Source organism: Streptococcus sp. SCPM-O-B-15304 (M98) (genome assembly GCF_058200215.1).
This window is the reverse complement of record NZ_JBYQGQ010000001.1, coordinates 1-57,671: the sequence shown is the minus strand read 5'-3', so window position 1 is coordinate 57,671 and position 57,671 is coordinate 1. Positions and strand designations below refer to the sequence as shown.

55 protein-coding genes, 2 tRNA genes and 2 pseudogenes (1 of these 59 running past the window's edge) are annotated in these 57,671 nt (G+C 39.2%); 6 read left to right on the top strand and 53 right to left on the bottom strand.

Annotated elements, in window-relative coordinates; translation table 11 throughout:
* Positions 1-576: the 5' portion of an AI-2E family transporter gene (locus AC3E7H_RS00295; RefSeq protein ID WP_075228685.1), read on the bottom strand. Its footprint begins 534 nt before the window's first position; only the first 576 of its 1,110 coding nucleotides appear in the window; the start codon lies at positions 574-576; its stop codon lies off the left edge, out of view.
* Positions 577-681: 105 nt separating this feature from the next.
* On the opposite strand from AC3E7H_RS00295, the gene pbp3 reads away from it, so the two are divergent.
* Positions 682-1,923 carry a D-alanyl-D-alanine carboxypeptidase PBP3 gene (gene pbp3 / locus AC3E7H_RS00290; protein WP_075228684.1) on the top strand — a complete coding sequence of 414 codons (1,242 nt, stop codon included), beginning with the start codon at positions 682-684 and terminating at the stop codon, positions 1,921-1,923.
* A 231-nt stretch (positions 1,924-2,154) separates the two neighbouring features.
* Here the strand turns inward: pbp3 and AC3E7H_RS00285 are convergent.
* The 28 genes and pseudogenes from AC3E7H_RS00285 to AC3E7H_RS00150 form a co-directional block, all read right to left on the bottom strand.
* Positions 2,155-3,552 (bottom strand): annotated as a pseudogene (locus tag AC3E7H_RS00285) (APC family permease).
* A 282-nt stretch (positions 3,553-3,834) separates the two neighbouring features.
* Complete coding sequence (gene sufB / locus AC3E7H_RS00280; RefSeq protein WP_061863205.1) at positions 3,835-5,247, bottom strand: Fe-S cluster assembly protein SufB; 1,413 nt, start codon at positions 5,245-5,247, stop codon at positions 3,835-3,837.
* A 57-nt stretch (positions 5,248-5,304) separates the two neighbouring features.
* Complete coding sequence (gene sufU / locus AC3E7H_RS00275) at positions 5,305-5,745, bottom strand: Fe-S cluster assembly sulfur transfer protein SufU (RefSeq protein WP_061863206.1); 441 nt, start codon at positions 5,743-5,745, stop codon at positions 5,305-5,307.
* Positions 5,732-6,958, bottom strand: a complete 1,227-nt coding sequence (locus AC3E7H_RS00270) for a cysteine desulfurase (RefSeq protein ID WP_075228683.1) — start codon at positions 6,956-6,958, stop codon at positions 5,732-5,734. Before AC3E7H_RS00270 ends, sufU begins: the two co-directional genes overlap by 14 nt.
* Positions 6,959-6,968: 10 nt before the next feature.
* Positions 6,969-8,231 carry a Fe-S cluster assembly protein SufD gene (gene sufD / locus AC3E7H_RS00265; protein WP_075228682.1) on the bottom strand — a complete coding sequence of 421 codons (1,263 nt, stop codon included), beginning with the start codon at positions 8,229-8,231 and terminating at the stop codon, positions 6,969-6,971.
* Between the two features lie 27 nt (positions 8,232-8,258).
* Complete coding sequence (gene sufC / locus AC3E7H_RS00260; RefSeq protein WP_075228681.1) at positions 8,259-9,029, bottom strand: Fe-S cluster assembly ATPase SufC; 771 nt, start codon at positions 9,027-9,029, stop codon at positions 8,259-8,261.
* Positions 9,030-9,181: 152 nt separating this feature from the next.
* A complete protein-coding gene (locus AC3E7H_RS00255) occupies positions 9,182-9,376 on the bottom strand; it encodes a DUF3272 family protein (protein ID WP_049503772.1) in 195 nt (64 codons plus the stop codon).
* Positions 9,377-9,398: 22 nt separating this feature from the next.
* Complete coding sequence (gene dnaX / locus AC3E7H_RS00250) at positions 9,399-11,063, bottom strand: DNA polymerase III subunit gamma/tau (RefSeq protein ID WP_075228680.1); 1,665 nt, start codon at positions 11,061-11,063, stop codon at positions 9,399-9,401.
* Complete coding sequence (locus AC3E7H_RS00245; RefSeq protein WP_075228679.1) at positions 11,063-11,560, bottom strand: GAF domain-containing protein; 498 nt, start codon at positions 11,558-11,560, stop codon at positions 11,063-11,065. The genes dnaX and AC3E7H_RS00245 overlap by 1 nt, the downstream gene beginning before the upstream one ends.
* 85 nt (positions 11,561-11,645) lie before the next feature.
* A complete protein-coding gene (rpsA, locus tag AC3E7H_RS00240) occupies positions 11,646-12,848 on the bottom strand; it encodes a 30S ribosomal protein S1 (protein WP_001001618.1) in 1,203 nt (400 codons plus the stop codon).
* Between the two features lie 161 nt (positions 12,849-13,009).
* Positions 13,010-13,081, bottom strand: a tRNA-Gln gene (locus AC3E7H_RS00235).
* A 9-nt stretch (positions 13,082-13,090) separates the two neighbouring features.
* Positions 13,091-13,171 (bottom strand) — tRNA-Tyr (locus tag AC3E7H_RS00230).
* A gap of 49 nt (positions 13,172-13,220) precedes the next feature.
* Positions 13,221-13,451 carry a DUF2969 domain-containing protein gene (locus tag AC3E7H_RS00225; RefSeq protein ID WP_000037109.1) on the bottom strand — a complete coding sequence of 77 codons (231 nt, stop codon included), beginning with the start codon at positions 13,449-13,451 and terminating at the stop codon, positions 13,221-13,223.
* A 134-nt stretch (positions 13,452-13,585) separates the two neighbouring features.
* Positions 13,586-14,230 carry a pyroglutamyl-peptidase I gene (pcp, locus tag AC3E7H_RS00220; RefSeq protein ID WP_049527945.1) on the bottom strand — a complete coding sequence of 215 codons (645 nt, stop codon included), beginning with the start codon at positions 14,228-14,230 and terminating at the stop codon, positions 13,586-13,588.
* Positions 14,231-14,243: 13 nt separating this feature from the next.
* Positions 14,244-15,167 (bottom strand): DUF979 domain-containing protein, encoded by a 924-nt coding sequence (locus tag AC3E7H_RS00215; protein ID WP_061863380.1) that lies wholly within the window; start codon positions 15,165-15,167, stop codon positions 14,244-14,246.
* Complete coding sequence (locus tag AC3E7H_RS00210) at positions 15,164-15,853, bottom strand: DUF969 domain-containing protein (RefSeq protein WP_061863379.1); 690 nt, start codon at positions 15,851-15,853, stop codon at positions 15,164-15,166. Before AC3E7H_RS00210 ends, AC3E7H_RS00215 begins: the two co-directional genes overlap by 4 nt.
* Positions 15,854-15,887: 34 nt before the next feature.
* A complete protein-coding gene (locus AC3E7H_RS00205) occupies positions 15,888-17,855 on the bottom strand; it encodes a peptide ABC transporter substrate-binding protein (protein WP_061863378.1) in 1,968 nt (655 codons plus the stop codon).
* A gap of 21 nt (positions 17,856-17,876) precedes the next feature.
* Positions 17,877-18,899: a branched-chain amino acid aminotransferase gene (locus tag AC3E7H_RS00200; protein WP_490675907.1), complete on the bottom strand. Its 1,023-nt coding sequence runs from the start codon at positions 18,897-18,899 to the stop codon at positions 17,877-17,879.
* A 124-nt stretch (positions 18,900-19,023) separates the two neighbouring features.
* Positions 19,024-21,501 (bottom strand): DNA topoisomerase IV subunit A, encoded by a 2,478-nt coding sequence (parC, locus tag AC3E7H_RS00195; RefSeq protein WP_490675906.1) that lies wholly within the window; start codon positions 21,499-21,501, stop codon positions 19,024-19,026.
* A 231-nt stretch (positions 21,502-21,732) separates the two neighbouring features.
* On the bottom strand, positions 21,733-22,233 hold the full coding sequence (locus AC3E7H_RS00190) for a hypothetical protein (protein ID WP_000931495.1): 501 nt from the start codon (positions 22,231-22,233) through the stop codon (positions 21,733-21,735).
* Between the two features lies 1 nt (position 22,234).
* On the bottom strand, positions 22,235-23,047 hold the full coding sequence (locus AC3E7H_RS00185; RefSeq protein WP_007555702.1) for an aminoglycoside 6-adenylyltransferase: 813 nt from the start codon (positions 23,045-23,047) through the stop codon (positions 22,235-22,237).
* Positions 23,037-23,579: a hypothetical protein gene (locus AC3E7H_RS00180; RefSeq protein WP_000624502.1), complete on the bottom strand. Its 543-nt coding sequence runs from the start codon at positions 23,577-23,579 to the stop codon at positions 23,037-23,039. Before AC3E7H_RS00180 ends, AC3E7H_RS00185 begins: the two co-directional genes overlap by 11 nt.
* A gap of 49 nt (positions 23,580-23,628) precedes the next feature.
* Positions 23,629-24,036 carry a YkvA family protein gene (locus AC3E7H_RS00175; protein WP_001293716.1) on the bottom strand — a complete coding sequence of 136 codons (408 nt, stop codon included), beginning with the start codon at positions 24,034-24,036 and terminating at the stop codon, positions 23,629-23,631.
* Positions 24,037-24,167: 131 nt separating this feature from the next.
* Positions 24,168-24,788 (bottom strand): hypothetical protein, encoded by a 621-nt coding sequence (locus AC3E7H_RS00170; protein WP_001021287.1) that lies wholly within the window; start codon positions 24,786-24,788, stop codon positions 24,168-24,170.
* Positions 24,785-26,734, bottom strand: a complete 1,950-nt coding sequence (gene parE, locus AC3E7H_RS00165) for a DNA topoisomerase IV subunit B (protein ID WP_490675904.1) — start codon at positions 26,732-26,734, stop codon at positions 24,785-24,787. Before parE ends, AC3E7H_RS00170 begins: the two co-directional genes overlap by 4 nt.
* 147 nt (positions 26,735-26,881) lie before the next feature.
* Positions 26,882-27,724: an amino acid ABC transporter substrate-binding protein gene (locus AC3E7H_RS00160; protein WP_490675903.1), complete on the bottom strand. Its 843-nt coding sequence runs from the start codon at positions 27,722-27,724 to the stop codon at positions 26,882-26,884.
* Between the two features lie 9 nt (positions 27,725-27,733).
* Entirely contained in the window at positions 27,734-28,363 is a 630-nt protein-coding gene (locus AC3E7H_RS00155) for an amino acid ABC transporter ATP-binding protein (RefSeq protein ID WP_490675902.1), read from the bottom strand.
* Between the two features lie 10 nt (positions 28,364-28,373).
* Positions 28,374-29,015, bottom strand: a complete 642-nt coding sequence (locus AC3E7H_RS00150; RefSeq protein WP_248035438.1) for an amino acid ABC transporter permease — start codon at positions 29,013-29,015, stop codon at positions 28,374-28,376.
* A 215-nt stretch (positions 29,016-29,230) separates the two neighbouring features.
* On the opposite strand from AC3E7H_RS00150, the gene plsY reads away from it, so the two are divergent.
* Positions 29,231-29,872, top strand: coding sequence for a glycerol-3-phosphate 1-O-acyltransferase PlsY (gene plsY / locus AC3E7H_RS00145; protein ID WP_007555707.1), 642 nt, complete (start codon positions 29,231-29,233; stop codon positions 29,870-29,872).
* A gap of 30 nt (positions 29,873-29,902) precedes the next feature.
* Here plsY and AC3E7H_RS00140 read toward each other — a convergent pair whose 3' ends face one another.
* The 10 genes and pseudogenes from AC3E7H_RS00140 to AC3E7H_RS00095 all read right to left on the bottom strand — a co-directional run bounded on the left by AC3E7H_RS00140 (position 29,903) and on the right by AC3E7H_RS00095 (position 38,622).
* Positions 29,903-30,859 (bottom strand): ABC transporter permease, encoded by a 957-nt coding sequence (locus AC3E7H_RS00140; RefSeq protein WP_049509105.1) that lies wholly within the window; start codon positions 30,857-30,859, stop codon positions 29,903-29,905.
* A 2-nt stretch (positions 30,860-30,861) separates the two neighbouring features.
* On the bottom strand, positions 30,862-31,920 hold the full coding sequence (locus AC3E7H_RS00135) for an ABC transporter permease (RefSeq protein WP_000038693.1): 1,059 nt from the start codon (positions 31,918-31,920) through the stop codon (positions 30,862-30,864).
* Positions 31,920-33,449, bottom strand: a complete 1,530-nt coding sequence (locus AC3E7H_RS00130; protein ID WP_075228673.1) for an ABC transporter ATP-binding protein — start codon at positions 33,447-33,449, stop codon at positions 31,920-31,922. Before AC3E7H_RS00130 ends, AC3E7H_RS00135 begins: the two co-directional genes overlap by 1 nt.
* A 141-nt stretch (positions 33,450-33,590) precedes the next feature.
* Positions 33,591-34,646 (bottom strand): BMP family lipoprotein, encoded by a 1,056-nt coding sequence (locus tag AC3E7H_RS00125; protein WP_490675901.1) that lies wholly within the window; start codon positions 34,644-34,646, stop codon positions 33,591-33,593.
* Positions 34,647-34,736: 90 nt separating this feature from the next.
* A complete protein-coding gene (locus AC3E7H_RS00120; protein WP_000246080.1) occupies positions 34,737-35,126 on the bottom strand; it encodes a cytidine deaminase in 390 nt (129 codons plus the stop codon).
* Positions 35,113-35,775, bottom strand: coding sequence for a deoxyribose-phosphate aldolase (gene deoC / locus AC3E7H_RS00115; RefSeq protein ID WP_075228672.1), 663 nt, complete (start codon positions 35,773-35,775; stop codon positions 35,113-35,115). Before deoC ends, AC3E7H_RS00120 begins: the two co-directional genes overlap by 14 nt.
* Before the next feature lie 17 nt (positions 35,776-35,792).
* The gene (locus AC3E7H_RS00110; protein WP_075228671.1) at positions 35,793-37,076 is read right to left on the bottom strand and encodes a pyrimidine-nucleoside phosphorylase; all 1,284 of its coding nucleotides are present in this window, start codon (positions 37,074-37,076) and stop codon (positions 35,793-35,795) included.
* The gene (locus AC3E7H_RS00105) at positions 37,073-37,663 is read right to left on the bottom strand and encodes a class I SAM-dependent methyltransferase (protein ID WP_148131300.1); all 591 of its coding nucleotides are present in this window, start codon (positions 37,661-37,663) and stop codon (positions 37,073-37,075) included. Before AC3E7H_RS00105 ends, AC3E7H_RS00110 begins: the two co-directional genes overlap by 4 nt.
* 106 nt (positions 37,664-37,769) lie before the next feature.
* Positions 37,770-38,048, bottom strand: coding sequence for a 1,4-dihydroxy-2-naphthoate prenyltransferase (locus AC3E7H_RS00100; protein ID WP_075228669.1), 279 nt, complete (start codon positions 38,046-38,048; stop codon positions 37,770-37,772).
* Positions 38,049-38,216: 168 nt separating this feature from the next.
* Positions 38,217-38,622, bottom strand: a pseudogene (locus AC3E7H_RS00095) (hypothetical protein).
* Between the two features lie 201 nt (positions 38,623-38,823).
* On the opposite strand from AC3E7H_RS00095, the gene coaA reads away from it, so the two are divergent.
* The 3 genes from coaA to AC3E7H_RS00080 all read left to right on the top strand — a co-directional run bounded on the left by coaA (position 38,824) and on the right by AC3E7H_RS00080 (position 40,622).
* Positions 38,824-39,744, top strand: a complete 921-nt coding sequence (coaA, locus tag AC3E7H_RS00090; protein ID WP_320692172.1) for a type I pantothenate kinase — start codon at positions 38,824-38,826, stop codon at positions 39,742-39,744.
* A 52-nt stretch (positions 39,745-39,796) separates the two neighbouring features.
* The gene (gene rpsT / locus AC3E7H_RS00085) at positions 39,797-40,045 is read left to right on the top strand and encodes a 30S ribosomal protein S20 (RefSeq protein ID WP_029689628.1); all 249 of its coding nucleotides are present in this window, start codon (positions 39,797-39,799) and stop codon (positions 40,043-40,045) included.
* Positions 40,046-40,109: 64 nt separating this feature from the next.
* Positions 40,110-40,622 carry a DNA topology modulation protein gene (locus AC3E7H_RS00080; protein WP_490675900.1) on the top strand — a complete coding sequence of 171 codons (513 nt, stop codon included), beginning with the start codon at positions 40,110-40,112 and terminating at the stop codon, positions 40,620-40,622.
* Between the two features lie 280 nt (positions 40,623-40,902).
* On the opposite strand, the gene AC3E7H_RS00075 is transcribed toward AC3E7H_RS00080, so the two are convergent.
* The 9 genes from AC3E7H_RS00075 to AC3E7H_RS00035 all read right to left on the bottom strand — a co-directional run bounded on the left by AC3E7H_RS00075 (position 40,903) and on the right by AC3E7H_RS00035 (position 49,189).
* The gene (locus AC3E7H_RS00075; RefSeq protein WP_075227723.1) at positions 40,903-41,634 is read right to left on the bottom strand and encodes an NAD-dependent protein deacylase; all 732 of its coding nucleotides are present in this window, start codon (positions 41,632-41,634) and stop codon (positions 40,903-40,905) included.
* A 230-nt stretch (positions 41,635-41,864) separates the two neighbouring features.
* On the bottom strand, positions 41,865-42,575 hold the full coding sequence (gene deoD / locus AC3E7H_RS00070) for a purine-nucleoside phosphorylase (protein WP_045763751.1): 711 nt from the start codon (positions 42,573-42,575) through the stop codon (positions 41,865-41,867).
* Positions 42,576-42,932: 357 nt separating this feature from the next.
* Positions 42,933-43,643 carry a type 1 glutamine amidotransferase gene (locus AC3E7H_RS00065; RefSeq protein ID WP_320692176.1) on the bottom strand — a complete coding sequence of 237 codons (711 nt, stop codon included), beginning with the start codon at positions 43,641-43,643 and terminating at the stop codon, positions 42,933-42,935.
* Complete coding sequence (locus tag AC3E7H_RS00060) at positions 43,640-44,875, bottom strand: chloride channel protein (protein ID WP_490675899.1); 1,236 nt, start codon at positions 44,873-44,875, stop codon at positions 43,640-43,642. The genes AC3E7H_RS00065 and AC3E7H_RS00060 overlap by 4 nt, the downstream gene beginning before the upstream one ends.
* 4 nt (positions 44,876-44,879) lie before the next feature.
* Complete coding sequence (locus AC3E7H_RS00055; protein WP_490675898.1) at positions 44,880-45,689, bottom strand: purine-nucleoside phosphorylase; 810 nt, start codon at positions 45,687-45,689, stop codon at positions 44,880-44,882.
* A complete protein-coding gene (locus AC3E7H_RS00050) occupies positions 45,664-46,245 on the bottom strand; it encodes a DUF1697 domain-containing protein (protein WP_490675897.1) in 582 nt (193 codons plus the stop codon). Before AC3E7H_RS00050 ends, AC3E7H_RS00055 begins: the two co-directional genes overlap by 26 nt.
* Before the next feature lies 1 nt (position 46,246).
* Positions 46,247-47,458, bottom strand: coding sequence for a phosphopentomutase (locus tag AC3E7H_RS00045; protein WP_490675896.1), 1,212 nt, complete (start codon positions 47,456-47,458; stop codon positions 46,247-46,249).
* A 12-nt stretch (positions 47,459-47,470) separates the two neighbouring features.
* A complete protein-coding gene (rpiA, locus tag AC3E7H_RS00040) occupies positions 47,471-48,154 on the bottom strand; it encodes a ribose-5-phosphate isomerase RpiA (protein WP_049502970.1) in 684 nt (227 codons plus the stop codon).
* Positions 48,155-48,259: 105 nt separating this feature from the next.
* On the bottom strand, positions 48,260-49,189 hold the full coding sequence (locus AC3E7H_RS00035; protein ID WP_075228663.1) for a peptidase U32 family protein: 930 nt from the start codon (positions 49,187-49,189) through the stop codon (positions 48,260-48,262).
* A 138-nt stretch (positions 49,190-49,327) separates the two neighbouring features.
* Here AC3E7H_RS00035 and AC3E7H_RS00030 point away from each other — a divergent pair, with 138 nt between their 5' ends.
* Positions 49,328-49,603 (top strand): DUF3270 family protein, encoded by a 276-nt coding sequence (locus tag AC3E7H_RS00030; protein WP_049548330.1) that lies wholly within the window; start codon positions 49,328-49,330, stop codon positions 49,601-49,603.
* A gap of 351 nt (positions 49,604-49,954) precedes the next feature.
* Here the strand turns inward: AC3E7H_RS00030 and AC3E7H_RS00025 are convergent, their stop codons facing one another.
* The 5 genes from AC3E7H_RS00025 to AC3E7H_RS00005 all read right to left on the bottom strand — a co-directional run bounded on the left by AC3E7H_RS00025 (position 49,955) and on the right by AC3E7H_RS00005 (position 57,579).
* The gene (locus AC3E7H_RS00025; RefSeq protein ID WP_075228662.1) at positions 49,955-51,418 is read right to left on the bottom strand and encodes a restriction endonuclease subunit S; all 1,464 of its coding nucleotides are present in this window, start codon (positions 51,416-51,418) and stop codon (positions 49,955-49,957) included.
* Positions 51,415-52,893: a class I SAM-dependent DNA methyltransferase gene (locus AC3E7H_RS00020; protein WP_075228661.1), complete on the bottom strand. Its 1,479-nt coding sequence runs from the start codon at positions 52,891-52,893 to the stop codon at positions 51,415-51,417. The genes AC3E7H_RS00025 and AC3E7H_RS00020 overlap by 4 nt, the downstream gene beginning before the upstream one ends.
* 14 nt (positions 52,894-52,907) lie before the next feature.
* Positions 52,908-55,238 carry an EcoAI/FtnUII family type I restriction enzme subunit R gene (hsdR, locus tag AC3E7H_RS00015; RefSeq protein WP_490675895.1) on the bottom strand — a complete coding sequence of 777 codons (2,331 nt, stop codon included), beginning with the start codon at positions 55,236-55,238 and terminating at the stop codon, positions 52,908-52,910.
* Between the two features lie 342 nt (positions 55,239-55,580).
* Positions 55,581-56,915: a sensor histidine kinase gene (locus AC3E7H_RS00010; RefSeq protein ID WP_490675894.1), complete on the bottom strand. Its 1,335-nt coding sequence runs from the start codon at positions 56,913-56,915 to the stop codon at positions 55,581-55,583.
* The gene (locus tag AC3E7H_RS00005; protein ID WP_490675893.1) at positions 56,908-57,579 is read right to left on the bottom strand and encodes a response regulator transcription factor; all 672 of its coding nucleotides are present in this window, start codon (positions 57,577-57,579) and stop codon (positions 56,908-56,910) included. The genes AC3E7H_RS00010 and AC3E7H_RS00005 overlap by 8 nt, the downstream gene beginning before the upstream one ends.
* Positions 57,580-57,671 lie beyond the last annotated feature (92 nt).

The window sequence follows — 57,671 nt, the reverse complement described above, 5'->3', positions numbered from 1 at the left end:
CATTGGTAAAAATTTATGCCCATCAAGTAGGAAGTAAATCAAGAAAACTGGTGTCATGATGATTATCAATACAGTACTTACGAGTGCAGATAGAACACTCCCAACACTATTTGTCACACTGTTTAAGATATTTTGCAAAATATCAACATAAGAGAGATTCAGTTGCTGAATAGTTTGTTGGATATCTAAATTTTGAAGTGCTGGATGTTTTGATAACTCAATGACTAAATCCTGAAGACGACCATAAATGTTTTGACTCGAGTAAATTAAGCTACTCAACTGATTAATCAAAATCGGTAGCAAATAGAAAAAACTAAGTACGATTGCACAAACTAAGGCACAAAGGGTTAACAAAATTCCAATAATTCTATTGATTTTACATTCCTTCTCTAAAAAAATAACAATTGGATTGGTTAGGTAATACAAAAATCCTCCCAATAAAAAAGGAATCATGATAGTATTCGCAACACTAACAAAGGGTGTAATAATAGCACCCATTTCTTTCCATAGATAGAAAATTAAGGTTATTAATAAAATTTCAGTTGTCCAGAAGAATAGTTTGTTTCTCCGAAACATAGGCCACCTCCTCTTTACACTATTTTACCATATTTCAAAAAAGATTGATAACTTTCATCAAAAAAACAAGAATATCTTTTGTCTTTATGATAGAATAAAGTTACTATGAAGAAATTATTTTTAACCTTAATAACGCTCTTTTCATTTGCTTCAGCAACAACTGTTGCTGCCCAGGATTTTGATGTAGCTGCAAAACATGCTATTGCTGTTGAAGCTAATAGTGGTAAGATTTTATATGAAAAGGATGCTACTCAACCTGTTGAAATTGCTTCTATTAGCAAATTGCTAACTGTTTATCTAGTTTACGAAGCCTTGGAACAGGGGAAAATCTCTCTTTCTACTCCTGTAGAAATTTCTGATTATCCCTACCAGTTGACAACTAATTCTGCAGCTAGTAATGTTCCCATGGAAGCTAGAAATTACACTGTTGAAGAGTTACTAGAAGTGACTTTGGTATCTAGCGCTAACAGTGCTGCTATTGCCTTAGCTGAAAAAATTGCTGGTTCTGAGAAGGACTTTGTAGATATGATGAAGGCCAAACTCCAAGAATGGAGGATTCAAGATGCTACACTTGTCAACACAACTGGACTCAATAATGAAACTCTTGGAAATAATATCTATCCAGGATCTAAAAAAGATGATGAAAACAAATTGAGCGCTTATGATGTTGCTGTCGTTGCTCGCAATCTCATCCTTAAGTATCCTCAAGTGTTAGAAATCACAAAGAAGCCTTCTTCTACTTTTGCAGGGATGACCATTCATTCTACTAACTATATGTTGGAAGGAATGCCTGCCTATCGTGGTGGTGTTGATGGACTTAAAACTGGTACGACTGATAAAGCTGGAGCATCCTTTGTAGGTACGACTGTAGAAAAAGGAATGCGTATTATCACTGTTGTCTTAAACGCTGACAACCAAGATACTAATCCATATGCACGCTTCACAGCTACTTCTTCTATTTTAGATTACATCTCATCAAACTTTTCTCTACAGACAATCGTCAAGCAAGGAGAAAGTTATGAAGATAGTAAATCACCTGTATTAGATGGGAAGGAAGGTACTGTTACGGCTGTTGCAAAAGAAGATATCAAAATCGTTCAACGTCTTGGTAGTCGTACACAATCAACTATCACTTACACAGCAGACACAACTGAACACACTGCTCCACTTGAGGCCGGAACTGTCGTTGGACATCTGACCTACGAAGACAAGGATCTAGTTGGTCAAGGATACATTACAAGTGATAAACCTAGTTTTGATATGGTCGCAGAAAAAAATGTCGGAAAAGCTTTCTTCTTAAAGATTTGGTGGAATCGATTTGTTCAATTCGTAAATGAAAAGTTATAAAAATTACTAGAATTCAAGGTTCAGATTGAAGAAAAAGTCCATTTTGGATAATTTTCTTCAATCTTTTTTATTAGGGAAAATAAAAAACTCTTAAAAATAGCATTTTCTCAGCATTTCTAAGAGTTTTCACTATATGGTAGCCAACCATCCTATAAGCCTATAAGGACAATTTTTCAATTACAGATAGGCTGTTATCTACGTTCTAAATCATGGCAATTCAAGATTTTTTCTTTATTCATTTTCAGCTACAGTCGAATGGTTATATCCATAAACAAAGTAAATTACAATTCCTATTAATAAAGCAAGGCCAAATGCCATCCATGTTTCAAGGGTATACTGAAGCATGAATGAGAGGCAAATCAGAATAGACAAGATTGGTAAAAAAGGAACCAGGGGAGTTTTAAATTCTCCCTCTTTGGGCATACCCTTATCTTTTCTCAATTTGATAATTCCATAGGCTAAGAGAATAAGATAGGCTAAAGTACAGATATTGAGAAAGGCTGCGATACTTGCCAGAGGGAAGATCCCAGCTGCTATCGCTGAAACTCCACCTGTCAAAATGGTTGCATTCTTTGGAACGCGACTAGTCTTGGTTACTTGTTTGAAGCTTTGAGGTAATAGTCCATCTCGGGCCAAGCTATAAATCATTCGTGACAAGGCATAGGTCATGGAAATACATACCGTAATCAAGGTAAAAATTGCAACAAGTGAAACATAATTAGCTGCCCAACCAATACCAATACTTCTAAGAGCAAAAGCCACTGCATCATCAACATTGAGCTTGCTATAGTGAACGATACCTGTCAATATCAAGGTAACCAAGGCATACAGAATGGTTACAATGGTTAAGGATAAAACAATCCCACGTGGAATATTCTTTTGTGGGCTTTAAATTTCATCAACTGCCATAGAAATGGACTCAAAACCTAAGAATCCAAAGAACATGAGTGAAGCACCTGCCATAATTCCAGTGCTTCCTCCATAAATCTGACCAAAACCAAATGGTGCAAAATCTGACCAATTTTCAGGTTTAATGTACCAAATACCAACCAGGATAAATAAGGCAAGAGCAGAAAATTTTAAAACAACAAGAATAGAATTAAAACGAAGAGCTGCTTTCGAATTTAAAAGTACAACACCTGTAACAAGTAGAATTACTAAAATTGGTAAAAAATCAATATAAGTACCATGTTCAGGATTAAAAGTTCCATTCAAGACTTGTGGCAAGGAAATTCCATAATGACTTAGCAAACCTTTAAAATAGGCTGCCCAACCAGAGGCAACACCTGAAACTGCTGTCATAAATTCCATAATGGTTAACCAACCAGCTATCCAAGCTGGAAATTCACCCAAAATTGCATATAAATAACTATATGCTCCACCCGTTGCAGGAACACGAGAGGCAAATTCTGCGAAAAAGAGGGCGGATAAGGACACACAAATCGCAGAAATCACGATAGATACAACAAGAGCAGGCCCTGCTAGTGTTGCTGCAGCTGTTCCTGTAATGGTGAAAATACCAGTTCCCACCATAGCACCAATTCCCAAAAGAATTAAATCCCATAGTTTTAAATGACGATGCATTTCTGTTTTACCTAGACTAACGTCCTTGGTTCTAAAAATATTCATAATTCATCTCCAAATTTATAAGATTGTATTATTTTATCATATATAAGGATTTTTGTGAATATTTATTAGCCTCATAAACCAAAAAAACTGAGAGTGGGACAGAAATCGGTAATTCGTTAGAATACGATTTCGTCGTCCCACCTCCGCACAGTTGAGTAAGGATGTAAAAGCTGATGAAATAAGCGTAGTAGAGCCCACTCAACCACTGCGTCTTGCTCGACAATCCAAAGCCAATTAAGAGGCTAGGACTTTTGTCCCAGCCTCAGTTTTTCTTTATAAAAATTATCCAACTGATCCTTCCATTTCGTAGCTAATCAAGCGGTTCAGCTCAACTGCATATTCCATTGGAAGTTCTTTGGTGAAGGGCTCCACAAATCCCATGACAATCATCTCTGTTGCCTCGGATTCTGACAATCCACGACTCATGAGGTAATACAATTGTTCTTCTGAAATCTTAGAAACCTTAGCTTCGTGTTCCAAAGCTACTTGCGAGTTGTGGATTTCATTAAACGGAATAGTATCTGATGCTGACAAGTCATCCATGATAATGGTGTCACACTCGATGTGAGAAACAGATTTCTTAGAGTTTTTATTAAAGGTTACTTGTCCACGGTAGTCTACCTTACCTCCACCTTTTGCAATAGACTTAGACACGATAGACGAACTGGTATGTGGAGCGTTGTGGATCATCTTGGCACCAGTATCCTGATGTTGCCCTGCATTAGCAAAGGCAATAGAAAGCATGGTTCCACGCGCCCCTTCTCCATCAAGGTAAACAGATGGATATTTCATAGTTGTTTTGGCACCCAAGTTCCCATCAATCCACTCAACTGTCGCATCTTTCAAAGCTTTAGCACGTTTTGTTACCAAGTTATAGACGTTATCAGACCAGTTTTGGATGGTTGTATAACGCATGTAAGCTCCATCCAAAGCAAAGATTTCGACAATAGCAGCATGCAGGCTGTTGCTTGAATAAGTTGGTGCTGTACATCCTTCAACGTAGTGGACACTTGCTCCCTCATCAACGATAATTAAGGTACGTTCAAACTGACCAGTATTTTCGTTGTTGATACGGAAGTAAGTTTGAAGTGGAATATCAACCTTGATACCTTTTGGTACGTAGATAAAGGTTCCACCTGACCACACTGCTGAGTTGAGGGCTGCCAACTTGTTATCTGTCGGCGGAACCAACTTCGCAAAGTATTGTTTAAACAAGTCTGGGTATTCTTTGAGGGCAGAATCTGTATCTGTAAAGATAATTCCTAACTTCTCAAATTCTTCCTTCATGTTATGGTAAACTACTTCTGACTCATACTGGGCAGAGGCACCTGCTAGATAAGCACGCTCAGCTTCCGGAATCCCGATACGTTCAAAGGTTTCTTTAATCTTTTCAGGAACTTCATCCCAAGAACGGGCTGGTTTATCAGATGGTTTTTGGTAATAGATCAAGTCATCAAAGTCAATCTCTGACAAGTCTGCTCCCCAAGTTTGCATGGGCATTTTTTTGAAGGTTTCATAAGACTTCAAACGGAATTCTAACATCCACTCAGGTTCTCCCTTGGCAGCTGATAGTTCACGAATGACATCTTCATTCAATCCTTTTCCTGTCGATAGGACAGGCTCTACATCGTCATGGAAACCAAATTTATATTCACCAAGGTCAATTGGTTTTGGTTCTACTCTTTCTTCAGCCATAATATCCTTTCTTTCATTCTTTAATTCTAACGATTCATAAGACAAAAGAAACTTGTCTTATTTATTTTCTTGATTTTCTATTGTTTTCTTAAGGGCGTTCCAAGCGAGGGTTGCGCACTTGATCCGTTGAGGGAACTTAGCAACACCTGATAAGAAAGCTGCGTCTCCAAGCTCGTCTTGACGCTCATCTTTTTGTCCTTGGACCATTTCAGAAAAGATAGTCGCAAGTTCTAAGATTTCTTGTTTGGTTTTTCCTAAAACGGCATCTGTCATCATACTTGCAGAGGCAGTTGAGATGGTACAGCCTGAATTTAGAAAAGCGATATTTTCTAAACGATCCTCTGCATCAAACTTGACAGAGAGATTGATGACATCTCCACAGGTTGGATTGTTGAGACTGATTTGCTCAGCGTCTTCCAACTTTCCTTGGTGATGAGGATTTTTCGAATGGTCTGCTACCACTGCCATATAGAGGCTATCTAGTTTAGAAAGTGCCATTGAAAAACTCCTTTGTCTTTTGTAAAGCATCGACTAACTTGTCGCAATCTGCCTTGGTATTGTAAATATAAAAACTTGCACGAGCTGTTGCTGGAACTTCTAAATACTGGAGCAAAGGTTGAGCGCAATGGTGACCGGCACGAACCGCTACTCCTTCATAATCCAGAGCTGTCGCAAGGTCGTGAGGATGAAGATCACCTAGATTAAAGGCAATGACTCCTGAACGCTGAGCCAAATCTTGCGAACCATAAATGGTCAATCCCTCAATTGCCTGCAATTTTGGAAAGACATATGCAATCAATTCTTGTTCATGAGCTTCAATGGCATCCATACCAATGTTTTCTAGGTAATCGACTGCAGCCGCAAGGCCAATCGCACCTGCCATATTGGGAGTTCCAGCCTCAAATTTCCAAGGCAATTCCTTCCAGCTTGCAGATTGTTCATAAACAAAATCAATCATCTCGCCACCAAATTCAACTGGTGACATTTGTTCCAAATACTTTTCTTTGCCATAAAGAACACCGATGCCTGTCGGACCAGCCATCTTGTGACCTGAAAAGGCAAAGAAGTCCACATCCAAATCCTGGACATCAATCTTCATATGAGGCGTAGATTGAGCACCATCTACCACCATGATGGCTCCAACTTCGTGAGCCATTTGTGTGATTTCTTTGATAGGATTAACCACTCCAAGAACGTTTGAGGCGTGAGCTAGGGAGAAAAACTTGACTCTATCAGTCAATTTAACTCGCAAATCATCCATATCCAGAGCTCCATCCTTGAGATAGACATAGACAAGCTCTGCCCCAGTCTTTCGGCAAGCTTCCTGCCATGGGATAATATTGGAGTGATGTTCCATGACAGAAATCAAGACCTGATCTCCCTCAGTCAAGATTTCTTCAGCATAACGTGCTACCCAATTAAGACTAGTTGTCGTACCTCTGGTAAAGAGAACTTCCTTTGTGGAGTCTGCATTGATAAACTTCCGAATGGTTTCACGAGCGGCTTCATAAGATGCTGTCGCCCTTTCAGCCAAGGTATGAACCCCACGGTGAACATTGGCATTGTCCTGCTCATAGTAGTGATTAATCGCTTCAAGAACAGCTAGTGGTTTTTGTGTCGTCGCAGCATTATCCAAATAAACCAGAGGTTCGTCATTGACAATCTGATCTAAAATCGGAAAATCCTTGCGAATCGCTTCTACATCTAACATAGGCTTCCCCTTAGCGTTTTGACAATTTTTCTTCAATTGTCGCAATCATTTCATCACGAACTTCCTTGACTGGGATCTCAACGATTACTGATCCAAGGAAACCACGAACAACCAAACGTTCTGCAGTTGCCTTATCCAATCCACGACTCATGAGGTAATACATGTCTTCTGGATCAACTTGTCCGATAGACGCTGCGTGTCCTGCAGTGACATCATTTTCATCAATCAAAAGAATTGGGTTGGCGTCTGAACGAGCCTGATCTGAAAGCATGAGAACACGACTTTCTTGTTGGGCATCTGCTCCCTTAGCACCCTTGATGATGTGACCAATACCATTGAAGGTCAAAGTTGCTTTTTCAAGAATTACTCCATGTTGAAGGATATTACCGATAGAGTTGCAACCATAGTTAGTTACTCGAGTATCAATCCCTTGCACCTGACGACCGCTTGAAAGAGCTACGACCTTGAGGTCTGCATGGCTACCATTTCCAAATAGGTCACTATCAAAGTCAGCAACAACATTTCCTTCGTTCATGACACCGATAGCCCAGTCAATACTTGCATCGTTGCCTAATTTACCACGACGGCTAATGTAAGCAGTGACGTTTTCACCTAGACGGTCAATCGCAGCAAACTTTACTTGAGCACCAGAACGTGCAATTACTTCTACTGTGATATTAGCAGTTGCTCTGGCACTTCCTTCACCGCGTGACTCTAAACGTTCCAGATAACTAATCTTAGAATTTTTACCAGCGATAATCATAATATGCTTGTTAAACGGCACATCGCTATCACTATCTTGGTAGAAAATTCCTTCGATTGGTTCTGCAATCTCAACATTATCAGGAATGTAGAGAACAGCACCACTATTGAAATAAGCTGTGTGGTAGGCTGCTAATTTATCATCGTCATACTTAACAGATGACATGAAGAATTCTTCGATCAGCTCTGGAATTTCTTCTAAAGCTGAATGAAAGTCTGTGAAGACAACACCCTGTTCAGCCAACTCAACTGGAATTTGCTCAAAAACAGTTTGGGTTCCAACTTGCACCAACTTTAAATGATTATCTAAAGCTGTGAAGTCAGGAACATTTGCTGAGGGTTCGCTTTCTGTGATAGTTCCGTCACCAAGATTCCAACGGTGAAATTTAACACGCTCAATGACTGGTAATTCTAGGCTTTCAATTTTGTCAAAAGCTTTTTGACGGAGTTCAGACAACCAGCTTGGTTCAGCGTGCATTTCTGAAAAAAGTTTAATAGTTTCTTTAGTCATTTACTTCTCCTAAAAGATACGAGGGAATTACAATTCTTCCTTGTAGTCATAGCCAAGTTCTTCAGCTAATTTTGCGTATCCTTCACGTTCCAAACGTGCCGCCAATTCTGGACCACCAGAAAGAACAACACGACCTTCCATCATAACGTGTACCACGTCTGGCGTGATATAGTTCAAAAGACGTTGGTAGTGAGTAATAATCATAGCACCAAAGCCTTCACCACGCATAGCATTAACACCTTTAGAAACAACTTTAAGAGCGTCAATATCAAGACCTGAGTCAATCTCATCAAGAAGAGCGAAAGTTGGTTCCAACATCAAGAGTTGAAGAATTTCGTTACGTTTTTTCTCACCACCTGAGAAACCTTCGTTGAGGTAACGCTCTGCCATTTCTTCTTTCATGTTGAGCAATTCCATTTTTTCGTCTAGCTTAGTGATAAACTCACGCACTGAAATCTTCTCATCATCTTCTTTACCAGCATTTATAGCTGCACGAAGGAATTCTGCATTGGTAATTCCTGGAATTTCTGATGGGTATTGCATAGCCAGGAAAAGCCCCATACGCGCACGCTCATCCACTTCCAATTCAAGGATGTTTACGCCGTCAAGTAGAACCTCACCCTTGGTTACTTCATAGTTAGGATTTCCCATGATAGCGGCAGAAAGAGTTGATTTCCCAGTTCCATTTGGCCCCATGATAGCGGCGATTTCGCCTGTTTTCAGGGTCAGGTTAACCCCTTTTAAAATTTCTTTTCCTTCAATTTCAACGTGAAGATCTTTGATCTCTAATACTGACATGATAATTCCTTTCTTTTCAATCCGTTTTACCATTTTCGCTAGAAAATTGTCCTTATTTTTCTAGTAAAAAACGATAAAATGTCAATAAATATACTTTAATAGTATAACAAAAAAAAGCCTAAAAGGCTTTAATTTTGTCTAGAAGCTGAGGGTTACTTCTTTCCTCGAAAATGGTCATCAATAGCGTTGACAATTTTACCCATAATATAGCTGACTCTAAAATTTCTTAGGATTAAAATAGCCCAAAGCAAGGCCATAATATACCGTTGCTCCATGATGGATTCATTAAGGAAATAGGTCTCAGCAGCAGTAAATAAGGCCATGATTATAAATTGTTGTCTGTTCATCGTATTATGTCACAATATCCTTTTAATCTTCTTCTATGGTCACTTTATCCGCTAGAAATTCAAATCCTTGAGGAAGGACAGATTCTTCCACTTCTTCCTTAACTGGTTGACCTTGTGACGATTTAGCCTTAGCTGAGAAATCAGCCCTGACTTCTTTCCATTCTTCCATGGAAATAGCAAGAATCTCTGGTGAAAATCCCGCTGCTTGACTGAGTATATTGCCAAACATGGTGTTCAGATTATCACGTTTCATGGTTTGGCCAGCATTGAAGTTAGATTCAAAAGCAAGAATCGCGTGATGCTCATTAGCCGCAACAGGTTGAGAACCTACTAAAAGCGCCTTATCTGGACCTGATAAGCTTTCAATAACTTCTCCCCAAGCATTTTGGAGACGGATTAGATTTTGACGGGCTAAATCAGGATTTTCAACAGCTTCTTGAAGAATAGACTGAACCTTATTGCGATCTACGCGATAAATTGACTTGCTGTTAACTGGACGACTCGGTGTTGGTGTAGTCTGTTTGGGACTTGTGTTAACATTTGCCAGAGCCTGTTTCAATCGAGTAACTTCTTCTCTAAGAGAAGATAATTCCTCAGCCACATCACCTGAAAGTCCTGGTTGGGAATCAAGTTCTGTCAAACGAATGGTCATCATTTCCGCATAAATCTTAGGCTGTAAGCTAGCCTTAATATCAGCTAAACTACTTGTTGCAATTCCAATCATCTCGAACAAAACAGCCTGTGAAAGACCTAAGTTATCCTTAAAGAGATCACTATAGTGAGTATTCTCCCCACCAGTTTGGACGATCAAAATATCTCGCAAGTATTGCAACAAATCCGTTACAAATCGTGTCATGCTCTTTCCGTTATCAAAAATCAAATTAAGATTTTCCAAAGCACGAGTCACATCTTTTTGTGCCAAGGCAGCCACATAATTATCCAAAGCACTTAAACTAATAGTCCCAGTAATTTCCTCAGAAACTGCTGTTGTTAATCTAGCATCTTGAGTCAAACTCAATGCTTGGTCTAAAATGGACAAAGCATCCCGCATACCACCTTCGGCTCGACGAGCAATAATCTCGACAGCTTCAGACTCATAAGCAATCCCTTCCTTCTCTAAAATATGGAAAATATGATCTCGAATATCCTGAGTTCTAATAGATTTGAACTCGAAGCGTTGAACACGAGACAAAATGGTTGCAGGAATCTTATGAAGCTCTGTTGTTGCTAGGATAAAAACAACATTAGGAGTTGGTTCTTCAAGAGTTTTCAAAAGGGCATTGAAGGCTCCTGTTGAAAGCATATGAACCTCATCAATGATATAGACCTTATACTGAGCTATACTTGGAGCATAGGTTGATTTGTCACGGATATCACGAATTTCATCCACCCCATTGTTAGATGCCGCGTCCATTTCGATAACGTCTTCCAAGCTACCATCTGTTACAGCTTGACAGATATAACAGTTATTGCAAGGTTCTCCTCCCTCTTGATTAGGGCAGTTCATAGCCTTGGCAAAAATTTTGGCTACACTGGTTTTTCCAGTTCCACGAGGCCCTGAAAATAGATAGGCATGGCTAATCTTTTCCTGCTCTACGGCTTGTTTCAGAGTTTTTGCAACAATTTCCTGGCCTACTAACTGTGAAAATGTTTGACTTCTATATTTTCGATAAAGGGCCTGATACATTACGCTTTCTCCTCAAACATTGAAAAATTCCATTCGGTTTTCTCTAACAAAATAGCAACAAACTCTTCTAGATATTTCAGATCCAAGTCATCATAATCATCAACAAGAGATGAATCTAAATCTAGAACGCCCAGAAGACGTCCCTCTTTAACCATCGGCACAACAATTTCACTACGAGCACTACTATCACAAGAAATATAGTTTGGGTAGGTTTTAACATCACCAACAATCACTGTTTGACGACTAGCTGCAGACTCTCCACAAACACCTTTTCCAAGAGCGATTCGTACACATGAAACTCCACCTTGAAAGGGTCCCAAGATCAGTTCATTCCCATCAAATAGATAGAAACCTGCAAAAACAGTATTGGGAAAACTTGTTTTTAGCAGAGCACTGGCATTTGATAGATTAGCCAACACATTGGGCTCTCCTTCTAAAAGATAAGAGAGCTGTTCAATTGTTGTTTGATAAAGTGATTCTTTTTCTGAATATAACATAAGACCATTATATCAAAAAATGCTAGTAGAAAAAAGAAAAATCCCTTGTTTTAAAAACAAAGGATTTTATACAAATTCGAATGGATTAAAGTTCGATGTCTCCGAACAAGTCAGCCATTGAGAATCCTGTTTGAGTTTCAGGAAGTTCAAAATCACGTTTTTCTTGACGTTTTGGACGACGTGGACGTGGAGCGCGTTTTTCTTCTTTTTGTCCTTCTTCTTGAGCTGGACGTTCTTCAAGAGCTTTGATAGAAAGAGATACACGTTCTGCATCAGCGTTAACTTCAAGAACTTTAACAGTAACTTCTTGACCAACTTTAAGAGCTTCTTTTGGATTTTCAATACGTTTGTGTGAAATTTGTGATACGTGAACAAGTCCATCGATACCTGGCAATACTTCAACAAATGCACCGAAGTCAGTCAAACGTTTAACTGTACCTTCTACAACATCACCTTTAGCCAATTTTTGCTCAACGCCATCCCATGGTCCAGGTGTTGTAGCTTTAAGTGAAAGTGATACACGTCCTTCTTCTTCGTTAAGATCAAGGATTTTCACTTCAACTTCTTCACCAACAGTTACAACTGATTTTGGTGAAACGTTACGTTCGTGTGACAATTCAGTCAAGTGAACCAATCCATCAACACCACCAAGGTCGATGAAAGCACCGAAGCTTGTGATACGTGCAACTTTACCAGTTACAACATCACCAACAGCCAATTTACCGAATACTTCAGCACGAGCTGCTGCAGTAGCTGCTTCTACAACTTCACGACGTGAAAGGATGAAGCGGTTTTCTTTAGGATCAACTTCTTTGATTTTAGCATCAAACTCTTGACCTACAAAACGCTCAGTGTTACGTACAAAACGAGTATCCAACATTGAAGCTGGGATAAATCCACGTACACCTTCAAATTCTACTGAAAGTCCACCCTTAACAGCGCGAGTTCCTTTAACTGTAACAACTTCTTCTTCACGTCCTACAAGTTTGTCCCATGCTTTGCGAGCTTCAAGGCGTTTTTTAGATACAAGGTATGTTACTGTATCAGTATCTTTACCAACTACTTGACGAAGTACAAGAACATCCAATACTTCACCTACTTTTACAAAGTCATTGATATCTGCATCGCGATCGTTTGTCAATTCGCGAAGAGTCAAGACACCTTCAACACCAGTTCCAGAGATTGCAACATTAGCTTGAGTAGCATCAACTGTCAATACTTCAGCACTAACAACATCACCTGGCTCAACTTGGCTAACGCTATTTAGCAAATCTTCAAATTCGTTCATCTAAAAAATCCTCCAACAATCAAGTTTTTCTTAAACTTGACATACTTATAATTTTTTCCTAAGCACCCGCAAAGACATGTTATATCGTTCACGTCCTTCAATTATAAAAATAAAATACCCTAAGATATTTTTCTTTTTATCTTGAATTTATTACCTAAGAACTGGGGTAGCTGGATTCGAACCAACGCATGAGGGAGTCAAAGTCCCTTGCCTTACCGCTTGGCTATACCCCAAAAGTGAAATGGAGAGAGAGGGATTCGAACCCCCGAACCCGAAGGAGCGGATTTACAGTCCGCCGCGTTTAGCCTCTTCGCTATCTCTCCAATGTTCAACAAAAACTATTATATCATGAAAATTTACAAAAAACAAGCTTTATTTTGCTAAATTATAGTTTTCAATCAAAATTTCCACAGCTTTTTCAAGTTTTTTATAAAAACTATCGACATTTCCATTCTTTATGATTGCGAATTGATTATCTAGTTCAGCAATTTCACCGATAATCTTTTTCCCAATGGTTAATGTGTAGCCTTCAAATTTTTCCTGACCAACTAAAACAGTTGCGTCTGTTAATTGAATTTCAATTTTTTTATCTTTTTTACTCATATCATACCTCTTTTCACTCTTCCTATTGTACAAGAAATTTAAAAAACTGGCAAGAAAAAACTCTTTATAAGGGCAGCCTTGATAAAGAGTTTTTGTGAGAGAATCTAATTTTTTAATCTAGGGAAGACTCATTGTTAGTGGGTTGTCCCACCCACTAATTTTATGTCCTTATCTTTATAATCTACGATAGCACCAATCGCAGCTTCGATACCTCTGACGATATCAGTTAAATTCATAGATGCTGTATTAGGCTTATTTACCACTTGTTCTGTCATATAAGGAATATGCATAAAGCCTGATTTCATATGTGGAAATTTTTTATCCGCTAAATAGAGAGCCTGATACATCAAATGATTGCAAACAAAGGTTCCTGCTGTATTGGAAACTGTAGCTGGTAGCCCTTCCTCTTTTATGGCTTGTACCATTGCTTTGATCGGTAGTGTGCTAAAATAGGCTGCTTGACCATCCTGGCGTATAGGAGTGTCAATCGGCTGATTCCCTTGGTTATCAGGAATTCTAGCATCATCTTGGTTGATGGCAACTCGCTCAGGAGTTAGACTAGCTCTTCCTCCTGCTTGGCCGATGCAAAGCACCGCATCTGGCTGATAGCGGACGATTGCTGTTTCTAATACCTCTGCTGCTTTATAAAATACCGTTGGGATTGCTACCCAATGAACCTCTGCGCCATGAATCTCTGACGGTAATGATTTAACAGCTTCCAAGGCTGGATTGACCGTTTCACCACCGAAAGGATCAAAACCTGTTACTAATATTTTCATTTTATTTCCTTTGCTAAAATGCCAAAAAATACATCAAAAATACATGGATGATAATCATGACAATAGCTACTCCTACCTGCGCTTTAATAACCCCATTTGGATCTTTCATATCCAGGAGAGCTGCCGGTAAAGCATTAAAGTTAGCCGCCATTGGAGTCAATAAGGTTCCACAGCAACCTGCCGTCATTGCTAGAGCTGCAGCAACGATTGGATCAGCTCCCAAGGTAAATACAAAGGGAACACCAATTCCAGCAGTAATAACCGTGAAGGCAGCAAATGCATTCCCCATTATCATAGAGAATAGAACCATCCCAAGGACATAAGCCACTACACCCATCAACCGACTCCCCGAAGGAACTAGACCGCTGATTAAATGCGAAATCAAGTCTCCAACGCCTGCAACGGTAAAAATTGCTCCCAAAGCCCCTAAAAGTTGAGGCACAATCCCACTAGTTGACACTTGCTGAACCATGCGATTATTTTCTGCTAACAAGCTTTTAGGAGAACTCTTAGTAATCAATAAAAGAGAGATGGTTGCAAAAAATGCTGCAAGGCTGATAGCAATCTTACTAAAGTCAGGAATCATTTTTGCTAATACCAAAGCAATCAAAGCCATTAACATGACCGGAATAAAAATTTTATTCTTTAGTCGTTTAGCTTCAATGTTTGCCTTGACTTCATCCAGAAACGGTAAGGTTCCGATACGAACCTGTTTAAAGAGAGTTAGTAGTGCTAATAGCACTACGATAACTCCAATACAGATAGAAGGTAGATAAGAGCCACCGATAAAACTGATGCCCAATAAAGCCCAAAACCCAGCTGTTCCAAAGCGAACTGGGTTTGTTTTATCTTTATAGCTACAATAAGCCGTATGAAGGAATTGACAACCAATCACAATATAGGTCAACTCTAATAACTGACTTGCTAGATTGCTCATTCTTCTTTTCCTTTACTAAGCTTTTTCACTAGCAGTTTTCTATCAAACAGGTAATTGTAAATTCCTACCACAAGTAGGGCCACTCCTGCAACAATAAGCGAAGCCGAAGCGATGCCTGCATAATTACTTTCGTAACCTAATTGGTCCAGAGTGCCCCCCACCAAGAGGACACCACCTGCACCAACGAAAGTGTTCTGAGCAAAGAAATTTGCAAAATTATCATTTGCTGCTGCACGCGCTTTTAGCGCTTCGCTCTCCTGCTCCGTTAATTGTCTACCTAATTGAGACTCTGCTGCTGCTTGTCCCATGGGTTGAACCAAAGGCCTTACAAACTGCGGATGTCCTCCTAGACGGATGGCAAAGAAGCTATCGAGTTCCCGAAAAAAGAAATACACTGTATAAAAACTTCCTACGGTCAGACCTTTAATCTTTTGAATCAAGTCAATCGAACGTTGCTTGAGGCCAAAAGTTTCAGATAAACCTACCAGTGGCAAGGTTACCATAAAAATCGTAAGAACTCGTTGATTACTAAATTCTTTTCCCAAAATTTCCAAGAATTCAACAAGAGAAACTCCAGAAACTAGAGCTGTAACTAAACTAGCTAAGACTACCGTTGCGATTGTATCTAACTTATAGATAAAACCAACCACAATGATAAGTATCCCTATTAGTTTAATCCATTCCATATAGGCCCCTTCATTCCAAAAGTACTAGTCTGTTTTATTTGACATGACTTTCTAATTCTTTTTGGTATTTATTGTTTGATTCCAATTTTTCTTTTTGCCATTTTTCAAGAGCTGCTTGATATTCTTTAGCAGTTACAATCTCTTTTTGCAATTTCATTCCTTTGAAGATGTATGGATCACCCTTAATACCTACTTGTGAGTATGGTTTAGAGAATGGAACGACATTGCTGACAACTGGTGAACCACCTGATGAAGCTGTTGGCATCAAGAGAGAACTATCAGTAAGCCAAGCTTGAGCTTTAGCATATTTTTCATATCTCTTATCCAAGTCATTTTTCTCAGAAACTGCATCATCCAAGAGTTTCTTATATTCGTCCAAACCTAGTTGAGCTACTACTTCTTTGTCTTTTCCTTTAGTAATACCAAGGTGTTTCATAGCGGAACCAGTCTTAGGATCCATGATATTGAGATAACTTGCTGGATCTTGGTAGCTTGGAGCCCATCCAGTACTGTTCAAGTCATAGTCTTTTTGAGCAGGAACACGCGCTTGAGATGTAATGCTTTCCTTCTCGTTATCAGTCATCTGAAGGACATCGATCACGACATTTTCAGAACCAAGAGTTGACTCGATTGATTGTTTAAAGGAATTGCTTTGTTGAACGGCAATGGTATCTGTCTGTTCAACTGGAACATCCAAGTGAATTGGGAAGGTTACACCTTTTGTTTCCAATTCTTTCTTAGCTTTTTCAAATGAAGCTTTGGCTTTGTCAGGATTGTAGATGGTATCTTTTCCGTCAACGAGCTCAACACCTTTCCATTGGTCTCCATAGTTGACCAATTCTTTTTGAGCGATATCACCAAAGTTTTTACCACCAGATTGAACGAAATTGTCTGGTACTAAGCTATTACGAATAATCTTGTCCGCACCATCTTCACCATTGAGCTGGGCAGCATAAGAATGACGGTTGAAGGCAAAGTTGATTGCTTGACGGAAGTCCTTGTTCAACATTGCTTCTTTTGTAGAAGTTTTCTGTTCTTCACTTGTTTTCGCTGTCTTATTGAAAGATTGACGGTTTACGTTAAAGGTAAAGTAGTAACTAGTTGAATCCTGTGGACTATATGTAATTTTATCCCCGTATTGTTCCAAAGTAGAAGCAAAGTTTGAGCTACTTGGGAAGAGGCGAGCTGTTGTGTAGACACCTGAAGAGAAGCTACGGATCAAGGATTCTTGGTCTGATCCATCATAGTAAGTTAATTTAACTTTCTCGATTTTAACCTTCTCTTTATCCCAATAATTTGGGTTCTTTTCATATTCGATTAAAGATTTTGAAGTCAAGGTCTTCAAAATATACGGACCGTTATAAAGAATACCAGCTGGACTGACCGTTCCATAATTTTTACCAGAAGCTTTGAGGAATTCTTCATTTACTGGCAACATAGTTGCTGAAGTTACTTTGGAATTCCAGAAAGTTTCAGGTGCGTTTAGAGTGTACTCAACAGTATAATCATCCACTGCCTTAACTCCAACTGTTGAGAAGTCGTTAGTCTCACCAGTCATATACTCATTCAAGCCCTTGATTGAGTTTTGAATAAGAGTGACACCGTCTGATTTGCCATCAGCTACGTGTTTCAACCCAGTAACAAAGTCATGCGCAGTTACTTCAGCGTATTCTTCACCTTCTGACGTATACCATTTAACCCCTTTACGAAGTTTATAAGTATAAGTCAAACCGTCTTGTGAGACACTCCAATCCTCAGCGAGGGAAGGAATCAAATTCCCATACTCATCGTTTTCCAACAAACCATCAACGACGTTACCGATGATATCCGTTGTTGAAGTACGAGTTGCGATACTGTAGTCCAAAGATGATGGGTCTACTCCATAGACATAAGAGAAAGTTGTAGGCGCATCTGCTTCCTTGTCGGCTTTCCCACAAGCTACAAGAAGAACTGCTGTACTCAGGACCACTCCTGCTGTTAACATCCACTTTTTCGTTTTCATAAAGATCTCCTTTAATAATTTTTAATCTACTTTTACAATCCAACCTTCTGGTGCTTCAATATCACCAAATTGAATACCTGTTAATTCATCGTATAGTTTACGAGTCACTGGACCAACCTCTGTCTCACTGTAGAAAACGTGGAAGTCATCACCATGTTGGATTCCTCCAATTGGTGAGATAACTGCCGCAGTACCGCAGGCACCTGCTTCTACAAATCGATCCAGACTATCAATTGGTACATCTCCCTCAACAGACTTCAAGCCCAAACGATGCTCTGCCAAATAAAGTAATGAGTACTTGGTAATCGATGGCAAGATTGATGGACTCAATGGGGTTACAAACTCATTATCAGCTGTAATTCCAAAGAAGTTTGCTGAACCAACTTCTTCAATCTTGGTGTGGGTTGATGGGTCTAGATAAATAACATCTGAGAAATGACGGGATTTAGCCATTTTCCCTGGCAAAAGACTAGCTGCATAGTTACCACCGACCTTGGCAGCCCCTGTTCCATTTGGTGCAGCACGGTCATACTCGTCTTGAATCAAGAAGTTTGTTGGAACCAATCCACCTTTAAAATAATTTCCAACTGGCATAGCAAAGATGGTAAAAATATACTCCTCAGCTGGTTTTACCCCAATGATATCTCCAACACCAATCAAGAGCGGACGAAGGTAAAGGGTTCCACCAGTTCCATAAGGGGGCACGTATTCTTCATTTGCACGAACAACGGCTTTACAAGCATCTACAAACATTTCTGTTGGAACTTGTGGCATCAAGAGACGATCACAGGTACGTTGCAGACGTTTAGCATTTTCATCTGGACGGAAGAGTTGAATACTGCCATCCTTTGTACAATAGGCTTTCAATCCTTCAAATGCTTGCTGTCCATAGTGAAGGCTTGGAGATGATTCTGAAATATGCAAGGTTGCATCTTCTGTTAATTCTCCTTGAGACCATTGTCCATTTTTAAAATTAGCGATATAACGATAAGGTAGTTTCATATAGGAAAAACCGAGATTTTCCCAATCAATCGTAACTGTCATGACAATCTCCTTTATTCTAATCAAGCTCTGTGTTCTATTCTACACTATTCTCCTAAAAATTCAAGTATTATTTGTAATTTTCTGAAAATTTTACTTATAAAAAATCAGTCACTAGGACTGATTTTTAATTTTCTTTGATTTCTTTAAAGATTTCTTTGAGATAAGCATCAAAAACTTCTTCATCAGAAATGCTATCTGAAATGAAGCTTCCATTGCTTGTGCGTTCCGATAGATTCAAATCTTGTAGGATTGCTTCGTAAGTCGTTCCATTATTTGATTGAATCACAAGTGTTTGTTCTCCATCTTCTACTTCTGTACTAAAGAGATCTCCAACAAATCCTTGTTCTGAGACCGCTCCAGCCAAGAATACGCGATGGGGTTTACTCTTTAATTCTCTCAAGACTTGAAGGCCACGATTGGCACGACTGGTTGCTGGAATTTCCTCTGTTGAAACACGTTTCAAGCTTCCACGTTGCGTCAAAAGATAGAAAGATGAAGTATTGCAGATAAAGGCTGATTGTATCACATCATCTGCTTTCAAGTTCATGGCTTTGACACCTGCAGCTTTGGCACCGATAACTGGCACTTCTTCGATGTTAAAGCGGAGGGCATAACCGTTTCGACTGATCAATAGAACATCATCCAATTTAATCGGAGCTACTGCTACAATCTGGTCAGTATCGTCTTTCAACTTAGCGTACTTGACAGATTTAGAACGATAGGTTCTCCATGGAGAGAATTCTTTGCGTTCTACCCGTTTGATTTGTCCAAGTCGTGTTGCTGCAAAATAAGTTGTCGCATCATCAAATTGATCAACAACTTCTACATAGAGCACTTCTTCATTGGTTTCAAAGTTTGTAATTGTTTGGCTCAAATGCTCTCCGATATCCTTCCAACGAATATCTACCAACTCATGGACTGGTCGATAAATGACGTTCCCAAGCGTTGTAAAGATTAAAAGATGCTGGGTAGTTTTCACATTTTGAACGAATAGCAATCGGTCATCATCTCGTTTACCAATTTCTTCAAGTGTTGAAGCTGCAAAGGAACGAGGGCTAGTACGCTTGATATAACCTGCCTTAGTCACGCTGACGTAAGTATCTTCTTCAGCGATAAGACTTGCTGTATCAATCTCAATGACTTTTGCTGTATCTTCTAAAGTACTCAATCGAGGTGTCGCAAATTTCTTCTTGACCTCACGAAGCTCTTTTTTCATGAGATTGTACATAGTTCGTTCATCACCGATAATAGCTGCAAGCATAGCAATCTTTTCACGAAGTTCTGCTTCTTCTTCTTGCAAGACAACCACGTCTGTATTGGTCAAACGGTACAGTTGCAAGGTAACAATGGCCTCAGCCTGTTCTTCCGTAAATTCATAGCTGACCTTGAGGTTTTCCTTGGCATCAGCCTTATTTTCAGAAGCACGGATAAGGGCAATGACTTCATCCAAAATCGAGATAACGCGAATCAAACCTTCCACGATATGGAGACGTTTTTCAGCCTTTTCCTTGTCAAAGCGAGAACGCGCCAAGATGACTTCACGACGGTGGGCGATGTAGCTAGATAAGATTGGGACAATCCCAACCTGACGAGGTGTGAAATTGTCAATCGCCACCATGTTGAAGTTGTAGTTGATTTGTAGATCGGTGTACTTAAATAGGTAATTTAGAACAAGCTCCGTATTAGCGTCTTTCTTGAGTTCGATAGCAATACGAAGGCCGTCACGGTCAGACTCATCACGAACCTCAGCAATACCTGCCACCTTATTATTGACACGAACATCATCGATTTTCTTGACTAGATTGGCTTTATTGATTTCATAAGGAATCTCAGTGATAACAATTTGTTCCTTACCACCTTTTAGCTTTTCAATTTCAGTCTTAGAACGAACAACTACGCGCCCTTTCCCAGTTTCATAGGCCTTTTTAATTTCGTCACGCCCTTGGATAATGGCTCCTGTAGGGAAGTCTGGCCCAGGCAAGAACTCCATGAGTTTGTCAACTTTGGCCGTTGGATGGTCAATCATGTAAACCGCCGCATCGATAACCTCAGCCAAATTATGCGGTGGAATATCTGTGGCATAACCAGCCGAAATACCAGTAGAGCCATTGACCAAGAGATTGGGAAAGGCTGCTGGCAAGACTGTTGGTTCTTTCTCCGTATCGTCAAAGTTCCAAGCAAAGGGAACTGTCTTTTTCTCGATATCCTGAAGAAGGTAGCCTGCAATTTCAGACAAACGTGCCTCAGTATAACGCATGGCCGCAGGTGGATCTCCGTCCATTGAACCGTTATTACCGTGCATTTCGACCAAAATCTCACGATTTTTCCAATCCTGAGACATACGGACCATGGCATCATAGATAGAATAATCCCCGTGTGGGTGGAAATTCCCCATGATGTTCCCTACAGACTTGGCCGACTTGCGGTAGCTCTTGTCAAAGGTATTGCCATCTTTATTCATAGAATAAAGGATGCGGCGCTGAACCGGCTTCAAGCCATCACGAATATCCGGCAAAGCCCGGTCTTGAATAATGTACTTGGAATAGCGACCAAAGCGCTCTCCCATGATGTCCTCCAGGGACATATTTTGGATATTACTCATATAGGATACAAAGCCCGTAAAATGCAAAGTGAAAATAGGAAATTCTCGCAGTGAGCGATGCTCACAAGAAAATTTATCTTTTTCACACAGCATTTAGGGCGTGTTCAACTCCTTTCAAAAAATGTAGAGTAGATTTTATAGATAGGGTGTTCAGTTACTATAAATAACCAAACTATCCTTCTGTAGTTTAAAATTTTTATATCAGGTTAAAACACTTTAGTTTACTTAAATTTAGCTAGTAGGTACTTGTTCAACTTTTCTTTGAACAAAAAATAAATAGATGGAAGGAAGAAATGAAATAACAGAGGTCCCAATAAGCAATGCATTAAATACAGTTTGATGCCCTTGAAAAATTTCATTCCAATACATAGTATTAACAAGATGGAAGACTAAACCAATTAAGTAGCAAAAGCTAATAACTATCATCTTCCACCTTAATAGAGAATAGATAGAAGATAATCGAAGAGCATGGTAAATTACTGCTGTAATGAGCATTGGAAAACAAAAAGAGATTAAAAAGAATTGGAATCTTAAAACGTCATCAAAAAGCTCTGTGCGATCTATTGAAATAAGCCAAATATTACACAAGGTTATAACAATCGGGAAAAATAATCCATACACTCTTTTATTTAACTTATTTCTTTTAAGAGCTAGAAGAATAGAAAACACTATTACCAGAATTTGGATTCCTGGAAATCCCATAAAAAATATTGTAAATATAAAATTTAACATACTAGTTTAATCTTTCCTCCGCGTACTCAATCATCTTCTCAGCCATTTCATTATCATAATCAAACTCCATCTTTTGAGCAAGTTTTTGAGCTTCTTGATGGAAAAGTTGCATCGTAGCAAATAAAGTCTGAGTGATTTTCTCTAAACTTGAGAAATCAAGCAGATTCAAGAATTCCTTCTCCTTCTCAGCAGGCAAGTAGTTATAGAGATACTTGTAATTTTTACCGATGTCGACTGTTCCTTTATCACTTGCTACCTTCCAAGCCAATACCTTCAAGAGTTCTTGGTGACAAATGCCATAGAGATGATCAGTCGCATAAATGAGTTGCTTGCGATGAATCCCCTTAACCACATAGGCTGATACCCACCAAAATTCATTGCAGGCTTTTTCAAAATCAATCTCACTAGCTGGACTTGTCCAGTAACGCTGAGGATTTGGAGAATATGGCGCAAACAAGCCCTTATCATCTACTAAAACTGTGAAGCCAGCCTCACTATCCACCCACTCGTTGATATCTTCTTTAGGACAGAGGGTTAAATCAATGCGATTCCCATCTTCAAAAAGCATGAGAAATAAACGGCGATGTCCAAGAGTCACATTTTGCTCTACGATACGTTTGCCAAACTGGTCCAGCCAAGAAAGGTCACTCGTCAGATAATCCAAGTCATCCACAATATAGACAACATCATAGTCTTGAAATTCATCTGTTTGAATCTTTTGATTTGTACGCGAACCAGATAGAGCCACAGTATCAACCTGTATCTTTTTAGCTATTTGTATAATCAGGTCAAGCATTTCCTGGTCAGTTCTCATGTAGATCACCATCAGTTGCCTCTGGGTTCTGAATAACAACATCTTCATTTCTTTGCTTAAGAAGTTTCTGAACTCTTTTTCTTTCAAGCTCTCCGACCAAGAATTGAATGATAAAACTAATACCAAAAATTGGTAATAGCAAAATAATTCCCATTTCTTGCGCCAACATTATAAATAGTAGGTTCATACCTGATAAGATTGCTAAAAACCAGGCATTTATCTTAAGAAGTTTTGAGTAACTACTAGGATAATATCTGAGATGTTTGGTACTTTTATAAATAGCTGTAAAACTGAATGCTAAGCTAGCTGATGTGAAAATATAAAAGTCAAAAACATAAAAGAGCAAACCTGCATAAGGATTGGATCTTAAAGGATTATCAAATAAAAAGACACAGGTAGTTACTATGGTTAATAGTAAAAATTCAAGATAGCGACTTTGCTCAGGTTTACCTTGTTTGGCAATTATATACATAATTGCACCTAAAGCTAAGACTATGAAAAGAAATGAACTATCAAACAATAAACTTATCATGATTTATACCTCTTTTAGAGAGCTAAAATTAAGAAATATAGACGATTTTTCAGATCAATCCTTGAGACTGACGCCATCTATCATAGGTTTCAATGTCTGTTTTGACCATATTCATACAAAGTCCTAGAACCGCCATATCGTCCAAGTAACCTGCTAGCGGAATGAAATCAGGAACAATATCAATAGGAGCAAGGAAATAAATAAGTGCGCTTAAAACAGCTAAAATAGTCCCATAAGGAACCGTGGTATATTTTCCTTGAACATAATTTTTCACCAAAGAAATCATGACTGGGATCATCGAAAATTTCTTTCCAACAAATGGCATATTGTTAATTTTTTTCTCCAAACGGTACAAAAAGTCATCTAATTCATCTTTATCATTTAATAATGCTTCAGATTGTGCATAACCACTTTCAAGAGCTTCTTTTACTTGCTCTTCACTTAGATTTTCAGACATAACTTGTCCTCCATTTGTATTTATATCAAACTTTAAAACACTGTCGCTTCTTCAAATGTAATTTTAAAACTAGTTTTTGATTTTTTAAACCACTATGTCTAGTCTGTATTAACCTTATCATTAGAATTCACTTATCTTTTATCTGGAATCATAGAATAACTTGCAGTAATTGCAACATTTTCATCAAGAATATGTTTCAATTCATCCAAAGCTTTTCTAAAATTTGTAATCAAACTTGGAGAAATATTCCAACAATCTTGTTCAGTATTAGTAATATTATTTCTATACTTTGTAATTTCCTCATCCATATTTTGTACTCTTGAAAATATAGATTTAGATTCTGGCCTAGTTTGCGTCTTATCTTTTATCAATGGATTTTCACATATACTTCTAACTACAGCTAGTTCGATTGTTGTTGTATCTTGTAAAAAATCCTGTTTTGTTGTCTTTGTTGATAATTTATTAATAGCTTCTTTAGCTCTCACAATTTCATCTCTAAAGAATATCTCCTCTTTTATCTTAGATATTGTTTTTGATCTTTGTTCTTCAATATTTTTTACTTCAGTTAGTACTTGAAAATTAATAAAGATAGAAAATATACCAAATAATCCAGATAAGATTCCAATAAACGATATGGTTCTTTCAACATCAAACACCATCCCATTATCAGAGATAAATGCTAAACAAATTGATACTACAGTTAAAAAAACAACAATTCCTAGCACCAATTTTTTATTTCCTATTATGTTCAAAACACCATCTCCCCACTCTCCTCAAGAGTAAACTTGACATTATCCTCAATCCACTTACGGCGTGGTTCAACCTTGTCACCCATGAGGACATTGACGCGACGTTCTGCGCGTGCTAGATCTTCGATTGTAACACGGATGAGGGTACGCGTTTCTGGGTTCATAGTTGTTTCCCAGAGTTGGTCCGCATTCATTTCACCAAGACCTTTATAACGTTGAAGGGTAGCCCCTTTACCGAACTGCTTACGTAGTTCCTCTAGCTCGCCATCCGTCCAAGCATAGGCCACTTCTTCTTTCTTGCCTTTACCTTTAGACATCTTGTAAAGTGGAGGAAGGGCGATATAGACATGTCCAGCTTCGACTAGTGGACGCATATAACGATAAAAGAAGGTTAAGAGAAGAGTTTGAATGTGGGCACCGTCGGTATCCGCATCGGTCATGATAATGATCTTGTCATAGTTGGCGTCTTCAAGGGAGAAGTCTGCCCCCACACCAGCACCGATGGTATAAATCATGGTGTTGATTTCTTCATTTTTGAGAATATCTGCCATCTTGGCCTTGGCAGTATTGATTACCTTACCACGAAGAGGCAAGATAGCTTGGAACTTGCGGTCACGACCTTGCTTAGCAGAACCACCGGCAGAATCTCCTTCGACCAAATAGAGCTCGTTCTTTGCTGGATTTTTAGACTGGGCTGGGGTTAATTTCCCAGAAAGTAATCCCTTGTCTTTCTTATTTTTCTTACCATTTCGGCTCTCATCACGCGCTTTTCGTGCTGCTTCACGGGCATCACGCGCCTTGATTGCCTTGCGAATCAGATTAGAAGCTAGTTCTCCATTTTCCATAAGGAAGAAGGTCAACTTATCAGCCACAATCCCATCTACAACTGGACGAGCAAGGGGACTTCCTAATTTATCCTTAGTCTGTCCCTCAAACTGCAAGTGTTCTTCAGGGACTAGAATAGAAAGAACGGCCGCTAATCCTTCACGGTAATCAGACCCTTCAAGATTTTTATCCTTTTCCTTGAGAAGACCTGTCTTACGGGCGTAGTCATTCATGACTTTGGTAATAGCAGACTTAAGTCCTGTCTCATGCGTTCCACCGTCCTTAGTGCGAACGTTATTGACAAAGGACAGGATGTTATCTGAAAATCCATCGTTATACTGAAGGGCTACTTCCACTTGGAAACCATTGTCTTCCCCTTCAAAGTAGAGAACTGGTGTCAAGGTTTCCTTGTCCTCGTTGAGGTAGGAAACAAAGTCCTGAACTCCATTCTCATAATGGAACTCGATTGACTCGTCTGTTCGCTTGTCCATTAATGACAAGGTTACATTTTTCAAGAGAAAGGCTGACTCATTGAGACGCTCTGAAATAGTATTGTACTTGAAATCAGTCGTAGAAAAGATACTAGCATCCGGCATGAAGGTCACTTTGGTACCTGTTTTAGACTTAGGTGCCGTTCCAACCTTTTCAAGAGTTGTTACTGGCTTCCCACCATTTTCAAAGCGTTGCTTGTAGACTGCACCATCACGAGTGATTTCTACTTCAAGCCAACTAGAAAGGGCATTGACAACAGAAGAACCAACCCCGTGGAGACCGCCAGAAGTCTTGTAACCACCTTGACCGAATTTTCCTCCAGCGTGAAGAATGGTAAAGATGACCTCAACCGTTGGAATCCCCATAGCGTGCATCCCAGTCGGCATCCCACGTCCGTGGTCTTGAACCGTTAAACTTCCATCTTTATTAATCGTTACATCAATACGATCACCAAATCCAGACAGAGCTTCATCGACTGCATTATCGACAATTTCCCAAACAAGGTGATGTAGCCCAGCACCGTCAGTTGATCCAATATACATCCCTGGACGTTTACGGACCGCATCCAACCCTTCTAGCACCTGAATGGCGTCATCATTATAATTGTTAATATTGATTTCCTTTTTTGACACAAGGAACCTCCTATTTGTTCATCTTTTCTATTTTACAGGTTTTCTAAGGATTTTGCAAAATTTTCAAGTTAAAAGCCTATTCACAAGTCCTATTTAGTAAAAAAATCACTCATTTCCACCCTAAAAAAAGAAACCAAGACGAGAGTCTCAGTTTTCTTTTCCTTTAACTTGACTTGTTGCAATATCTTCACCAAACCATTTTTGGCTAATTTCTTGGAATTTTCCTTCTTGATATAGTTCCACAAAAGCTTTATTCAAATTGGCTAATAAGATTTTATCTGCTGGTCTTACTCCGACTGCAAAAGACTCACTCTCAAAACCAGCTGGGAAAATCTCATACTGGTCTAATATCCCTTCCGTTTTAAGATAATAATTGGCATAAACACGGTCAATTAAAAGAGCATCAATCCGATCATTTTGCAAGTCAATCAAGGCTTCATTAAAACTCTGATACTGATTAGCCTTTTGGTCCTTAACAATATTCTTTAGAAGATCTGGCTGAGCTTCAAAATCTAGATAACCAGAAGAACCTGCTTGGGCTCCCAAAATCTTATTTTTCATATCCGAAACCGATTGGATATTTTGTGATTTTTTAGAAACAAGAACCTGCTGATTTTCCATGTAAGGAATGGTAAAAGCTACCTTCTCACGACGTTCATCTGTCGCAGAATAACCATTCCAAATAGCATCAATGGTCCCATTTTGAAGTTCTGTTTCCTTCATATCCCAATCAATGGGTTGAAACTGAACCTTGAACCCAAGTTTTTCAGAAACGGCTTGGGCTAAATCAATATCAAATCCCACATATTGCCCATTCTTTTCTTCAAAACCCATGGGAACAAAAGTATTGTCAAATCCTATGGTAATTGTTCCTTGTTGTTGGTATTTTTCCCAATTATCTACTTTAGGATTGCTAGCTTTTTGCGTGCATCCTACCAAGAAAAAAGCAAGAAAGAATACCAAAACAAGGCTGATTTTCTTTAGATTCATAGACACCTCCTACTTAGGCTCTACTTTGAGAATCTGGTCAGCAATATTTTCTGCAAACTGGAGATCGTGGGTCACGACAATCTGCGTCATGCCTAAGTCTCGATTTTGTAAAATCAGTTTTTCAACTTCGAGACGCAACTCTGGATCAAGGGCAGAAGTTGGTTCATCATATCCAATCACTTCTGGATCTATCATCATTGCACGTGCTAAGGCAACCCGTTGCTTTTGACCACCAGATAATGAGTATGGATAAGCATCTGCGTGAGCTTCGAGCCCTAGACGAGCGAGTAAGTCAGCCGCCTTCTTCTTTGCGTCTACTTCAGACATTTCCATAGTCTTAATAGGTGACAAGATCAAGTTCTCCATAACGGATAAGTGAGGAAAAAGCTGAAAATCTTGAAAAACAAATCCCAACAAGTGGCGCTTTTCAAGTTCATCCAGAGGCAATGATTCTCCGTTATAAAAAATCTCTCCTGAATCAATAGTCTCAAGTCCAGCTAACATTCTAAGCAAGGTTGTCTTCCCACCACCAGATGGACCAACAATAGCTAAAATCTGCTTTTCAGGAATTGTTAAACTGAAATTGGATAAAATTTCTTTTTTTCCAAATTTTTTGCTGATATTTCTTAACTCTAACATGGATAACCTCCTATCTATAGTAGCTGAATTTTTTCTCAAGTTTCTTAGCTAAAATTGTAACGATACCAATCATAAGCAGATAAATAGCTCCTGCTAGAAACATTGGAATCAAGCTAGCATCACGATTGGCTGCGGTACGACTGGCTAGGATTAAATCAGAAATACCGAGCGCATAGACCAGAGAAGTATCCTTAACCAAACTCATAACCTCGTTAAATACACTTGGTAAAACAATCTTGGTCACCTGTGGCAAAATGATATAGCGAACGGTATCGAAAGGATTGAATTTCAAAACCTTAGCTGCTTCGTATTGCCCTTGAGGAATGGTTGCAATTCCTCCACGGAAAATTTCAGCAAAGTAGGCTGCATAATTAAGCGTGAAGGCAATAATCGCTGCAGGCACACGATCTAAACGAATCCCAATACTTGGAAGGACATAATAAATAAAAATTAGTTGCAAGAGCAAGGGTGTCCCGCGCATCACCCAGATATAGATATCAATCATGTAATGGAGGGGTTTCCAATGGACCTGTAAGCAAAAGGCAACCAAAATGCCTAAAGGGATTGAAAAAAGTAAGACCAGTGCAAAAACTTGTAGAGTCATTGTTGCACCGCTCAATAAACTTGGTAATATCTCGAATAAGTAAGACATACTCCACCTCCTAAAAATAATTGTTCCCATTATAGCATAAATAAACACAAAATCAAGGATTTTCTGAAATTTCCATGAATTTTTAAAACTTTAGCCTTAATTTCCGAACAATAGTTTTCCTAATAAAACTTTTCTACTTACTTAAAGTTTCAGATGTCACAATTTGAGAAAAGATTCCTTTCCGTTTCTCTCTCATTTCATGGTATAATAGAAGCATGATGACAATAGTATTATTAATTTTAGCTTATTTATTGGGTTCTATCCCTTCAGGACTGTGGATCGGGCAAATCTTCTTTAAGATTAATCTAAGAGAACATGGTTCTGGTAATACTGGAACGACCAATACCTTTCGAATCTTAGGTAAGAAAGCGGGTATGGCAACCTTCGTGATTGACTTTTTCAAAGGAACCATCGCAACCTTACTCCCACTTATCTTTCATGTTCAAGGTGTTTCACCTCTAGTCTTTGGCCTTTTAGCTGTGATTGGGCATACCTTCCCAGTATTTGCAAGCTTTAAAGGAGGAAAGGCTGTCGCAACTAGTGCTGGAGTCATTTTCGGATTTGCTCCTCTATTTTGCCTCTATCTAGCAGTTGTTTTCTTCGGAACTCTTTATCTAGGAAGTATGATTTCTCTCTCTAGTGTTACTGCTGCCCTTGCTGCTGTACTTGGGGTGATCCTCTTTCCACTTATCGGTTTCCTACTGCCAAGTTACGATTTATTATTTGTAGTGATTATCCTAGCCCTCGCAAGCTTAATTATCATTCGCCATAAGGATAACATCAATCGTATTCGTAATAAAACAGAAAATCTTGTTCCTTGGGGACTAAATCTTACCCATCAAAAACCTAAAAAATAAAGCGTCAGTTTCAAACCGACGCTTTTTTGTTTATTTAGATTTGATATAGTTGATACCATCTGCTTTCGGTGCAACAGCTTTACCAAAGAAGGCTGCTAGTACGACAATGGTCAAAAGATATGGTGCAATTTGCAAGTAAACGGCTGGGACTCCTTGCAAGAAAGGAAGTTGAGAACCGATAACTGCTAAACTTTGTGATAGTCCAAAGAAGAGACTTGAAAGCATAGCACCAACAGGATTCCATTTACCGAAGATCATAGCAGCAAGTGCGATAAATCCAGGTCCAACGATGGTTGTAACTGAGAAGTTAACGGAAATTGACTGAGCGTAGATAGCTCCACCGATTCCTCCAAGGAAACCTGAAATCACAACTCCAAGATATCTCATCTTGTAGACATTAATCCCCAAAGTATCTGCTGCTTGTGGATGTTCACCTACTGAACGGAGGCGAAGTCCAAAGCGAGTTTTAAAGAGGACAAACCATGCTAAGAATGAGAAGGCAATTGCTAGGTAACCAAGTAAACTTGTTGACTTGAAGAAGATATCTCCGATAACTGGGATATTAGCCAAAAGAGGGAAATCAAAACGTCCAAAAGTTTGCGTTAAGTTATCCGTTTGTCCCTTGTTATAAAGCACCTTCACCAAGAAGACTGCCAAGGCTGGCGCCATCAAGTTAAGTACGGTACCACTGACAACATGGTCAGCACGAAAATGAACTGTAGCTACTGCGTGAATCAGTGAAAAGATAGCTCCGACTAATCCACCAACTAGAAGAGCCAACCAAGGAGTTAATGCTCCCAAATCTTGTGCAAATTCAAGGTTAAAAACAACTCCAGAGAAGGCACCCATGACCATGATTCCTTCAAGTCCAACGTTAACAACACCACCACGTTCAGAGAAAACGCCTCCGATACTTGTGAAAATAAGTGGTGCTGAGTAAATCAACATTGAAGAAACCATAAGGGTTAGCATTGTTGTAATCGACATCCTTATTTACCTCCTTTAAGTTGTTTTCTTGGTTTGACAAAGCGTTCGATGATGTAGTGAACGCTGACAAAGAAGATAATTGAGGCTGTAACGATACTTACAAGCTCAGATGGCACTTGTGCAGCATTCATACCTGGAGCTCCAACTTGAAGCACTCCGAACAAGAAGGCTGCAAAGAGAATTCCAATCGGTGAGTTTGCCGCAAGTAGACTTACCGCCATGCCATTAAATCCGATTGCCAATGATGAACCTTGAACATAGACGTTTTGGAAGGTACCGAGTCCTTCTACAGCTCCACCTAGACCTGCAAGAGCACCCGAGATAATCATTGATAGAATAATGGTACGTTTCGCTGAAATCCCTGCGTATTCAGAAGCATTTGGATTGAGACCAACTGCACGGATTTCAAAACCGAGAGTTGTCTTCTTAAGCAAGAACCAAATAACTGCAACTGCAATGATGGCAAAGAAAATCCCAATATTCATACGAGAGTTTCCTGTTAACTCAGCAAGCCAAGGTGTTTGATAAGTTGCGTTTGCACTTACTCGGATTGATGAGTCTGTACTTTGCATGATATCTTTAGGGAAAGAGTGGATAAAGGCATTACTTGTATAGAGAACAATGTAGTTCATCATGATGGTTACGATAACTTCAGATGTTCCAAGATAGGCTCTTAAAATACCAGGAATGGCGCCAACAATTCCTCCAGCAACCAGCGCAATGACAACTGTCGCAAGAATCAACAATGGACGTGGTAAATCTGGATTTGAAAGAGCGAACCAGCCACTCATAACCCAACCAGCGAGTGCTTGTCCTGGAAGACCAACGTTAAAGAAGCCTGCACGACTCGCAACTGCAAATCCAAGAGCAATCAAGACTAATGGCCCCATGGCACGGAAAATTTCACCGATTCCACGCACACTACCGAAGGCTGTGTAGAACAACTCTTCATAACCCCAAATAGCATCGTAGCCAAAAATCCACATGACGATGGCTCCAAGCAAGATTCCAAGGATAACAGAAATCAAGGGAACCGAAATTTGTTGTAATTTTTTAGACATCACTCTTCTCCTTTTTCCAATTCACCACCAGCCATCAAGACACCAAGTTCTTGCTTGTTGGTTGTTTCTGGTGTTACGATCCCTTGAATCTTACCATCATGAATAACAGCGATTCTATCTGAGACATTTAGAATCTCGTCTAGTTCAAAGCTGACTACAAGGACAGCTTTTCCATTATCACGTTCTTGAATCAAGCGTTTGTGAATGTACTCAATGGCACCGACGTCCAAACCACGAGTTGGTTGGCTGACGATGAGGAGATCCGGATTTCGATCAATCTCACGAGCGATAATTGCTTTTTGTTGATTTCCTCCAGAAAGGGCTGAAGCTGAAACAATCTCGCTAGCAGCGCGAACATCAAATTCTTGCATCAATTTTTTTGCATAGTCAATGATATTCGTATAATTTAAAATTCCCTTTTTGCTAAGAGGTTCCTTATAGTAGGTTTGAAGAGCGATATTTTCAGAAATCATCATTTCCAAAACCAGACCATCACGGTGACGGTCTTCAGGAACGTGACCTACGCTTAGTTCAGTGATTTGGCGAGGATGCAAACCTACGATAGATTGGCCTTTCAATTCTACGCTACCAGATTCAATCTTACGAAGTCCTGTAATAGCTTGGATCAATTCAGACTGACCATTTCCATCAATCCCGGCAATCCCAACAATCTCACCAGCTCGAACATCGAGAGAAAGATTTTTAACTGCTGGAACCCCACGGTTTTCATTGACTACTAAATCTTTGATAGATAGTACAACTTCTTTTGGTTGAGCTGGTTGTTTCTCAGTTTTGAAGGAAACCGAACGCCCGACCATCATTTCTGCCAGGTCAGCATTGGTTGCACCAACAATCTCAACAGTCTCGATAGATTTACCACGACGGATAACTGTAACACGGTCAGACACAGCACGAATTTCATCCAACTTGTGAGTAATGAGGATGATTGATTTGCCTTCTTTGACCAGGTTCTTCATGATGGCCATCAACTCATCGATTTCTGATGGCGTCAAAACGGCAGTTGGTTCGTCAAAGATAAGAATATCGGCACCACGATAAAGTGTCTTTAGGATTTCAACACGTTGTTGAGCACCAACAGAGATATCTGCTACTTTGGCTGAAGGATCCACAGCAAGACCATAACGCTCCGATAGTTCGTTAATTTCTCGAGTTGCTCGAGCAATATCTAGGACACCATTTTTGGTTAATTCACTTCCCAAAATGATATTTTCAGCAACTGTGAAAGCTTCAACCAACATAAAGTGCTGGTGAACCATCCCAATTCCTAAGCTAGCTGCTTTTGATGGCGAGTCTAATTTTACAACTTGACCGTTGACCACAATTTCACCACTAGTTGGTTCTAGAAGCCCTGCTAGCATGTTCATAAGAGTGGACTTCCCAGCTCCATTTTCTCCTAAAAGTGCATGAATTTCACCTTTACGAAGTTCAAGGTTAATCTTGTCGTTAGCGACAAATTCACCGAAAACTTTGGTAATTTCACGCATCTCAATGACATTTTCGTGTGCCATGTGCTCTTCCTTTCAGAGTTTTATTTTATTTCAATAAAACCTGCTAAAGAGATTTAGCAAGCTCTATTGAGACAAAACAATTTGTCTCAATTCTTAAAGAAGCGGCCACAGGCCGCTTCCCTAAGAAATGACTTTTATCTATTATTTTTCAGGAACTTTGATGCTGTCATCTAGGATTTTAGCTTTTGCATCTTCAACAGCTTTTTTACCTTCTTCAGAAAGGTTAGTTGTTACTAGATCAACCCCTTTATCCTTCAATGAGTAAACGATCACTTGACCGCCAGGGAATTCACCTTTTTCAGCTTTGTTTGCGATATCTTGAACTGTTGTTCCGACTTGTTTCAAAGTAGAAGCAAGTACGAAGTTAGCTTCTTTACCGTCTTTAGAAGTATATTTACCTTCGTCAACTTGGTCACGGTCTACACCGATAACCCAAACTTTTTCGCCTTCGTTTTTGCTTTCATTCAAAGATTTAGCTTCTGAGAAGACACCTGCACCAGTACCACCAGCTGCTTGGTAGATTACGTCTGCACCTGCAGCGTATTGAGCTGCAGCGATTGTTTTACCTTTAGCGGCATCACCAAATGAACCAGCGTAGTCTACTTGTACTTTGATAGATGGGTCAACTGACTCAACACCAGCTTTGAAACCAGCTGCGAAACGAGAAATAACTTCAGATTCCATACCACCTACAAAACCAACTTGTTTTGTTTTAGTAGTTTTAGCTGCTGCTACACCTGCAAGGTAAGCTGCTTCGTTATCAGCAAATGTTACGCTTGCTACGTTCTTTTGATCTTTAATCACATCGTCGATCAAAACATAGTTCAAATCTGCATGTTCTTTCGCTGCTTCTTCAACTGCATTGTGAAGGGCAAAACCAACACCGAAGATCAAGTTGTAGCTTCCTGCTGCTTGGTTCAAGTTGTTAGCGTAGTCAGCTTCACTTGTTGATTGGAAGTATGTGTATCCTTTATCTTTTGCAAGATTGTGCTCTTTACCCCAAGCTTGAAGACCTTCCCAAGCTGATTGGTTGAATGATTTGTCGTCAACACCACCAGTATCTGTAACGATAGCTGCTTTAGTCTTCACATCAGAAGATGAAGAAGCTGCGTTACGAGAAGAGCGATTACCACATGCAGCAAGTCCAAATGCTGCTACTGCAACTAGACCAAGGCCTAGCCATTGTTTCTTGTTCATTACTGAACCTCCTAAATAAGATGCGCAACGAAGTTGCAAGTATGGATTGATTGGCCACAAGGACCCTTGTCACTCAAAGAGTGACGCAGACTAATGCAAGTCTGTAAATGAGTATGGAAGTAATTCCCCGACCGTCATCTCGACCGTCGATTTATCTTTGGCAACTAGAGTCACCTTTAGATCTTGTTCAAAAAATTCGACCATAACTTGGCGACAAGCTCCACAAGGAGAAATAGGTTTCTCAGTTTGACCGTAAACAATCAACTCTGAAAACTCACGTTGTCCTTCGGAGATAGCTTTAAAAATAGCTGTTCTCTCACCACAGTTGGTCAAGGGGTAGCTAGCATTTTCAATATTGCATCCTGTATAAACACTGCCGTCCTTGGCAACCAAAACAGCACCAATCGGAAAATGTGAATAAGGAACATAGGCATTTTTACTAGTCTCAATCGCTAAGTCAATCAACTCAGTAGTCGCCATCTGCTAACTCTCCTTTTAAGATTGCTACACCAGAAGATGTTCCGATACGAGTAGCTCCAGCTTCAACAAAGGCTACTGCATCTGCATAAGAACGAGCTCCACCAGCAGCCTTAACCCCCATATCAGGTCCAACTGTCAGGCGCATTAATTGAACATCCGGTAGAGTTGCACCACCTGTTGAGAAGCCTGTTGACGTCTTGACAAAGTCTGCCCCTGCCTTTTGAGCGAGTTGGCAAGCCAAAACTTTTTCATCATTCGTAAGTAAGCAAGCTTCGATGATAACCTTAACGAGTTTGTCACCGCTTGCTTCAACAACTGCTCGAATATCTGATTCGACCAAGTCAGCATTCCCAGACTTAAGCGCTCCAACATTGATGACCATATCAATTTCGTCAGCACCATTTTGGATAGCTTCTTTGGTTTCATAAGCTTTGACAGCTGAAGTTGTAGCTCCAAGAGGGAATCCTACTACTGTACAAACCTTGACATCAGTATCTACGAGTGCAGTTTTTGCATGCGAAACCCAGCAAGGATTGACACAAACACTGGCAAAATCGTACTCTCTTGCTTCAGATAGCAAACGATCGATTTGCTGTTCGGTAGCATCTTGCTTTAAAAGCGTATGATCAATGTATTTATTTAATTTCATTTCGGTTTTTCCTTAAATCAGGAGATAATTTCAATGATTTCACGCGTTTTTATCGCTTCATCACTTATCTTAATTTTAACATAATTTTGGAAATCTGTAACTAGTTCCGGAGAAATTTTGCCATTTGCATATACTTTTGCAACAATTTCACCCTTTTTGACTGATTCTCCAACTTTCTTCTCAAAAACAATCCCTGTCTCATAGTCAAGAGCATCTGTTTTAACGGCACGACCAGCACCCAATCTCATAGCAAAAAGACCAAACTCCATGGCTGGAAGTTCTGCGATAAGTCCGTCTTCTTGAGCAGGAATATCAACTACATGGTCAACTTTTACTGGACGATAGAGGTCTTCTAGGTCTCCACCCTGAGCTAGAACCATCTCTTCAAATTTCTTGAGAGCCTTACCATTTTCAAGATGTTGCCTTACTTCCTCGATAGTTTTTTCAACATTTGCTAATGATAACATAATCTGGGCCAACTCACAGATAAAGTGGCTAATATCTTGACGGCCTTTACCTTGAAGAATTTCCAGAGCTTCTAGGATTTCTAAACGATTACCAATGGCACGTCCCAAAGGTTGACTCATATCAGTAATAACTGCTACTGTCTTACGACCTACAGCCTTACCAAGGTTTACCATGGTTTGAGCCAGTTGGCGTGCCTCATCAACTGTCTTCATAAAGGCACCTTCACCGACAGTAACATCCAGCAAAATAGCATCCGCTCCAGCTGCAATTTTTTTACTCATGACCGAACTAGCAATCAAGGGAATGGTATCCACTGTTGCCGTCACATCCCGAAGGGCATAGAGAAGTTTGTCAGCCTTAACTAGTTGATCCGACTGACCAATAACTGAAACTCCAATTTCTTGAACTTGTTTGATAAATTCATCCTGACTGCGTTCAATCTGAAAACCTTTGATGGATTCTAATTTATCGATAGTACCACCAGTGTGGCCTAAGCCCCTACCGCTCATCTTAGCCACTGGGACATCAAAACTAGCTACCAAGGGTGCTAGGATTAAAGTTACCTTGTCACCAACACCACCCGTAGAGTGTTTATCAACCTTCACACCATCTATAGCAGACAAATCAAACTCCTGACCTGTCTTAACCATATTCATGGTTAAATCAGAAATTTCTTTCGTGGTCATTCCTTGGAAGTAAACTGCCATGGCAAATGCTGACATCTGGTAATCAGGAACAGTTCCTGCCACATAGCCTTCAATCAACCATTGGATTTCGTTCGAACTGAGTTCTTGCCCGTTTCTTTTTTTCTGGATTAGATCTACTGCTCTCATTCTTTTACACTTTTAAGGATGTAATATCCCTTATCTTTCTTTACAACCTCACAATTGCCAAATACGTCTTCCATCTTATTTTTGGCACTTGGGGCTCCTTGTTTTTTCTGGATAACAATAGTCAAATCACCACCGTCTACTAAAAAGTCTATACTTTTTTCGATGATTTCGTGAACTACTTGCTTGCCTGCACGTATGGGCGGATTCGAAATGACATGGTTAAATTGTCCCTCTACCTGCTCATAAATATTAGACTGGAAGATAGTCGCTTGAACTTTGTTTTTCATTGCATTTTGCTGGGCTAAATCCAGGGCACGATTATTGATATCCACCATCGTTGCTTGGGCATCATAAGCCTTAACCAAAGACAAGCCTATCGGACCATAGCCACAACCAACATCAAGAATTTTTTCACCTTTTTCAACATCAAGGCATCTTAACAACAACTGACTTCCAAAGTCAATCATTTTTTTGCTAAAGACACCAGCATCTGTCAAAAAGGTCATCTTTTGCCCAAGTAGCTCAACTCTAAGTTCATGAACATCATGGGCTGCATCTGGATTTTCTGCATAATACATTTTACTCATGATACTATTTTACCATAAAAATAAGTTATTTGTAAATCGTTTACAAAGGTATCAAGCCTTTAAACACATTGTATTTTTTCAAAAATAATATAAGTTCTGATTAGGATTAGGGACCTAGTAAAAAGCTCCCTACTGCCATGGTAATTGGAAAAGCAAAGATACAAGCTAAACCAAAAAAGAAGAGCCACCACTTTCTTTTAAAGAAAGCTAACACAAGGTAGCCAAGTCCTATGAGTGGCAATAAGATAAAAAGGACAAAAATAGTCCAGTTATAGTAGTAAGATCCTATTGAAAAGGAGAAATTCACCCAGTTTGGTGATAACCATAAAACAACTACAAATAGGCTGATAAAAATCAGCGTTTTTTCTCTTAATCTAGCTTTCATCTTAGTCCTCCTTTATAGGTTTTCCCTCTTAGATTTTAACAAAGAAAGCGCTATTCTTCAATCTCAATCAATGATTGGAAACGAATGACAAGTCATTGGGAGCTACAAGAAATAACAGTCAGGATAAAACAACAAATTTATTGTCTATAATCAGACGCATTTTGATTACTATTGCTTTACCTTCAAATACTTAATTATCAACAGTATTCCCAATAAGATGTTTAGATAAAAGCCCAACTGATAAGTTTGTGTTAGGATTTCCAAACTTGTCCACAGTCGTATCAAATCTTCTATTGACATGCGGAATAAATAACCCTCTGTAGCAATCCACAAAATCAAAAATAGATAACTACTAGCAGCAAGCCATTTCGTCCACCGTTTTTTTAGTAAAAAAGCAATTAAGAGCGAACAGATAAAGACAGCTGTTACAATAGCATGATCCATCAAAAAAGTAAAACCGTAATAGGTTTCCACAAAGCGTCTACCATTATCTGCATTGGCTCCTTTTATAAAAGGTAAAGCAAAACTTAAAATAAAAACAGAGTTCCAATATGTAACTTTTTAAGATTTTCATAGTACACCTCCTATAAGTTGTGAACTAAAAAGCCCCCTTTATTAGCTGATAAAATCAGGAGAAACCAGCTCCTACTTCATCAATAATTTGTTCATCCTCTATCTACTTATAGTATATACTACTGACTTACCACATTCAAGAAACCACTTCATTTTTTTAGCTTTTTATGGTATGATAGACAAAATATCTAGGGGAAAACAAATGACCAACGAATTTTTACATTTTGAAAAGATAAACCGCGAAACTTGGCAATCCTTGCATCGCAAAACAACTCCTCCCTTGACCGAGGAAGAATTAGATTCAGTCAAGAGTTTCAATGACCAGATTAGCCTACAAGATGTTACTGATATCTATCTGCCACTGGCACATCTGATTCAGATTTACAAACGTTCCAAAGAAGACCTCGCCTTTTCAAAAGGCATTTTCCTTCAAAGAGAGAGCAAAAAACAGCCCTTTATTATCGGAGTTTCAGGAAGTGTTGCCGTAGGTAAGTCAACTACTAGTCGTCTCTTGCAAATTTTGCTTTCTCGTATAGTCCCTGGAACAAGTGTTGAACTGGTTACTACGGATGGTTTTTTATACCCAAACAGTGTCTTAATGGAGCAAGACATTCTCAACCGCAAGGGTTTTCCTGAGAGCTACGACATGGAAGCTTTGCTCAATTTCCTAGACCAACTCAAAAATGGGCAGGATGTTGATATCCCAGTTTATTCCCATGAAATCTATGATATTGTGTCAGGTCAAAAACAACGAGTAGAAGCCGCTGATTTTGTCATTGTTGAGGGAATCAACGTATTCCAAAATCCACATAATGCCCGTCTCTATATTACTGATTTCTTTGACTTTTCAATCTATGTCGATGCCGCAGTCGAGGATATTGAAAGCTGGTATTTGGATCGTTTCTTAAAACTTCTTAGCTTTGCTCAAGATGATCCAGGCAACTATTACTACCGTTTCACTCAACTTCCTCTTAGTGAAGTCAAGGATTTTGCCCACCAAGTTTGGACTAGTATCAACCTAACCAATCTCCAGAATTACATTGAACCGACACGAAATCGTGCAGAGGTCATTCTCCATAAATCTAAAAATCACGAAATTGATGAAATTTACTTAAAAAAATAATTTTCCCTTGTCAAAACGTAAGTTTTCAGATATAATGGTATAGTTAGTAAAAATGGAGGTAAGAACATTGGCAAACATTAAATCAGCTATCAAACGCGCTGAATTGAACGTTAAACAAAACGAAAAGAACTCAGCTCAAAAGTCAGCTATGCGTACTGCTATCAAAGCTTTTGAAGCAAACCCATCTGAAGAACTTTACCGTGCTGCCAGCTCAGCTATCGATAAAGCAGAAACTAAAGGTTTGATCCACAAAAACAAAGCTAGCCGTGATAAAGCACGTCTTGCAGCTAAACTTGGTTAATCATTAACTGCATACAAAATGAGCTCTTCGGAGCTTTTTTTGTGCACATTTTCTGGAGGTTATTATGAAAATAGCTATCATTGGATATTCTGGATCAGGCAAATCCACTCTGGCAGAAAAACTAGCTAGGCACTACTCTATCCCCAAACTTCATATGGATACTCTCCAATTTCAGCCAGGGTGGCAAGATAGTGACCGCGACTGGATGCTGAACGAAATGAAAACTTTTCTAGTCAAAAATAAAAACTGGGTCATTGATGGCAACTACTCTTGGTGTTGCTATGAGGAAAGAATGGACGAAGCTGACCAGATCATCTTTTTAAACTTCTCTGCTTGGAATTGTCTGCTAAGAGCCTTTAAGCGCTATTTAAAATACAGAGGAAAAGTGAGAGAAAGTATGGCTAAGGGATGCCCCGAGCAATTCAACTGGGAATTTATCCGTTGGATTCTCTGGGATGGACGTACAAAAAATGCTAAGGATAGATACCAATACTTAAACAATACTTACCCAGAAAAGATGCGTATTCTCCATTCTCAAGCAGAGATTGATTGTTTTTTGCGATCTTTAAAAAAGTAAACAATATAGTAGCATTTCATTAAAATCAGCATGTACTGATTGACTAAAAATAACTCGAGCAATTTATAAATCAACAATATAGTAGATTGAATCTAGAACAGTACACTACAACTGCTAAAAATATTTCTAGAAATTAGTTTGACTTTTCTAATCTCTCTGTTCACATCTTATTTCAATCCACTATAATATTCCCCTAGAAATGAAGAGAATCTTGTTCATAGTTTCTGAGTTCGTGAAACAAAAAAACTGAAGGAAGTATAGTCCTACTTCTTTCAGTTTTTTATTGTCTCAATTTAGAAAAAACTTCTCCGATCTTACCTTCGATAACTAAATCAGCTTGGCTATCTTGAGGGGTGCTGGACTTGTTGATAACGACAAGATTTGACCCTGAAAAATAATTGATTAGGCTAGCTGCAGGATAAACGACTAAAGAAGTTCCACCAATGATCAATAAGTCTGCTTGCTGAATGGCTCGAACTGCTCGACTAAATACGTCCATATCTAGTGATTCCTCATAAAGGGTTACATCAGGTTTGACTACCTTGCCACAATCTAAGCAGTGGGGAACTGGACCTTCAAGTGCCAAAAATGCATTCAAATCATAAAAGCGATGACAGCCCAAACAGTAATTACGATCTGCACTACCATGCAGTTTCAAAACATTTTCAGAACCCGCCATTTCATGCAAGCTATCAATATTTTGCGTCACAATCGCCTTTAATTTACCTGTTTTTTCTAACGACGCTAGATAATTATGTGCTAAATTGGGCTTGGCATCTGGATAGACCAGATACTTTTTGTAGAAGTCAAAAAAATCCTCTGGATAGCGTTCAAACATGGTGCGTGAAACAAGTTGCTCGGCAGTAAAATGGCGCCCCAACTTAAGACTATAAACACCATCAGAACTTCGAAAATCAGGAATATTAGACTCTGTAGAAACCCCTGCACCACCGAAAAAGACAATTCTCTGACTTTGATCTATCAGTTCCTGTAATTGTTCAATCTTATCCATTTTACCCCTCCTTTAGTTTTTGTTCTAAAAAAATTGAAAACCTCTAGCTATTGTCAACCAGGTTTTCAACTTTATTTGATTATGATTTAGATATTAAACTGACTAGTCTCGGTTCTTTGACACAATTTGACGTTCTTCAAAGTCCTTATTCTCATCTATTTATAGGATTGAAGCAATGAACATGCTTATCATTTTGAGAACAAGAGTAATCTCATAAATGGAATCTGACTTTAGTCTGCAATCAAGGTCTCTAGACCAACCTTCATCATATCTGTGAAAGTATTTTGACGTTCCTCTGCAGTTGTATCCTCATCGGGATTAACTAAACTATCAGAAATCGTCATGATAGCAAGTGCATCCACATGGTGTTGGGCAGCAAGATAGTACAGCGCCGCTGCTTCCATTTCTACAGCCTTGACTCCCCATTTACCAAGTTCGATATTTTTTTCAAAGTAGTTTGAGTAGAAAACATCTGAAGACAAAACATTTCCGACGTGAGTGGTCATGCCAAGGTCTTTGGCAATATGGTAGGCTTTATCTAGCAAATCAAAGCTAGCGATTTGTGGAAAATCATATTGAGGCCAGTCATTGCGGATGATGTTTGAGTTGGTAGCAGCTGCTTGCGCCAAGACCAACTCACGAACGTGAACATCCTCATTCAAAGAACCAGCAGTTCCGACACGGATCAATTTTTTCACACCGTAATCGACAATCAATTCACGCGCATAGATGGAGATTGATGGCATTCCCATCCCTGTTCCCATGACAGATACACGATGGCCCTTGTAAGTCCCAGTGTAACCAAACATGTTACGGACTTCGTTAAAGCAAACAGCATCTTCAAGGAAATTCTCAGCGATAAATTTCGCACGAAGAGGATCCCCAGGAAGAAGAATTTTATCAGCAATTTCACCCTGCTTAGCAGCAATATGGATAGACATAATATAAGATACCAAGGGCGTAAAAGAGGCAAAGTAAAAATAGGAAATCCGACAAAGATGCCTCGCATCTAGGAGGATTTATCTTTTTTACACAGCCTCTAGCCCGGGTTCAGTTTCAAACCCGAACTACCCTTCCTTTCATTTTTTATAAACAAGACAGGCGACAGAGAACAAAGTAAAAATAGGAAACTGGCGACGCATTGTAAATGCTAGACAGTTTATCTTTTTTACACAGTTCTCCGCCCGTATTCAGTTCAGCTAATACGGTTAACCCATCCTTTCTTTTTTAATTGAGTAATTAGAAAAGCTTTCCGCTCGTGTTCAAATCTGAACACACGCTCTACCTTTCTGTTGTTTTTAATTTGTTAATGAATCCAAAAATGCATAGAGTTTTGCATTCATTTCTCGATAATTATAGTTACGAATAGCTTCAAGCTTTTGAACGTAGGTCAATTTTTGACTTTGTTCTTCCAAGACTTCTTCACCATCCGCAGCAATTAAGAGCTCTACTGCTTCTGGATCAAATTCCAAATGAGCTTGGAAGGCATAGTGTTTAGGACTAAAGCGAATAATTTGACGTGGACAGCCTTGACTGGTCGCAAGGACGACAGCATTCTCTGTTAATCCCGGCATATCTCCATGCCAGTGGCCGGTATTTAAAGTTTGTCCAAAAACTTTGACATGATTGTCTTTTAATCCAGCTTCAGTTAGCGTTATTGAAAAAACACCAATCTCACGCTCTGGACTGTGTTCATACTCTGCGCCATAAGCAACAGACAAGAGCTGAGCACCAAGACAGACACCAACAATATAACAATCTGCCTTCATAGCCTTTTGAATCAGCTCAATCTCTGCCTGAGGATCGTAGTATGAAAAAGTTTCCCGATCTTCATCTGGCGATTGAGGTCCTCCCATTACGATCAAAAAGTCGATCTCATCCACTGTCTCTGGTAAGGCTTCATTCTCATAGACTTTGGTCGTGGTCACTTGATGGCCACGTTCCTGCGCCCATTTTAGATAAGCGCCCGGCACTTCAAAGGTTTCATGCAGTACAAAATGTACCTTCATCGTTTCTTCTCCCATCTCTTTCGAATCACGTAAGACAGACCAGCCGCAAGTACAAGCGGAATTGTCAAACTCCAAGTTTGGCCTGTAAATCCAAGGCTCAGGGCAATGGCTGTCAGAGGAGCTTTTAAGGTCGTCCCTAAAAAGACGGTCGCTCCTAGTAACATCCCTAGAGCAGGATCTAGATGAATCCCAACTGCTGTCAAAAGCAAGGTCACTAGGTAGCCAGAGCCAATCCCTAAGGCAAATGATGGTGTCAAAGTTCCCCCATAAGCACCATTGCGCAAGAGGAGATAAACCAGAAGCCCCTTCACTGCAAGAGCCAGTGGAAGATAAGGAATCGACTGGCTAGACAAGAGGGCTTGCGCTAATACCTGGCCATTTCCCATAAAGATAGGGAAAAAGGCTACTAGGCTCCCCAGCACTAGAAAGGCTAGAGGAAGAGCCCAAAGAATCGTCTCGTCCTTGCGACGTTTGCGACTAGCCCGACTGGCTAGAAAACGAAAGGCAAGTGCCAACGGAGTAACTAATAGAGCTACTATGACAGCCTGGAAGAAACTACTCGCTGACCAATGAACCAGTGACATGTGATAAATAGCACCATGGCCAACAATAGGCTGGGATACCCAGGCCGCTAGGTAAGTACTGGACAAGACCAGTAGAAGGTTCTGCCAACTGTAGGCGAGTCCTAAGGTCTCAAAGACGAACAAGCTACTGGCAAAGGGAACTTGATAGACCGCAGCTAAACCAGCTCCAGCACCACAGGCAATCAAGACTTTTCGCTCTTTGAGGGCTAGAGAAAAACCTTTCGCCAAGCGACCAGCTAGAAGAGCCCCGACCTCACGTGGTGCTCCTTCTTTTCCGACCGATGCACCTGCTCCGACAATCGCAACCTGCATCCCTGCATGAAAGAGGTGGACTAAGAGCGCTGGTTCCCTGTCTCCAGCTAAGTCAATTTGCTGGCGAATAGACAGAATCTTATAACGCTTTTGCAAGACATACCAAAAACCAGTTGCCAAGCACCCAGTCACACATAAGACCAAAAATCTACGGAGACCTCCAGCTTCTTGAAATTGCTGGAGTAAATCCGACTCATCTTGGCCAAAAGCCAGCCCTTGCACCCCTTCTAGTAGATAATGACAGGCAATTCCGACCAGACCCGTCCCTATTCCTAATGATAAAGTGGCTAGAAGCACTCTCAGTCCATAGGGTATACTTTGGAGTCGTACTCTCATAGTCTTACAATTCTGCAAGAATAGCTTTCAGCAATCCTTTAAAGTCTCCTTTGACACGTTCGGTAACTTCTACTACTTCTTCGTGGTTAAGTTCCTCTTGGAAACCAGCCGCAAAGTTGGTAATACATGAAATACCAAGAACCTTCAAGCTAGAGTGTACTGCAACGATAACTTCAGGAACGGTTGACATTCCGACAGCATCAGCACCAAGTGTTTTATAAGCACGGATTTCAGCTGGAGTTTCATACGTTGGACCAGTTACACCGATATAAACACCGTCATCAAGTCTAACACCAAGCTTTTCAGCAACTGCATGAGCTGTAGCACGATATTCTGGAGTGTAGGCTTTTGACATGTCTGGGAAACGTGGACCGAAGTCATCTAAGTTTTCACCGATTAGAGGGTTTTGGCCTGTCATATTGATGTGGTCAGTGATAGCCATCAAAGTACCAGGACCAAAGCCGATACCTCCAGCAGCGTTGGTTACAATCACACCTTCACAGCCCAAAACTTTCATGACACGAACTGGGAAAGTCACCACCTCTAGTGGGTTCCCTTCATAGAAATGGAAGCGTCCTTGAAGTGCTAAAACCTTACGTCCTGCAAGCTCACCGTAAACCAATTTTCCAGCGTGTCCAACAACAGTAGAACGTCCCCAGTTTGGAATCTCAGCATAGTCTACCACAACTGGATTTTCGATTTCTTCAGCAAGTTCTCCCAGTCCTGATCCAAGAATCAAGCCGAACTCTGGTGCTTCTACTCCCTTTTCTTTTAAGAAAGCAGCTGTTTCATTGATTTTTGCTAATAATGTCATTGTTGTCTCCTTCATAATCTTTTAAAAATTGACCGATTTTGTCAAAGGTTTTTGCATTTCGAATCGTAATATTACGATAGAAAGGCATCTTAAGCAGATACTTGTGATAGGCTGTTTTGGTATAGGTTTCTTCTGAGAATTTGCCCCAGAAGATTCCCAGTTTCCCGAAATGAAGCACTTCATCTACCAGTTCCATACTTTCGACTTTCTCAATGACTTGCTTGGTATCCAGTCCCTCAGTATAAAAGAGAACATCCTTTCGAGCCATTTCTTGGAACCACCATTCCGGAAGAGTTCTAAGCTCCTCTTCGTAATCTTCTTGACTTAACAAGGAAAAATGTTGGATAAATGGATAATGCTTGTTAAAGAAATCCTGTAGCCTCTCAACCAACTGAGTTCTAGGTATACTAGTATCAAAGAAAATATTGCCACTATTGATGTAGGTTTCAACATTTTCCAATCCCAACTCTGTCAATTCTTGACGAAGCTGGTCCATGACCACCTTATGTTTTCCACCGACATTGATCCCTCTAACCAGTAATGCAAAGCGAGTCATCTTAAACCAATTTATCTAAGAAACTTTCACCAATCATAGCTTTATCAACGCCAAAGTTATCAGCGATTGTCGCCGAAATATCAGCAAAATGACCGATTGGTAGGTGTCCATTTCCTTTTAATGATGGGCTGTAGGCCAAAAGTGGAATGTATTCACGAGTATGGTCTGTACCAGCATAAGTAGGATCATTACCATGGTCTGCAGTAATCATGAGTAAATCATCTTCTCTCATAGCAGCGATAAGTTCTGGCAAGCGCTCATCAAACTCATGCAAACAATCACGATAGCCGTGTGGATCACGGCGGTGACCGTAAAGTGCATCAAAGTCGACCAAGTTAGTGAATGAGAATCCTTTTTCAAACTCAGCAAGTCCCATCGTTGTCAAAAGCGTGTCAATACCGTGGCTATTTGACTTATTGTGACCCATATCATGGTTGATACCTGCACCGTTGAAGATATCGCTGATCTTACCAACTGAGTAAGTATCGATACCTGCTTCGTTCAATTTATCCAAAACAGTTGGTGCAAATGGTGAAACTGCCAAATCACGACGATTTGCAGTACGTGTGAAGTTTCCAGGCTCACCAACATAAGGACGAGCAATAATACGTCCTAGAAGAGCTGGGCGCTCAAGGGTAATTGAACGAGCGTATTCACAGATACGGTAGAGTTCATCCAAAGGAATGATATCTTCGTGAGCTGCGATTTGAAGAACTGGGTCAGCTGATGTATAGATAATCAACTCGCCAGTTTCCATTTGGCGTGGTCCAAAGTCATCGATGACAGCTGTTCCTGAGTATGGTTTGTTGGCTTCACGAATAACCTTACGTCCTGAAAATTCTTCGATTTTAGTAAGGATTTCCTCTGGGAATCCATTCCAAAAAGTATCGAAAGGTTCAGTGATATTAAGTCCCATGATTTCCCAGTGACCAGTCATGGTATCTTTACCTAGAGATACCTCTTCAAGCTTAGTCGCATAACCTGTTGGATTGCTCTCAGCTGGAACTGTCTTCAATGGTGTTTCGCGAGGAATATTCCCAAGACCAATCTTAGCCATATTCGGTACATTCAAACCAACTGATTTAGAGATGTGTCCTAATGTATCAGATGCTCCATCTGGAACCCCTGCATTGACAAAGTTATTAGCATCTGGTGCTGCACCGATTCCTACAGAATCGAGTACCACCAAGTGAATACGTTTAAATTTTGACATCGTTTGCCTCCTTTATTTCCCTTTTGTTGAAGTTAAAACCTGAACGCCAGTTTGTCCTGCAACGATCACTTTATCAACCATTTGATTAAATAAACCGTGCTCAACAATACCAACCTGGAGATCCAATTGACGACCAAAAGCAATCGGATCTTCAATAACACCTAAATCAAGATCAATGATGAAATTTTTCATATCCGTCACAAAGCGTTGGCCATCTTTTTCACGAAAACTTGGCTTACAACCAGCTTTTTCAAAACGTCGGAAAACCTGTTCTGCTCCGTATTGGACAACTTCGACAGGTAGTTTGAAAGCGCCCAGTTTCTCAACCATCTTACTCTCGTCTACCACCCAGATATACTGTTTAGTTGGTGTCGCAACTACTTTTTCCATTAGAAGTGCACCGCCACCTCCTTTGATACCATTAAACTGACGATCCACCTCATCAGCTCCATCAACAGTCACATCAACCTCATCCACCTCATCGATAGACTTAAGCGGTATATTCAATCCTTGTGCCTGTTTTGTTGTTACACTCGAAGTCGTTACGGCTGTAATTTGAAGTCCTTCCTCCTTGATTCTACGACCGATCTCCTCTACGAAATAATAGGCAGTCGAGCCTGTTCCAAGTCCTACAACCATTCCGTCGGTTACGAACTCAGCAGCCTTGATGCCTGCTATTTTTTTCAGATTTTCCACTTAAACACCTCCAAACAAAAAGCTACTTTTATTATAACATGAATACGCTTTAAATTCATCCTTGCACTAGAAAAACCCGAACATTTTATTTCGGGTTTCTGATTCTTATTTAACCATGTCAGGATCGTAGTCATAAAATCCTGTGTCAAGGAAACGATTTTTTGGATGGAGTTTACGGACTTGCTCGTCCAACAAGAAGGCTTGGTCATGCGTAAAGCTTCCCTCTTGAATCAAGCTACGGGCTTGGATGAAGAGTTTTGCAATCTCAACAAAATCTTGCCCTGGAGTATAAAGTCCTTCTAGCTTCCAATGAGTGAAACCATGCTCTACCAACTCTGGCAATTTGGTCATCAAATCAAGGTCGTTATTGGCAAAAATGTGAGTTCCATGATTGTCTTCAAAAATTGAGTAATGGCTATCTGGATCACTAGGCTCTGCTAAGAAGAGGTCGCGTTGACGTGTTTTTTCATCATCAATCTGAGTAAAATTATAGTAATTCTGCAAGAGTGGACGCTTAGAGTGGTGGATAACACTTGCTCCATAGACCAAAATTTCAGCAGGAATTTCCAAAATTTCAGGCATTTTAAAGAGTTCAGCTGATGGAATTTCACGAGCCAATACTGCCTCAGAAGCGCCAGCCTTTTGTCCCCAGAAATTGATCTGACGGCTGCTAGTCACCATTGTCGATGCGTCATAGATGGTTTTAAAAGAATAACCATCGCGATTGACAACATAAAAGACACCTGCATCCCCAACAGTAATGTAGTCTGTTTTAATTTCTTCCAAGAAATCAAGGAAGGGCTTGATACGATCCATCATATCCTGATGCATAAGAGCATTGACCGCTACGATCAATTCCTTACCTGCATCATGAACCAGACCAGCGATGATTCTCAGTTCATCATAAGAAAAAGTCTTTGGTAGGCGAAGTCCAAAATCTTTTTCACCGACATAGATGCGGTCAACTCCCGCCTCTAGTAATTCTTTTACTTGTTCAATGCTTTCAGCAGTTGCTGTAATAATAATCTTTTCCATAAGAAAAATTATACCACATTTCTGAAAAATCAGCTATTCCCTAAAATGATAAATTTACTTATTATTTTTGTAACCTTACTGTAATAATTTTTTTCTTGAAAAATGGTAAAATGAAAGAGTACTGTTAAGGAGAGAATCATGCCCGTAAGAAAATATCAATCGTATGAGTTTGAAGAAGAGGAAACTCAAACAACGCTATACCAAGACTATGTTCCAGAAACCACTTCCGTTGCTAGTTTGAAGGAAGTTCTTTTCTTTGTAAACATTGCTTGTTTTTGCGTCTTTTTAGCCTTGTTTAGCTTTATCTTTTTAGCCCTCAAGTTTAATACAGTCTTAGCTTTTAGCCTAGCAATTGCCTTGAGTTTAGCGGCATCAAACTTTCAACGTTCAATGATTAAGAAGAAATTTTATTAGATTCAAAAGGTCGGGATTTTTGTCCCGACCTATTTTTTATAGGATAGCTAAAGAGCTGCGACTAGAAAAGCGATACTTGGTCTACCGCTTTCTAAGTCACAGCTTTTTTTATTTATTTTTACGCTTGGATGGTGTTTGGTTGGCGATTTTTACTTCAAAAGTTGTTTAGTTTTACAGAAATTTGACATATCCATAAAACTCCTTTTAGACATAGAGAGCGCTCCTTCTACTTCTAATCTTGAGAAAATGATCGACTTAAAAACATTGATGAAAAACAATTTCTTTTATCCGATAGATAGGAGAAATCATTTCACAAAAAGACACCCAGCTAGCTGGATGTCTTGGTCAGAGTTATTTTAGTTTTTCAACCAGGGGCAATAGCTCTTCTATTTTCTCAACAATTCGTTTTTGTTCTGCGAGTGGGGGGAGAGGGATGAGTAAGTTATTAATACTAGTAGTATTTAATGTTTTACCTTTGATTGCATTTTTACTTTCTCCCCATTGAGAAATGATTGGTAGAACATAAAACAACATATCTCTAAAAGAGTATTTATTGTCAACTAATGGAACAATTGAAATAATAGCTTCATTGTGAACCGCGTCAATTTTTAATATGGAAGTTCTTCCAACTGTTAATTTAAAGCTCATTAAAAGTATTTCTTTAGACACTGTTTTAACAAATTTTTCTTTAACTGCTTTTTTAGATACTTTTTCCTTTGTTGATTTTATAAAACCATAATCAGACATATCAGAAATAGAAACCCAAGGTAAATCATTACCCCACCATTCTGCTTCTGCTCTAGGCGGAGTTTTTCCAATTGAAAAATTAACAATATCCCCTAACCTCACCCACTTCCAAGTCTCAGGTATTTCAAAGGGGATTTCCTCTTCTGTGATTTCAGGAAGGGCTTTTTGTTTCTTGAGCTTTCCTTCTTGGATCAGCTTTTGCTTTTCGTCTTGGATGGCTTTATAAAGCTCTTGACTTGTGCCTTCTTCTGCTCTTTGCTTGACGAGTTTTCCTTGGATGGCTTGTCCAAGTATGGCTTTTTGCATATCAAGAGGGAACTTTTTGTTTAGTTCTTCTAGCCTAGCCCAGGCCTTTTCATATCTTTCGACCAGGGGCAAAAGCTCTTCGATTTTCTCAACAATCCGCTTTTGTTCTGCGAGAGGGGGTAGGGGGAGTATCATCTTTGACAAAGTTTGCCCATTGCAATTCGGCTGTGCTGTAGCAATCGTACCAATACGTAATTGTGACCAATATAGTTCACTGCCCATAAAATATTTTAAGAACTGAGGAACAATGTTTTTTCCATATTGTGTTCTAATAAGATATCCTGCATAAATTGCATTTTCACTTATATTTTTTACCAAAAATGATTTCCCAACAGTTCCGCCTGTTCTAGCAAATAAAATATCATTATTTTTTAGTAAGTATTGCTCAATTTCCTCTTCACGAATATCACAATATGGCACTGTATCCCAACATACAGAATCGTCTTGAATGTCACTTATACGAACCATTTTGATTCGCCCTTCATTTTTTGCAGGAGCATTATACCCATATTGTACCGATTTGGATAAGTCCCCCAACCTCACCCACTTCCAAGTCTCAGGTATCTCAAAGGGGATATCGTCTGCTGCGATTTCAGGGAGGGCTTTTTGTTTCTTGAGCTTGCCTTCTTGGATTAGCTTTTGTTTTTCGTCTTGAATAGCTTTATATAGTTCCTCGCCTGTGCCTTCTTCTGCTCTTTGCTCGACTAGTTTTCCTTGGATGGCCTGCTGCAAGATAGCATTTTTTAACTGTTGGGGCGTCATTGAATCTTACCTCCCAACAGTTTTTCTATCTCTTCTAGGACTCGGTCAATTTCTGCATTGAGGCTGGCTCTCTCTTCTTGGTACTCATGGATCAGATCGTGTGGTGCTAGGATGACTTCTTCTTCATGTGGGTAGCCACATAGATCGAGATTGTAGCCGTACTTTTCCTCTAGCTCTTCTCTGGTAAATTTCTTAGCCTTATCAAAACCGTCTACTAGGATTTCTTCTCGTTGATGCCACCATGAGATAACTGGTTCAAAGTGCTCTAACTTCATGGGTTTTGTTTTCGAGAAGTTCTTGTAGCCTTCTGGTTTATCTAGTCGATAAATCCAAGTCTCCTTTGTAGGACCTGTCTTATCAATGAAAAGAATATTGGTCGTAATCGAAGTATAGGGACTAAAGACACTAGATGGCAAACGGATAATGGTGTGTAGATTAAACTCATTTAATAGTTTCTTTTTGATATTGAGCTTGGCATTATCGGTACCAAATAAAAATCCATCTGGCAGGATGACAGCTGCTCGTCCTTTTTCTTTCAGACGATACATGATAACCGACATGAAAAGGTCTGCCGTTTCAGAGCTTGCTAAATCTGACGGAAAATGACTTTTGACATCCGCTTTTTCTGAACCACCATAAGGAGGGTTCATCAGGATAACATCAAATTTGTCATCATCTGTATAGTCGAGTACATCTCTAAGTAGCGTATTGTCATGATAGATTTGCGGGACATCCAAATCATGAAGAAGCATATTGGTAACAGCCAGCATATAAGGAAATTGTTTCTTTTCGATTCCATAGATAGAAGAAGAATAGGCTTCTTCATCAGCAACTGTCTCTACCTTTTGATGAAGCTCTTTGAGCCAACTTGTGATAAATCCACCTGTACCACAAGCCAAGTCCGCCATGGTTTCACCGATCTTCGGCTCTATCATCTTGGCCATAAAGTCCGTTACTGCACGAGGTGTATAGAACTCACCACTAGATCCTGCACTTTGTAGTTCTTTTAGGATAGTCTCATAGATTTCTCCAAAGGCATGGCTTTCATTATAATCTCCAAAGTCAATTTCATCAATGACATTGATAACTTGTCTCAGAAGGACTCCGTCTTTCATGTAGTTATTGGCGTCTTGAAAAACTGTCTGAACAATCGCTTTTTTGATTGGGGTCTCACGAGTGACTGCTAAGTTTTTTAGTGTTGGAAAGAGCGTGTTATTGACAAAATTCAATAAATCATCTCCCGTTAGAGCAAGTCCAGTCTTATCATCATGCGCCCAGTTAATCCATCGGCATTCATTGGGAATGATGGAGGTGTAATCGTCCTCGTTCATTTCCCAGTCACTTTCTTTTGCGTCGTATACTTTTAGCAAGAGCATCCACGTAATTTGCTCAATTCTTTGGGCATCTCCATTGATACCTGCATCGTTCCGCATAATATCTCGTAATCGTTTTATAAATCCTGATAGATTACTCATTATCAAATCCTTCCTTAGTTATAAATTGCATTTTGTAGTTCTTCTACAGCATGTTTATAGCCATCTTTTCCTCCAAAGTAACTAGCGATTTTAGATGGCTTACCTAATTTCATAAAAGGATCTAATCTCAAAACTTCCGTAGTCGTAATTTCTGTAATTCCTTTATTCATATACTTATCAAGCAGTGCTTCTAACACTTCTTTAGCAACTCCATTATAGCGACTAAAGAAATCCTGTTTCTTTACATTTTCTGCTCGTTCTTTTCTAGTCAGTGGTTTTTGATTAAAGGCAATATGGCAGATAAAATCAAAATCATCGACTTCTTCCATAGCCTGTTCTTTTTTGAGCTGTTCGATGTCAATCCCACGCTCCAGAAGTATACTTTGTATCTTGTCTTTTTTGGGGTCTTTTCTCCATTCACGAATAAAGGCATCTAATGTCGCGTATTCACCCCTAATATTTTCTTTGGTATAATCGACAATACTTTCCTGTCTCAGTAACTTACCATTTGTATCATAGACAGAGACTGTTTTATGAATGATTTCAACTTTGCAACCATTTCTATCAACAATTGGTTTTATTGCAGGAGGATTCGGTGGTGTACCATCTCCACCTTTCTTTGTTTTACCACCTTTAGGATTGTTTTCAGGGTCAAAGTCATCGTCAATTTCAATTGGACCATCCCAGTCTGGATCAGCAAAGAGTCTTGAAACATTTCTAAAGTCCATCACAACAAAGTGAGTCTTTCCTTCTTTTTCACGAAGTCTAGTACCACGACCAATAATTTGCTTAAACTCTGTCATCGATCCAATCATTTCATCTAAAACAATCAGTTTTGTCATCTTACAGTCTGCACCCGTGGAAAGAAGTTTAGATGTTGTGGCAATAACTGGATATTTTGCAGACACAGATATAAAGTAATCTAGCTTACTTTTCCCATAATCATCACTGCCTGTAATACGAACACAGTAGTCTGAGTTTTCTTTTACCATATCAGCATTATGGTTAACAAGGGCAATTCTCATCCTTTCAGCAGCTTCTTCTGTTGGGCAAAAAACAATCGTTTTTGCCATACGGTCTGTCGCCTTTAGATATTTTGTAATTTCACTAGCTACTTGGTTGGTTCTATCTTCTATGATGATGTTGTAATCATAGTCTGTATTGTTATATAGTCTATCTTCAATGAGGTTTCCAAATTTATCTTTTTGTCCTTTGACTGGTCTCCAACCATCACCAATATCAGTTGTAATATTGATTACCTTAAATGGTGCTAAAAAGCCATCTTCAATCCCTTTTTTAAGAGAGTAGGTATAAATCGGATCGCCAAAATAATTGATATTCGAAACATATTTGGTTTCCTTTGGTGTTGCTGTCATTCCTATCTGTGTAGCAGAAGAAAAGTATTCTAAAATTTTTCTCCATCTAGATTCTTCCTTAGCAGAACCGCGATGACACTCATCTACGATAATGAGGTCAAAGAAATCTGATCTAAAAAGCTCAGAAAAATGCTCCTTATCGTCCTCTCCAACTAATTGTTGGTATAGTGAAAAATAGACCTGATGAGAAGTAATCGTGCTAGGGTCATCCTTGGCTACGTTAATTTTATGAATGACTTTTTCAAGAGGAGAAAAATCTTGTTGAATAGACTGATCGACTAAGATATTTCTATCCGCCAAATATAAGATTTTTCTTTTCATCCCACTTTGAAGCAGTCTGTATACGATTTGAAATGCAGTATAGGTTTTTCCTGTTCCAGTCGCCATCACAAGCAATAATCTATCTTTTCCTGATGCAATTTGCTCAACGGTTCTGTTTACTGCAACCCTTTGATAATATCTAGGAGGGTAAGAGTTCATACTTGAGAAGTAAGGTTGATCAATGATTTTTTCTTCTTGTGAACTTAACCCTTCTCCATTATTCGATTCCGCCTTATATCTATTTATGAGCTCTTCTTCAGTAGGAAACTCATCCAAAGAAAGTTCTCGTTCTTTCCCAGTTAAAAAATCATGCTCAAAAAAACCATCTCCATTAGAACTATAAGCAAAAGGTACATCAAGCATTTCAGCATAGGTCATGGCTTGTTGTAAGCCGAACGACATACTATGCTTATTGTCTTTTGCTTCTACAATAGCAATTGGTTTATTAGGATTTAGATACAGTACATAATCTGCTTTCTTTGGTTTTTCTCTAGAAATTAAATTCCCACGGAGATTAATTTTACCATCTGTTATTTTTGTCTCCATGGTAATTTTATCTCTATCCCATTTAGAGACAATAGCAGGGCTAATATAATGAAATTTTATGTCTTCTTCTGTCATTTCTTTCTTTGTTAGAAGTGTACTCATTTTATATTTGCTCCTTGCTATTATTTATAGCATCTATTTCGGTGATATCGATAACAGATTATTTGTTTAAGTCATGAATCTATTACCAAATACTTGCCATTATTCATCGCACGTAATTATCATGCTACCTCAAAATTTAAAAGTATCTCATAAACTATCCATCTTATTTTATCATAATTACAAATTTTTCAAAATACCATATTGAAGTTCCCAATCTATAAAATTAAAAGAAAAGGTTAATCAGTAGACGATTCTACCAATTAACCTTTTCCCTCTTAAAGCATTTTAATTACATTTGATTTCTTTAGACCTTAACTGAACAGTTCTCTGGAACTATCTTTTTTATTTATTTTTACGCTTGGATGGTGTTTGGATAGCGATTTTTACTTCAAAAATCGTACCATGAGGTTTGTTATCTTTGACACTGATGGTTCCTTTAAGAGCATCGACAATCTGTTTGGCTAAGGATAAGCCTAACCCAAAACCACCTTTTTGCCGAGTACGAGCCTTATCAACCCTGTAAAAGCGATCAAAAATTTTCTTTTTATCTACTGCAGAAATACCAATTCCATCATCAGCTACTGACAAATAGAGATTACGCTCCGTCGTAGCAATGACAAAATGGATATCTCCTTCTTCTTCTGTGTACTTGACAGCATTGTCAAACAAGATAGTCATCAGTTGCTTAAGAAGAAGCTTGTCTGTTATGATGGTCCGATGGATGCGATTTTCAAAATGAAAAACGCGGTTATTTTCAGATGCGATCATCTCATAGTTAGTAAAAGTTGTGTTAAAGAAGGCTGGCTCTACCTCTCCTAATTCCGGTTTAATGCCGTCATCACGACAAGCTAAATTAAGGAGATTAGTCGTTAAAAAGCGCATATTACGAACTTCTTCTAGACTGGAAGCAATACTCTCACTTGACTCCATAATAGTTGCCTCAGGTTTTCTGAAAAGAGTTTCTAGACGATTTTGCAGAACAGCTAATGGAGTTCGTAGCTCATGACTGGCATTTTCCACAAAACTCTGTTGCTTTTGCATGCTTTCAAGTAGAGGTTTAACACTGACACGCGCAAGATAAAGGCTGGCAATAATGGATAAAATCCAGAAGCTAGCCATGACTACCACGATTAATTGCTCATGATTTTGACTAATTTGCTCTATCTGACTAGTATTTATCAAAACCGCTGCATACTTAATATTGGTCGAGACAGAATCGATATTTATTTCAGATAGAATCACTCGGTAAATCTCATCCTGACCATAACTATTCTGAACATGAAGTTGTCGAATATGATTCAAATCCTTTTTATTAAAAGTAATCTTATCAAGACCTAAAAAGCGGTTGCCAGTCACTAATTGATTCAAATTTGAATCTAGCAATATCACTTCCGTATTGGAACTAACCGTTGGTTTTTTATCAGAAGCTGGAGCAACATTGGCACTACCTAAATCCTTAACGTCCTCAGTTGCACGATTGACCGCCAATTGAATAACGTCCTGAGGATTTTTGCTCAGTGATAAGAGTTTTTCATCAACCGATGTGTAGAGACTGGAGTGCATAACCTGCAAGATAATCAAGGTCATAGCAGAGAAAATCAGAGTAAATACTCCAAAATTACGGATAAAATAACTGAAATCTTCTGCGTACCAATTCTTTTTAATTTTTTTAAACATGTTTTAAAATATACCCAACACTACGCAAGGTTTGGAGGTTTTCAGCAAAGACTGAGCCTTTTAATTTCTTACGAACTTTTGATACATAGACTTCTACCACGGAGATGGTTGTGTCACTGTCAAATCCCCACAAACGGTCAAAAATTTGTGTTTTTGGTAAGATCACATTTTGATTTTGGAGGAAATAAACCAAGAAATCAAATTCTTTACCTAATAGTTCCACAACAGTATCATTGATTTTAACTTCATTTGTAGATAGATTAACTGTCAAATCACCATAAGAGAGGGTATTTTCATTGAACTTACCAGAACGTTTGAGCAGCGCTTGGATACGCATCTTGAGCTCTTCTAGATAAAATGGTTTTGTTAGATAATCATCTGCCCCAAGCTCAAATCCATGTCCCTTATCATCAAGACTTTCCTTGGCTGTCATGATCAGAACAGGAGTCGAAATCCCTTTTTCACGCAATTCTTTTAAAACTTGGAACCCATTTTTCTCAGGTAACATCAAGTCCAATAAAATCAAGTCATAAACACCACTTTCGGCCTCATAAAGACCTTCTTCGCCATCAAAAACCTGCATGACATCCGCAAAATCATCCAAAAAATCAAAAACTGAATTTGACAGGCCTAGGTCATCTTCCACTAATAGAATTTTGATCATCAAAAATTCCTCCTTATTATACCTATTATAGCAAAAATATCTTAAAAAAAACTCAACTTCCCTTGTTTTTCCAAGAGAAAGTTGAGTTTTTG

Bases quoted from the DNA above. Each gene is read 5' to 3' on its own strand.
- pbp3 (WP_075228684.1), top strand. From the start codon at position 682: ATGAAGAAATTATTTTTAACCTTAATAACGCTCTTTTCATTTGCTTCA.
- sufB (WP_061863205.1), bottom strand. From the start codon at position 5,247: ATGGCTGAAGAAAGAGTAGAACCAAAACCAATTGACCTTGGTGAATAT.
- sufU (WP_061863206.1), bottom strand. From the start codon at position 5,745: ATGGCACTTTCTAAACTAGATAGCCTCTATATGGCAGTGGTAGCAGAC.
- AC3E7H_RS00270 (WP_075228683.1), bottom strand. From the start codon at position 6,958: ATGTTAGATGTAGAAGCGATTCGCAAGGATTTTCCGATTTTAGATCAG.
- sufD (WP_075228682.1), bottom strand. From the start codon at position 8,231: ATGACTAAAGAAACTATTAAACTTTTTTCAGAAATGCACGCTGAACCA.
- sufC (WP_075228681.1), bottom strand. From the start codon at position 9,029: ATGTCAGTATTAGAGATCAAAGATCTTCACGTTGAAATTGAAGGAAAA.
- AC3E7H_RS00255 (WP_049503772.1), bottom strand. From the start codon at position 9,376: ATGAACAGACAACAATTTATAATCATGGCCTTATTTACTGCTGCTGAG.
- dnaX (WP_075228680.1), bottom strand. From the start codon at position 11,063: ATGTATCAGGCCCTTTATCGAAAATATAGAAGTCAAACATTTTCACAG.
- AC3E7H_RS00245 (WP_075228679.1), bottom strand. From the start codon at position 11,560: ATGTTATATTCAGAAAAAGAATCACTTTATCAAACAACAATTGAACAG.
- rpsA (WP_001001618.1), bottom strand. From the start codon at position 12,848: ATGAACGAATTTGAAGATTTGCTAAATAGCGTTAGCCAAGTTGAGCCA.
- AC3E7H_RS00225 (WP_000037109.1), bottom strand. From the start codon at position 13,451: ATGAGTAAAAAAGATAAAAAAATTGAAATTCAATTAACAGACGCAACT.
- pcp (WP_049527945.1), bottom strand. From the start codon at position 14,230: ATGAAAATATTAGTAACAGGTTTTGATCCTTTCGGTGGTGAAACGGTC.
- AC3E7H_RS00215 (WP_061863380.1), bottom strand. From the start codon at position 15,167: ATGAGCAATCTAGCAAGTCAGTTATTAGAGTTGACCTATATTGTGATT.
- AC3E7H_RS00210 (WP_061863379.1), bottom strand. From the start codon at position 15,853: ATGGAATGGATTAAACTAATAGGGATACTTATCATTGTGGTTGGTTTT.
- AC3E7H_RS00205 (WP_061863378.1), bottom strand. From the start codon at position 17,855: ATGAAAACGAAAAAGTGGATGTTAACAGCAGGAGTGGTCCTGAGTACA.
- AC3E7H_RS00200 (WP_490675907.1), bottom strand. From the start codon at position 18,899: ATGACAGTTACGATTGATTGGGAAAATCTCGGTTTTTCCTATATGAAA.
- parC (WP_490675906.1), bottom strand. From the start codon at position 21,501: ATGAGTAATATCCAAAATATGTCCCTGGAGGACATCATGGGAGAGCGC.
- AC3E7H_RS00190 (WP_000931495.1), bottom strand. From the start codon at position 22,233: ATGTTAAATTTTATATTTACAATATTTTTTATGGGATTTCCAGGAATC.
- AC3E7H_RS00185 (WP_007555702.1), bottom strand. From the start codon at position 23,047: ATGAGAACTGACCAGGAAATGCTTGACCTGATTATACAAATAGCTAAA.
- AC3E7H_RS00180 (WP_000624502.1), bottom strand. From the start codon at position 23,579: ATGATAAGTTTATTGTTTGATAGTTCATTTCTTTTCATAGTCTTAGCT.
- AC3E7H_RS00175 (WP_001293716.1), bottom strand. From the start codon at position 24,036: ATGTCTGAAAATCTAAGTGAAGAGCAAGTAAAAGAAGCTCTTGAAAGT.
- AC3E7H_RS00160 (WP_490675903.1), bottom strand. From the start codon at position 27,724: ATGAATCTAAAGAAAATCAGCCTTGTTTTGGTATTCTTTCTTGCTTTT.
- AC3E7H_RS00155 (WP_490675902.1), bottom strand. From the start codon at position 28,363: ATGTTAGAGTTAAGAAATATCAGCAAAAAATTTGGAAAAAAAGAAATT.
- AC3E7H_RS00150 (WP_248035438.1), bottom strand. From the start codon at position 29,015: ATGTCTTACTTATTCGAGATATTACCAAGTTTATTGAGCGGTGCAACA.
- plsY (WP_007555707.1), top strand. From the start codon at position 29,231: ATGATGACAATAGTATTATTAATTTTAGCTTATTTATTGGGTTCTATC.
- AC3E7H_RS00140 (WP_049509105.1), bottom strand. From the start codon at position 30,859: ATGTCGATTACAACAATGCTAACCCTTATGGTTTCTTCAATGTTGATT.
- AC3E7H_RS00135 (WP_000038693.1), bottom strand. From the start codon at position 31,920: ATGTCTAAAAAATTACAACAAATTTCGGTTCCCTTGATTTCTGTTATC.
- AC3E7H_RS00130 (WP_075228673.1), bottom strand. From the start codon at position 33,449: ATGGCACACGAAAATGTCATTGAGATGCGTGAAATTACCAAAGTTTTC.
- AC3E7H_RS00125 (WP_490675901.1), bottom strand. From the start codon at position 34,646: ATGAACAAGAAACAATGGCTAGGCCTTGGTCTAGTTGCAGTAGCAGCA.
- AC3E7H_RS00120 (WP_000246080.1), bottom strand. From the start codon at position 35,126: ATGGCGACTACTGAGTTGATTGACTTAGCGATTGAGACTAGTAAAAAT.
- deoC (WP_075228672.1), bottom strand. From the start codon at position 35,775: ATGAAATTAAATAAATACATTGATCATACGCTTTTAAAGCAAGATGCT.
- AC3E7H_RS00110 (WP_075228671.1), bottom strand. From the start codon at position 37,076: ATGAGAGCAGTAGATCTAATCCAGAAAAAAAGAAACGGGCAAGAACTC.
- AC3E7H_RS00105 (WP_148131300.1), bottom strand. From the start codon at position 37,663: ATGAGTAAAATGTATTATGCAGAAAATCCAGATGCAGCCCATGATGTT.
- AC3E7H_RS00100 (WP_075228669.1), bottom strand. From the start codon at position 38,048: ATGAAAGCTAGATTAAGAGAAAAAACGCTGATTTTTATCAGCCTATTT.
- coaA (WP_320692172.1), top strand. From the start codon at position 38,824: ATGACCAACGAATTTTTACATTTTGAAAAGATAAACCGCGAAACTTGG.
- rpsT (WP_029689628.1), top strand. From the start codon at position 39,797: ATGGAGGTAAGAACATTGGCAAACATTAAATCAGCTATCAAACGCGCT.
- AC3E7H_RS00080 (WP_490675900.1), top strand. From the start codon at position 40,110: ATGAAAATAGCTATCATTGGATATTCTGGATCAGGCAAATCCACTCTG.
- AC3E7H_RS00075 (WP_075227723.1), bottom strand. From the start codon at position 41,634: ATGGATAAGATTGAACAATTACAGGAACTGATAGATCAAAGTCAGAGA.
- deoD (WP_045763751.1), bottom strand. From the start codon at position 42,575: ATGTCTATCCATATTGCTGCTAAGCAGGGTGAAATTGCTGATAAAATT.
- AC3E7H_RS00065 (WP_320692176.1), bottom strand. From the start codon at position 43,643: ATGAAGGTACATTTTGTACTGCATGAAACCTTTGAAGTGCCGGGCGCT.
- AC3E7H_RS00060 (WP_490675899.1), bottom strand. From the start codon at position 44,875: ATGAGAGTACGACTCCAAAGTATACCCTATGGACTGAGAGTGCTTCTA.
- AC3E7H_RS00055 (WP_490675898.1), bottom strand. From the start codon at position 45,689: ATGACATTATTAGCAAAAATCAATGAAACAGCTGCTTTCTTAAAAGAA.
- AC3E7H_RS00050 (WP_490675897.1), bottom strand. From the start codon at position 46,245: ATGACTCGCTTTGCATTACTGGTTAGAGGGATCAATGTCGGTGGAAAA.
- AC3E7H_RS00045 (WP_490675896.1), bottom strand. From the start codon at position 47,458: ATGTCAAAATTTAAACGTATTCACTTGGTGGTACTCGATTCTGTAGGA.
- AC3E7H_RS00035 (WP_075228663.1), bottom strand. From the start codon at position 49,189: ATGGAAAAGATTATTATTACAGCAACTGCTGAAAGCATTGAACAAGTA.
- AC3E7H_RS00030 (WP_049548330.1), top strand. From the start codon at position 49,328: ATGCCCGTAAGAAAATATCAATCGTATGAGTTTGAAGAAGAGGAAACT.
- AC3E7H_RS00025 (WP_075228662.1), bottom strand. From the start codon at position 51,418: ATGACGCCCCAACAGTTAAAAAATGCTATCTTGCAGCAGGCCATCCAA.
- AC3E7H_RS00020 (WP_075228661.1), bottom strand. From the start codon at position 52,893: ATGAGTAATCTATCAGGATTTATAAAACGATTACGAGATATTATGCGG.
- hsdR (WP_490675895.1), bottom strand. From the start codon at position 55,238: ATGAGTACACTTCTAACAAAGAAAGAAATGACAGAAGAAGACATAAAA.
- AC3E7H_RS00010 (WP_490675894.1), bottom strand. From the start codon at position 56,915: ATGTTTAAAAAAATTAAAAAGAATTGGTACGCAGAAGATTTCAGTTAT.
- AC3E7H_RS00005 (WP_490675893.1), bottom strand. From the start codon at position 57,579: ATGATCAAAATTCTATTAGTGGAAGATGACCTAGGCCTGTCAAATTCA.